The organism is Blautia hominis, from assembly GCA_002270465.1.
Taxonomy (GTDB): domain Bacteria; phylum Bacillota; class Clostridia; order Lachnospirales; family Lachnospiraceae; genus Blautia; species Blautia hominis.
In genome coordinates, this window is the sequence record NQOF01000001.1 from 463,401 (window position 1) to 521,071 (window position 57,671).

Sequence of the window (57,671 nt, forward strand, 5' to 3'; positions counted from 1 at the left end):
CAGTTTTTCCGCCAACGAGATCCGCCGTACCCCGCTCTCCACGTATGTGGCAAAATATGTGGCGTTATACTGAAACCAGGTAGCCAGCAGTATCAGAGCAACACAACACACGCACCCTGCAATATAAAAAGCTGTCCTGCTGCCGCTGATTGGGCCCTCCATCAAATCACCGACCAGGCGATAGAGAATTCCCACAGGAAACATAAAGGAAAGATTCTGCAGCACGCAGGCCGCACATCCTTTTACCAGGTCAACGGCTCCCTGCCTGGAAAGGGCAAATTTTTTCTGAAGCTTTTCTATCATAACTGTTATACCTCCTTTCCTACCTTCCACTGTACAGAAGTCCGATAATCCTTCCACATCTGGCTGAATATGCCATCTCTTCCCTCCAGTTCACCACAAGTCCCGCTCTCTGCAATTTTACCGCCTTTTATCACAAAAATCCTATCCGCATTTGCCACAGTGGAAAGTCTGTGTGCAATCATGATGACGGTTTTTCCCTTTGAAAGTGCAGAAAATGCTGCCTGCACCCGGATTTCATTGTCAGGGTCCGCAAATGCAGTGGCCTCATCCAGTATAATGATGGGTGAATTTTTCAACATCACTCTGGCTATGGCAATACGCTGCTGTTCACCGCCCGACAGATACACGCCTTTTGTCCCGACCACCGTATCCACACCATCCGGCAGCTTTTCCAAAATATCCATGCATTGCGCTGCTTTCAGTGCCTCCATGACTTCCTCCCTGGATGCTCCCGTTTTTCCCATCTTCACATTTTCCAGAATGGAGGCTTTGATAAGATGACTGTTCTGGAATACAAAGGATACTGTGTCCATCAATTCCTTTTTCTCTATTTTCCGCACATCCACACCGCCGATCAAAACCCTTCCGTTCTGTGGATCAAAGAATCGTGAAATAATATTTGCAAGTGTGGTCTTGCCGCCGCCCGATGGCCCCACAAAGGCAGCCGTCTGACCTGCTTCTATGCGGAGGGATACCCCGTCCAGGGCATTCTTTTCCCCATCATAGCTGTAACTTACATTCCGCAGCTCTATAGAACTGTCTGCAGGGTGCTCCGGCACAGATGTATCCTCAAGAGGTTTCATATCCAAAACACTGTCGATACGTCTTAATGCATCGTCCACTATCATGGCATTTTCACTCTGAAACATAATTTTTGTCAATGTTACAGAGATCACAGGCGTAATAATAATGTAAAAAATCAGATTCAGCAGGAACTCATCGGTCACACCGTTTTGGGTAAGGAGAATCCCTGCCGCTGTCAGAAACGCAAATACGCTGTTAATAGCTGCCGTATAGCACAGCATGGGCATACGGAGCTGTTTTGTATAGGCGATGACCCACCTGCCGTAACGGTCAATAGAATCCTTGAACTTTTTAAAAGAAAAAACTGTCTGCCCAAAGGTTTTTACAACCGGTATTCCCCGCACATACTCCACCGCTTCATTAGACATATCATCCAGTGCATTCTGATATTCCTGCATCTTCTGCTGCATTTTTGCCCCGGTCATGCTCATCATTATGATAAATCCCAAAAGCACGGGTACAAGGCTTAAAATCCCCAGTCTCCAGTCAAAAACTAGTAGCAGTACCAATAAACCGACTGGGGTGGCAATGGCCCCGGCCTTGTCAGGGAGCTGGTGGGCCAGATAATTTTCCGTAGCAGCGCTTGACTCATTTACAATCTTCCGCAGTTTCCCGCTGCCAAAGCTTTCCGCAAAGCCCAGCGGCAGCTTTACAATGTGATGCACGGCTTCACTGCGGATATTTGACGCGATCCTGAATGCCGCTATGTGAGAGCACATCAGCCCGCCAATATAGACAAGTACAGATAACACGGCGAACAGTACTGCCATCCAGCCATTATGCACCAGATTTTCTCCGGCGGTAAAATCCGGTGCCGTTTCCAGCACCTCTTTGATTATCTTCCAGATATACCAGAACGGGACCAGTGCAATAAACGCGCTCAGGGCTGACAATACCCAGGATGAATAGGTTAAATACCTGTGGCTGCCGGCATAACCCATAAGCCTTGACAGATTCGATTGTTTCTTCACATCTTTTCCTCCTCTACTGCTTTTTTGTTTTTATATAAGGCAGGTTTTATCAAGGAATAAAACCGCTTCCTTATCACACGCTTCGGTTAGTTTAAACTAACCTTAATCTAAAAATTATAAGGCACTAAAGCCCCATAATTTTCATCCATCCGGCATTATAAAATTCTCGCAGTTCATGGACATATATTTTTGCCTGCTTCTGCGGCATATCGTGAACTACCATCTCAAAAAATCCGGAAAGCATACTGCTGGCCAATATGTGTTCCATCTGGCTGTCTATTTTTCTCACCTGATATCCAACACTCTCCATGGAAGCCATAAAACGGTGTGTATTTTTCACTTCTATCTCTACCATTGTATGGATATAGTCCTCATACTCCGTGCCCTCTGAACAACACAGCACCAGCTTAAACGCGTCAAAGTTGCTGTATATATAATCCACCATCCAGTCCATACAGGCTTCTGTTATCTCATCCATGCGTCTTTGCTGTTCTTTAGGTGAAAGTCTTGCAAATGCCTCCTGCACTTCCCTGAATCTTTCAAGACAAGTCCTTGCGGGCTCCTCCGTTAAAGCTCGAAAAAGCTCTTCTTTGCTTTTAAAATAACCATAAAAAGCACCGGTAGTCACTCCCGCCTCCCTGACAATATTCCTGAGAGAAGCCGCCCGGAATCCCTTTTCCAGAAATTCTTTTTTCCCCGCATCCAAAATATTCTGCAGGGTGTTCAAATCTACACCGGGCAAGTGCCCACCTCCTTGTAACAGCGTTATATAACACTGTTATATTGTATCTGGTAAATTCTGGTTTGTCAAGAGAGTTTCCTATATTTTTTATGTTCTTCTTTTATCTGTGACATCAATTTAGGTTCCAGCGCCAGTTTATAACCCAGACCCGCAATGATTTCAGCTCCATCCCTGAGAACGATTCCGGCTGCCTCTGTATGCAGAAGCCGCTCAAATTCCCTGTCGTGGATCACAATCTCTTTCTTCTCCCCTGTGATGTCTATCATGGGATGAAACACCGGAATCTTAAGATTTACATTTCCCAGATCTGTGGAACCTCCCGGCCCCTTAGATCTAACCGTTTTTCTTCCTGTATCCGCAAACAGTTCCTGCATCATTGCATCCATAGTATCATTCCAGTAGATCTCCCCGTAATCCGGATACCGCTGGCTCCACTCCACAGTGGTTCCTGTGGCCATGGCCGCTCCTTTTGCGCAGGTCTCGGATATCTTATTGAGTTTCCACAGGTTCTCAATGGTGGCTGCCCTGTAATAATAATCCAGGCACACCTCATCCGGAACAACATTGGGCGCTGCTCCTCCTTTTGCCACAATGCCATGGAACTGGCAGTCTTTTGTCAAATGCTGGCGCCACATATCCATGGCATCCATAAAGAGCCTGGCAGCATTCAGTGCATTGAGCCCTTCCTCCGGGCACGCGGAGGCATGAGCCGCTTTTCCATGGAATGTAAAATATCTGTCATTGGATGCCAGCACCTGGAAATAGGTGACATCCTCATTGTTCAGATGCACCATAGCCGCATACTCATAGCCGTCAAAGCCTCCGTTTTCCGTCATATAACATTTTCCGCCCACGAACTCCTCACCGGGTGTACCGATCAGATCAATCCTCATGGGAAGGTCATGGTATGCCTCCCGCAGCGCAAGGGCCCCCAATATACTGATCGCACAGCTATAGGAATGCCCGCACGCGTGTCCCACCTCCGGAAGCGCGTCATATTCACATATGAAAGCTGCCTTTGGTCCCTTAAAATCTCTTTTCTCCCTATCCACAGCCAGGAAGGAATGAGGCATCCCTGCATAGGGGGCCGTAATTTCATACCCCAGTTCTTTAAGGAAATCTGTGATATATGCACATGATTCCTTTTCCTCCCCGCTGATTTCCGGATGTTCTGTCAGATGGTCTGCCAGTGTCCTGACCTTGTCAAAGTATTTTTCAACCTGATCTCTGATTGCTTCCTGCACCATATCCTTCTCCTTTACTCCGCCCTGGCCTGATGTACTGAAAATAGATACATAGGCCTGCCGGGATTTTGCTATTTTTCAAAATCCTGATACATTTTGCTTGCCTCTACCCCGGTATTATTCTGATACTTACCACTCTTGTACAAATCATATTCCCCGTCAATGTCATGATAATAGATTTGGCATACCTGCACATTTGGGTATATTCTCACCGGATGGATGCAGAATATCTCCAAAGTCCAGTGGCCTGCAAAGCCTATATCTCCAAAACCTGCACTCACGTGAATAAAAAGCCCCAGCCTGCCTGTGGAAGAACGCCCCTCCAGCATGGGCACATAATAATCCGTTTTGGTGTATTCCTGCGTTCTGCCCAGGTACAGTTTATTCGGCTCCAGAACCATTCCCTCCTCCGGGATCGTTATTTTTTTGACCGGATTTGGTTTCTTCATATCCAGGACCGGCGTATCGTAGACCAGAAGTTCATCTGCCAGGGAAAGGTTATAACTGTTGGGATTGACGCGCTTTTCATCAAACGGCTCAATTATGATCTCCCTGCCAATGTGCTTTAAAATTTCTTTACCTGATAGTATCATGGTATTTGTCCCCCAATGTAAGATTATTGGTAACTATTCAGTAGGTCTGCGCATTCACTGCGCTGACCGTAAGAAAGTGTACCACGGCCAAGCAAAAATCCCATCGCCAAAGGCGATTTTGCATGGATTTTTGCCTGTAACTGTGAGGGTACTGAACAGTTACGATTGTGTCTAAAAGTCTGCTTTGATTATATCATCTCAAAAGCAGTGCTGACAAGCAATTGTAATGTTTCAAAAATAATGCTGCCCGGTTCAGGAAACACACCGGACAGCATTTATCATATCAGGAGTAAAACAAGTTCGGCAGCCAGGTAGACAAAGCCGGACAGAAAATGATCAGAAGCAGGACAAGGAACATTGCCGGAAGATATTTGGCGCACTCTTTCGTCACTGTCGATACCGGCAGTCCTGACACATCCGACATGACAAACAGACATATTCCAAACGGAGGTGTGACAATTCCCGATATTAAGGCAACAGTCATCATCACGCCAAAGTGCACCGGGTCCAATCCCAGATTATTGATTATTGGCATGAAGATAGGCGTTATCAGCAAAATGGCTGCAGTGGTATCCATAAAACATCCAACAATAACCAGTATAACAGCCAGCACAAGTAAAACAAACACCGGCCCGGCAGAATACAGCGGGGACAGCATGTTCTGCAGCACGGTAGCCAGTCCTTCTTTTGTGATGATCCATGTGAAGAAGCCCGCAATGGCAATGATCAGCATAAAGGTCCCCGAAGTCTCCACTGCGTCCTTAAGTGCCTGCATGAAACTTTTGAATGTCAGCTCTTTATAAATGATCCCCAGGATAATGGAATAATCAATCGCAACGATCGCCGCCTCTGTGGGGGTGAAGATACCTGTCGTGATCCCACCGATAATAATAACCGGGGACATAAGCGCCGGAACTGCTTTCAGCAGTTTAACGGGAATCTCTTTTGCCGGAATTTTGGTGATTGGCCAGTTTTTCCCTTCTTTTGTTGTCTTTGACTGGACGAATATAGACACCATCAGCGCCAGCCCCATGATAATACCGGGTATCAGGCCTCCCAAAAATAATTTGCCGGTAGAGATTCCTGCCGAAGCCCCCAAAACCACCATGGCGACGGACGGAGGGATCAGCGGTCCTATCACACTGGAGGACGCTGTGATACCTGCGGAAAAAGATTTTTTGTACCCTGCCTTATCCATCATCTTCATTTCAATAGCCCCCAGGCCGCCGGTATCACCAACCGCAGTGCCTGACATGGAGGCAAACATCATACTTGCCACAACATTTGCGTAGGCCAGGCCGCCCTTAAAACGCCCAACAATGGCAAGTGCCGCATCAAACAGGCGCGTTGTCACCCCTGCAGAATTCATCATTCGACCGGAGAGAAGGAATGCCGGAAGTGCGATCAGCACATAGGAAAACAGCGGCGTTGTCATGGAATGGGGAAGGTTGACAATAGAGACTGAACCTCCCTGCATCAGAAGATATACCAGTCCCGGAAGCCCCAAGGCAAAAGCAATGGGCATTCCTATAAAAAGTAAAATTAAAAATGTAAGAAGCAATATGGTTATGTTTAGACCCATTTATACTCTCCTTTCTCATCCCGGCTCGGTTGTGTAGGTTCCCTTAACCATCTCGATCAGCTCCACTGTATAGACACATATCATGTAAAAAGAACTGAACAGTATGGGAATATAATAAAGATTTTTCGGCAGATCCAGATTGGTGCTGGAATGTCCCATCATTTTTGGCTGTAAGATAATGGCTCCGAAAAACATAACTGCCAGAAGCAGGATCATAAGAGCTCTCTGGCTCAACAGTAAAATCTTGTTAGCCTTGGGTGACAGTTTCGTTGTTAGAAAATCGGCACTCACATGCTTCTTATTCATAGCTGCCACGCTGGCTCCGCAAAATGCCAGCCAGATAAAAAGAAATGTACAGAGTTCCTCCACCCAGTTTAAGGGGCTGTTGAAGAACTTTCTGCAGATGACCCCGGCAGTCACAGAGATCATTATGGCCAGCATACAGGCTACTCCCAGATACCACTGGATCGTGCCGGCTATTTTGATAAACTTTTTCACATACTTCAAAATTTCCCACCTCCCAATTGATATACTGCCGCAGCCAGACAGGCCGCGGCAGCAAAATTACTGTATTTATCACTCTGCAAGCGCTTTTATATCTTCAAAAAGTCCCTTTTTCCAGGCACCGCTTTCCTCTAATTCAGCAGCTTTTTCAGCAATTACATCTGACATTTCCTGTATAGCTTCGTCTGACGGAACGTAGAAACTGGTCCCCTCATCTTCCATGGTTTTCTTGTAATCCTCTGAAACCTTTTTTACTTCCTCTGCATACCAGTCACCTGCATTTTGCGCGGCCTCTGTCAGTACCTTTCTCTGCGCCTCACTAAGCTCACCATACAGATCGTCATTCATATAGACCGCAGCATTGTCGCGGATGTGTTCTGTCAGTGTTACCTGCTTGGTAGGTTCATAAAATTTCATAGTATAGATAGAATCCAGAGGAGATTCGCAGGCATCCACAACTCCCTGCTGAAGGGCAAGATATGTCTCTCCCCATGCCACCTGCGCAGTTCCCAGACCCAGTGCTGTAGCGGATTCCATATAGGATTTAATGTCCGGAACACGCATCTTGAGGCCTTTTAAATCATCCAGCGACGTAATCTCTTTTGAACAGGATATAGACCTTGGGGACCTGAGCCAGTTGTTGGCTACCACGCGGATTCCCTGCTGATCAATGAGCTGCTGTTCCATATCACCATTGATATCACTCTCAAGAAATTTCCTGTAGTGGTCTTCATCCTTAAAGAGGAAGAACATGGAAGTCACCTGCGCATCGTCCACAAACGTGGAGAGCCAGGAACCGGCGTCCACGAACATCTCCTGTGTACCCAGAGACACTGCCTCCATCTGGCTTGTGGCATCACCAAGCTGGGCCGCCGGAGACACGGTGATGGTGATCGTTCCCCCAGATTTTTCTTTCACTTCATCTGCCATTTTCTGCATTGCCAGCGTAACGGTATCCTCTGCTGCCTGAATCCCACCTGCTGTAATATCAAAAGATTCATCTTGGCTGAAATCATAGGATTCCACGTCAACATCCGTCCCGCTATCCGCTGTATCCTTTTTATTTTTCTCTTCCCCGCACCCGGACAGCAATACACCAAACACAGCCATACTGAAACACATACAAATCAGTTTTCTTTTCATTTGCTTCCCTCCATTTTGAAATTCCTTCTTTTGTCAACAGCCTTATCCCTGTCTGATTATCTGTTTCTGCACCCCGCATAAAGCAGAAACCTTTAGTGATTTCACTCAGTTTACAGGTAATTCGCTTAAAGATATTGTACATTATTGCCAATTTCTTTACCATAACACCTCAGCATAAAAATAGATTTGATTTTTGTGTTATCAGCATAATTACTGCGCTGTACCGCACTTTTCATTCTTTTCCCGAGGCAGCCGGCTATCAAACTGCTGCCTTAGAGTGTATCTGAAAATTGCTTTCGGCAAGCTGTGCGTCACACTTTGTGGGAGATTTGGACCCGATGAGGGAGGCGTAGCGGGCTACGTTGACCGAATTGGGGCCAAATATACCGCGAAGTGGGGCGTGCAGCTTGTCGGAATGAAGTTTCAGACACACTCCAGCTCTTACGTTCTGTTATTTTTAATAAAGTAATGCAGATACTCCAGGAAATCCCGGTCAGCGACCTGCTGCATGGGATTTACCCCTAATAGTTCTCTTATCTTATTAAAGCGAAACACCAGCGTATTTTTATGTATATAGAGTTCTTTGCTGCTGGCGTTAAAGTTATAATTATTTTTTTGAAGGGAATCCACCACCTCCAATATATTCTCCTTTCCCTTTTCGTCTAAAAGCTGCCCGTAAACGCCGTATATATCCCGGTACTCCACCATGGCGATCAAAGACTTCATATACTCGTTCACATGTTCATAAAAAAAGCAGATCTGCTCCTTCACACGGTCTCTCATCCAGATACAGTGCTGATAACCAATCCTGTATTTTTCAAAACAGTCTTGAAAGGTCCCTGCAAGAAACTGGTATTTTGCTCCGGCCATATCCAGATAGTTCTTACAGGAGGCAATGGACTCTGTAATGATCTCTTTGTACCGGCTGAGACTGGAAGGGTCCGGCTTAAAACTTTTAAATATGATCACATTTTTGTCCTGGACAACGGATATAATATCCTGACGGCTGTACAACGCGCTTTCCTTCAATTTTCTCAGAACCGTGGGCATGTCTGCCATCTCATCCAAAAAAAGAAGGACCGGCAGCCGGACACAGGATTCATCCCATCCCAGTGTCTCTGCATCCTCCTTCAATTTCTCAATATCAGCCACCTCATTGGATAAAATACCATAAATAAATCTGTCCTTCATACTCTTACGCCTGGCACTCAGTTCATGCTGTGATTCAAATTCATACATGGTCTCAATGGCAAATTTCATTACCTTTGCAATATCACGCACCTCATCCGGTTCCCCGGTAACCCCTATAGCCCCTGTCCGTTTCCCTTTATGCTCAATGGGAAGCATGACTCCCGGCTTAACCCCCAGGTATTTTCCCCCGTCCGGAACATCAATGATCTCCTCATCCCCATGAATGATCCAATATGCCACCTCATGAAAATTGCCAATCCGTTCCGCGTCTTTACTGGCTATGATTACTCCTTTTTCGTCCATAATATTGATATTATACTCTGTGGACTCCCCCGCTTTTTTAATGAATTTTTCCGCCAAAAAATTATCCAGCAATCTGATTCCTCCTGTCTGCTTTTATTTGACTGTCTGCTTTTATTTGACTGTCTGCTTTTATTTGACTGTCTGCTTTTATTTGACTGTCTGCTTTTATGTGACTGTTTGATATCCTATCCGCAGTCACTTTTTCTTTAATCTGTCCGCTCCCTTTCGCTCCCAGCCTCTCTCCCTTTTCCCGGCAGAGTCTCCCAGATCACCCCCGGAATTTAACAGAATTTATTTATATTTCATGATAGCATTCGGAAAATATCTTGTCCAGGACTAAAAGTATACTGGAATATATTTACAACCCTTTGTGTTTTCACAACACAATTTCCTGCTTCTTTTTTGTTTTGCTGTCCCATGGGAAACCCGTTTTTTTTATGCTATACTCAACAAAAATGAAGCAGAACTATCCATCTACCCCGCAGTGGATAATCGTGAAGGAGGATTTTATGACACCAAAAGAACGAATACTGGCTACGCTGAGCGGACAGCCAACGGATACTCTGCCTTTCATTCCACGCCTGGATATCTGGTATAATGCAAACTCCCAAAACGGTACACTTCCTGCCCCTTATCAACATGCAACATTAAGGGAAATGGTGGATGACCTGGGACTTGGCTATCATGCGATCATTCCTGATTTCAAAGATTTTATTGACCCTGAACTGGGAGATCTGGATGTGGGACTTGGAATTTATCACTTAAAAAATCATCCATACCGGATAAAACTCCACAATGTAAGACGAACTTATGAGCGGACAGGGGACGGAATCCTGAAGGTAAAATATGAAACTCCCAAGGGAGATATCACCACCACGGTAATTCACAGCCAGGATATGAAAAAGAACGGCATAACCTTATATGTCATAAAGGAACATGCCATTAAATCCATGGATGATTATCCGGCTATGAAATATATTTTCGACAACATGGAAGTGATTCCGGATTATGAAAATTATACTCGTTTCCAGCAGGAATTCATTGGAGAGAGAGGTGTTGCCGTAACACTTTCTGCCATGTGGGCATCTCCCGGCCATTACCTGATCAAAGAACTAATGGCTTTTGACACGTATTATTATGAACAATACGATAATCCGGATGAAATGAACGAATTCATAGAACAGATCACGCCTTTCAGCAGCAAATTGTTTGAAGCCGCTCTGGACAGCCCTGCGGAAGTGATACTTTCCGGCGCCAATTATGACACTTCATTTACCGCCCCCTCCATGTTTGAAGAGTATATCATGCCTACATTGAAGGAACAGTCTGACAGGGCACACGCCCGAGGCAAATATCTGGCCACACACACAGACGGTGAAAATACCGGACTTATGGAACTCTACTTAAAATCCGGATTTGACATAGCGGATTCCATCTGTCCTGCCCCTATGACTAAAATTTCCCTTGAGGACACCCGGCGTATGTTCGGGGATACCTGTACGGTATGGGGCGGCATTCCTTCTATTTCCGTACTGGAAGATTCCATGAATGACCTGACTTTTAAACGGTTTGTGGAAGAAAAATTCGAGAACCTGGGAAGAGGGGACCATCTCATATTGTCAGTGGCGGATACGGTGCCTCCTGCTGCCAAGTTTGACAGGATTTTGTATCTTAAGAAAAAGGCAGAGGAATTCGGGCCGGTAACGCCATAGAAAGTATGCCCGGCAAACGCCCTATCATCAGAAATAAAAATATAGAAAACCGTGGGACATAATTTCTATATCCCACGGTTTTCTCCGTCATCTAATATTTTTAACTGTTCCGTTCTCTCACAGTCACAGGCAGAGATCCATGCAGGACCGCCTTTATTATTTAAAATATTCCACACCGGATTCAAAGATCCGGATATCCTGCTCGCCATAAATATTCATAGCTACGCCACAGTCACGGCGCTCGCTGTGGGCCATCTTGCCCAGGATACGTCCGTCCGGGCTGGTGATCCCCTCAATGGCAGCGTAAGAACCGTTCACATTCCACTCTTCATCCATAGTCACATTGCCGTCCAGGTCACAATACTGGGTAGCTACCTGGCCGTTTGCAAAGAGCTTCTGTATCCACGCATCATTTGCAACAAAACGTCCCTCACCGTGGGATGCCGGGTTCGCATAAACATTGCCCAGCACGGCTTTCTGCAGCCACGGGGATTTGTTGGAAACCACTCTTGTGTATACCATCTTGGAAATGTGGCGTCCCACCGTGTTGTATGTCAAGGTCGGTGAATCTGCAGTCTGTCCGGTGATCTCACCGTTTGGTACAAGCCCCAGCTTAACCAGCGCCTGGAATCCGTTGCAGATACCAAGTGCAAGTCCGTCTCTCTCGCTTACCAGTTTCATAACCGCATCTTTGATCTTTGCATTCTGGAATGCAGTTGCAAAGAATTTTGCGGAACCGTCCGGTTCATCACCTGCTGAAAATCCGCCCGGGAACATAATGATCTGTGCCTGGTCAATGGATCGTTCAAATGCATCAACAGAATCACGGATATCCGCTGCATCCAGGTTCTTGAATACTTTTGTGATCACCTTCGCACCGGCTCTCTCAAAGGCTTTTCTGCTGTCATACTCACAGTTGGTTCCCGGGAATACCGGAATAAACACTGTGGGCTGTGCAATCTTATGAGCGCAGATGTGAATGCTGTCTGCTTTGTACAGACCTCTGTCCTCATCCTTTGTAATGTCATCAGTCTCAGAACCGGAGCGTGTCTTGAACACTTTCTCAAGAGGTGCTTTCCAGGTTTCCAGAGCCTCTGCCATGGAGATGCTCATATCTTTATATTCGATAGCTGCCTTGTCAGTCACTTCACCGATCACCGTGTATGTGACAGCCAGCTCACCCACTTTATCTGCTTTCACTTCACAGATAATATCACCGAAGCCTGCGCTGAACAGGTCTCTTTCATCCACGTTATGCTCAATTTTAACACCCATCTGGTTTCCGAATGCCATTTTGCTCACTGCCGGAGCGATACCGCTGCGGTCAAGAGCATATGCAGCCACTACTCTGCCTGCCTGAATATCTTCATGCAGCTTGCTGTACTGGTCTTTCAGGGCCTGGAAATCCGGAAGGTCATAGTCTGCTTTTGGAGCACGCAGCCATACCAGCTTGTCCCCAGGTGTTTTCAATTCCGGTGTAATAATATCTTTTTGTTTCGCAATGTCCACAGCAAAGGATACCAGTGTAGGCGGTACATCAATTTCATTGAAAGTACCGGACATGGAGTCCTTGCCGCCGATGGACGGAAGACCAAATCCAAGCTGTGCCGCATAAGCACCTAAAAGAGCTGCAAAAGGCTGGCTCCAGCGATGGGGATCTTCTGTCATCCTGCGGAAATACTCCTGGAAGGTAAAGCGGATCTTGCTGTAGTCACCACCTGCCGCAACGATCCTTGCAACAGATTCCGTCACTGCATAGACAGCTCCGTGATATGGGCTCCAGCTTGACAGATACGGGTCAAAACCGTAGCTCATCATTGTAACTGTCTCTGTCTTACCGTTTAATACTGGAACCTTGGCAACCATGGCCTGTGTCTCGGTGAGCTGGTATTTTCCGCCGTAAGGCATAAATACACTGGCGGCTCCGATAGAGCTGTCAAACATTTCCACAAGTCCCTTCTGGGAACAGGTGTTTAAGTCAGCCAGTGTGTCCATCCAGCGTTTTCTCACGTCACCGGATTCCTCTGCGCGGTCCAGGACATTTCCTTCTCTGTTTGGAACATCCACAAACACATCTGTTTCCTGATGCGCACCGTTGGTATCCAGGAATGCTCTGGATAAGTCAACGATCGTATTTCCTCTCCAGCTCATGACCAGACGAGGGCTTTTAGTCACAACAGCTACCGGAATGGCTTCCAGGTTCTCCTCTTTCGCATAATCCAGGAACTGTTCCACATCTTTCGGGTCTACCACAACTGCCATACGCTCCTGGGATTCAGAAATCGCGATCTCTGTTCCATCCAGTCCGGCATATTTTTTCGGAACCTTATCCAAATCAATCTGCAGCCCCGCTGCCAGCTCTCCAATCGCAACGGAGACACCGCCTGCGCCGAAATCGTTACATTTTTTAATGATCCTGCTGACTTCCTCTCTTCTGAAAAGTCTCTGGATCTTTCTCTCCGTAGGTGCATTTCCCTTCTGTACCTCAGCGCCGCAGGTCTCGATAGACTCTTCTGTATGCACTTTTGAAGAACCTGTAGCACCGCCGCAGCCGTCACGTCCGGTACGTCCGCCCAGAAGGATGATGATATCATCAGGGTCAGAGTTCTCACGGATAACCGCCCGTCTCGGAGCCGCACCTAAAACGGCACCGATCTCCATACGTTTTGCCACATAATTGGGATGATACACTTCCTTCACATATCCTGTAGCCAGACCAATCTGGTTTCCATAGGAAGAGTAGCCATGGGCTGCACTTCTGACCAGTTTCTTCTGAGGCAGTTTTCCCTTCATGGTATCTTTTACAGACACGGTTGGGTCAGCCGCACCGGTCACACGCATAGCCTGATAAACATAGGTACGTCCTGACAGCGGGTCACGGATCGCGCCGCCCAGACAGGTAGCCGCACCACCGAAAGGCTCAATCTCTGTAGGATGGTTATGGGTCTCATTTTTAAAGTTGATCAGCCATTCCTCTTCCTTGCCGTCCACATCAACAGGGACAACAATACTGCAGGCATTGATCTCGTCAGACTCTTCCTGGTCCTGAAGCTTTCCTTCTGCTTTTAATTTTTTCATAGCCATCAAAGCCAGGTCCATAAGGCATACAAACTTGTCATCCCTGTCTTTGTATATCACCTGACGGTCAGCCAGATATTTTTCATAAGTTTTTACAAGAGGCTCTTTGTAATCGCCCTCGCCGAATTCCACGTTCTTCAGCTCAGTGGAGAAAGTAGTATGACGGCAGTGATCAGACCAGTAAGTATCCAGTACACGGATTTCAGTCATGGACGGATCACGTTTTTCTTCCTTTATAAAATAGTTCTGGATGTGCTGGAAATCCTTAAATGTCATAGCCAGATTCAGGGAAGAATACAGTTCTTTAAGTTCTGCTTCCGGCATTTCCCGGAACCCTTCAAAAATCTTTACATCTGCAGGATCTTCAAAATTTGTAACCAGTGTCTCCGGTTTTGCCGCATCTGCCTCTCTGGAATCCACCGGGTTAATACAATGCTCCTTAACAGCCTCAAACTCCTGGTCAGAAATACTTCCTTCTATTACATAAGTGGTTGCAGAGCGGATAATAGGCTCCTCGTCCGCCTTCAAGAACTGTATACACTGTACAGCGGAATCCGCTCTCTGATCAAACTGTCCCGGAAGGAACTCTACGGAAAATGCCCTGTCCCCCTCCTTCATCTCAAAAGCTTCCTGGTATAATACATCCACCGGAGGCTCAGAAAATACACAGTCACATGCTTTCTCAAATGCCTCATCAGAAATATTTTCTACATCATAGCGAATCAGAACGCGCACTCCCGCCACGTCCTTAATCCCCAGATAACTGCTGATCTCATGGGCAAGCTCCTTTGCCTGTACAGCAAAAGCCGGCTTCTTCTCTACATAAACACGTCTTACACTGCTCATGTTGGCTCCTTTCTGCCTCTTTCTTCGGCACACCAAAACCCGCATTGCGGTTTCTTTATGATTTGTGTTATTAGGCGGCCCTTGGAGTGATCTCCTTTTGCCGCTTTCGTACTTATCATAACATGGAATTCTTTATTAATAAAATTAATATATCTTATATTTTTTATAACTACAACTAATATATACACAAAGCTTTTTCCTAATCCGCGCCTTACTATTCTGCCGCATACAATTTAGATCATTACCTTCCAGCATCTTTCCGGCACTATCCGGCAAATCCGGCACCTTTCCGGCACTATCCGGTACAGTTACGGCACTCTCTGATATGTTACCGGCATTATCAAAGAGTTTTTCATCATTGGTTGACAAATCAAAGAGGCTACCATCCGCTGGTAAACCATATCCACGGTCATTTGATCAAAAAAAGAATCCCCGAAGAGTAGCCGCTCTCCAGGGATTCCTTTGTGCCATAATACACATAGTATCATTTCTGCTAACAACATCTTACAACAAGTCCCCCCAATGTCAAGATAACGAACTTTACCACCAAAATAACACTCTAAGCCGAAGTGTTTTATACACTTTTGGCTACTATCCCTGAAAGAATAACCATATCAACAGCCAAGAACAGGAAGTGTCTGGGGGAGGGTCTGGGGAGCCATATGCCTGTGAGCGATGTATAGTGGAGCGCCGCGGAGATCCACCTGCCCCAGTTACTTAATGAAGAGGCCACTGCCGATGAATTTAGCAAATGGGAGCAGGTTAGCTCCGTGGCAGCGGAACGCTTCGCTCACAGGCATATGGCTCCCCAGACCCTCCCCCAGACACTTCCGTCCGCTTCCACCCATCCGCACCACTTTGGTTTTTTCACAAAACCCATTGACTTGCCCCACCCCCTTTGCTAAACTCAAGTAAGCCATCAATTTCACTAAGGAGACTCACACATGAAACTAACCGCAAAACACACCATATACGGCTGCTACCTTGGCTACATCACCCAGGCCATCGTCAACAACCTTCCGCCCCTTTTATTCCTCACCTTCCACAACCAATTCGGCATCTCCCTTGAGAAGATCAGCCTGCTGATCACCGTAAATTTCTGCATCCAGATCCTCATAGATTTTCTGGCACCGGGAATCATAAAAAAGGTAGGCTACCGGGCAGTCGGCATCACTTCTTTTCTTGTAACAACCCTGGGACTCACAGGATTTTCCTGGCTTCCCTTTGTCCTTCCAAACGCCTACGCCGGCATCCTGGTCTGCATGACCTTCAACGCCATCGGCGGCGGTATTCTGGAAGTCATCGTAAGCCCTATCGTGGAAGCCTGTCCCAGTGAGAATAAAGAATCCGCCATGAGCCTTCTTCACTCCTTCTACTGCTGGGGACACATGGGTGTGGTGATCCTTTCCACCCTGTTCTTCGTGGCGATCGGCATTGATTCCTGGCGGTATCTCCCGTCTCTTTGGGCTTTGGTCCCGCTGTTCACCTGTATGATGTTTTTAAAGATCCCCATCTACAGCATTGAGGGCGATGACGAGGAGACAAAACGCCCCGGAGGAGTCTTCAAAAGCGGCATTTTCTGGGTTCTTTTTCTGCTGATGATATGTGCCGGCGCATCGGAACAGGCCGTAAGCCAATGGTCCTCTTTATTTGCTGAGGACGGACTCGGTGTCAGCAAAACCGTAGGCGACCTTCTGGGCCCCTGTGCCTTTGCTTTCTTCATGGGACTTTCAAGGCTTCTTTACGGGATCAAAGGTGACAAGCTGAATATCCGCCACGGTCTGCTTGGAACCAGCGCACTGTGTATCGTGGGATATCTCATCACCAGCCTGTCCCCAATCCCCCTTCTTTCCCTGGCAGGATGCGCGCTGTGCGGCTTTTCCGTTGGACTTATGTGGCCCGGATTATTCTCCCTGGGCGCTGTTCTCTGCCGTGGGGGAGGCACCATGATGTACGCCATGTTTGCCCTGGCCGGTGACGTGGGATGCTCCGCAGGCCCTTTTGTTGTGGGGTTTGTCACAGACGCCGTGGGTTCCATGAAGACAGGGATCCTGGCAGCCCTTGTGTTCCCGGCCCTTTTATTTATAGTCATGCTGGGTCTGCAGAAAAACTCTGCAAAAGAAAAGACAACAGATGCAGCTGCGGCCGGAGATTTGAGAAGTCAGGAATAAGCACAGAACCGGAGGTGTTTTATGGATATCAGTTTTGAACTATATAAAGTCTTTTACCACGTAGCCTCCACCCTGAGTTTTTCGGAGGCTTCAAGACAGCTTTTTATCTCACAGTCTGCTGTCAGCCAGTCTATAAAATCCCTGGAACAAAAACTCGGACACCCCCTCTTTGTGCGCAACACTAAAAAAGTGGAGCTGACACCGGAGGGGGAAACCCTTTTCCGTCATGTGCAGCCCGCTGTCTCCCTGCTCCTTCAAGGCGAAAACCAGCTTATGCACACCGCCTCCGCGGAGGCGCCTCTCAGGATCGGCGCCAGCGACACCATCTGCCGGTATTTTCTGGTGCCCTATCTGCGGCGTTTTCACCAGGAATTCCCGGATATCCACATCAAAGTCACCAATGCCACCTCCATCGGCTGCGTGGAGCTGCTGGAAAACAGACAGGTGGATTTTATTGTCTGCAATTACCCCAACTCCAGGTTAAAGATAAAGGAACACTACAAAACCATCCTGACCTTCCGGGACGTGTTTGCCGCCAACAGGCATTACTTTGATCTTGCGGACCAAAAACTGTCCCTGACAGATCTGCATCAGTACCCGCTTCTCATGCTCAGTAAAAAAAGCACTACCAGCGAATTTCTCCACAGTCTGTTTCTGCAAAAAGGCCTGAACCTGACCCCTGAAGTGGAATTATCCAGCAATGACCTTCTGCTGGATCTGGCATATATCGGCCTTGGAATTGCCTTTGTCCCTGATTTTGTCCTGGACCAGAGAAAAAAAGGCCTGTACCGGCTTCAGATAAAAGAAGAGCTGCCCAAAAGGCATCTGGTCCTGGCTTACACCGAACAGCAGAGCACTTCCGCGGCAGCTAATAAATTTCTGGCTTATTTCAACGATTAAAAGTACGCTTCGCTGAGTTTCTATTGTCATGGATCCGTGGGAAGCCCCGGCGATGAAAAACCGGGGCTTCCTACCTGTTCCCGTAGAATAACAACATACCGTGTAAAGAAACCGTCCCATTTTTACAAAACAGAGTCGATCAACAATTTGGTATATTCCTGTTTCGGGCGCATGATCACCTCATCCGGAGTCCCTTCCTCCACGATTTTCCCCTGATACATCACCAGCACATGATCACAAAAGTTCTGGACCAGCGCCAGATCATGACAGATCAGGAGTACGGAAAGTCCCATTTCTTTTCTCAGCTTTTGAAGCAGGGTGATGATCTGAGACTGCACCGTCACATCAAGGGCACTGGTTGCTTCATCACAGATGAGCAGCCGGGGATTGACAGCAAGAGCTCTCGCAATAGCCGCCCTCTGGCATTGCCCTCCGCTGACCTCATGGGGATAACGGGCCGCATATCTCTCCTCCAGCTCCACCATGGCAAGAAGCTCCTTCATTCTTCTCCCTGCTTCTTTTCTCTTCATTCCATAATTCCGCATCCCCTCCGTAATGCCGTCTCCCAGACTGCGTCTTGGATCAAAAGAATCCTGGGGTGTCTGAAATACCATCTGTACATTCCGGTACAAATCCCTCAGCTGCTTTCTCCCCGCGCCCACCATTTCCCGTCCGTCCAGAAGTACACTCCCGGCATCCGGTCTTGTAAGGCAGGTGATCATTCTGGCAATGGTACTTTTTCCGCATCCGCTCTCCCCCACAATACCCACGCAGGATCCTTCCTTCACGGAAAAACTCACATCATCCACAGCCGGGCAGACATGCTTTGCTTTATAAAACGTTTTTTTCAAGTTCTTAACTTCCAGTATCTTATCCATAACCTAACCTCTGTGGATCCGCAGCACGGCACTGACTAATCTTTTGGTATATTCTTCCTTGGGATGCTTTATCACTTCTTTTGTATCCCCATATTCCACCAGCCTGCCCCGGTGCATGACAGCAACTTTATCCGCCATGTACTCTACCACGCCGATATTGTGGGTGACAATGACAATGGTTGTGCCGAACAGTTCTCTCATCTTCATCATTTCCCGCACCACCTGTGCCTGTACCGTTACATCCAGTGCACTGGTAGGCTCATCGGCAAAGAGAAGAGCCGGCTTGAGGATCATAGCCATCATGATCCCCACTCTCTGGTTCATGCCCCCTGAAAGTTCAAAAGGGTAACTCTTTAATATCCTCTCTCCATCCAAAAGCTTCATCTTATCAAACAGGTCCATAGCCCGTTCTTTGATCTCCCTTCTGGATATTTTCTCATGCTGGAGAACAGACTCATAAAGCTGGTCTTCTATTGTGCGGATTGGACAAAGGGATGCCCCTGTATTCTGGAAGATCATCCCCATCTGGGGGCCCCGCAGCTTACGCAGTTCCTCCCCTTTCAGTTCTGTGACATTCTTATCCTTGTAAAGGATACGGCCGCCCGTCACTGCTCCGTCACTGCCCAACAGTCCCATGGCCGCTCTGATCAATGTACTTTTTCCGCTGCCGCTCTCCCCTACGATCCCAAGGATCCGGCCTGGTTCCAGAGTCATGTTTACATCTTCCAAAACAGGCTGTCCCGCATAACATATCTGCAGATGCTCCACCGCTAAAATAGGCTGTCCCACATTTCCCGTCCTTTCTGATCCTTTTGTTAATTTTTATCCAGATCTACTGTAATCTCATAGTAATCACAGGGATGCGCTTCCAGACCTGTCACACCTTTTCCTGAGACAATGGACATTCTCAGATGAGAGGCAAAAATAAATGCATTGTCATCCAGGATGGTCTGCGTCATCTCCGTAGCCAGTTTTGCTCTCTCATCCGTATCAAACGTTGCCTTCATTTGATTTTCCAGTTCCTGCAGTTTATCGCTGTGGTAACAGCCTCTGTTTTTGGAGGATTCGTCCAGGCAGTGTGTGGTGAAAAAGTATTCCGGGTCGCCGGTAGGTGCACAGACAAATGCCCCGGCATAGATATCCCAGTCTCCGCTGTCCAGAAAACTCTGGAAATCAGCAGAACAATTGACCTCCACTTTGATTCCAACCTCCTTGAGGGTAGCCTGCACCGTTTCTGCCAGCAGGGGAAGTTCCTGGCGGCTTGGATACGTCACCCAGCGTATGGTGAGATTTTCTCCGTCCTTATCCACATATCCATCTTTGTCGCTGTCCGCCCATCCTGCTTCAGCCAGTAATTTTTTTGCTTCCTCAGGCTGATACCCGGGAGCCGTCACCGTATCATCACCAAAGGCGAAATTGGCGGGAAAAGGCCCTGCGGCCGCTGTCCCGTTTCCGTCCAGAAGTGTTTCGGTAAAGCTTTCTTTATCAATCGACATAGCAATGGCTTTCCTTACTTTCTCATCCTGAAGGGCCGGCGTCTTATAATTTATCTGTCCAAAGAAAGAACGGGAAGTTTCCACCGATGATATGGTATAAGGCTCCTGGGCAAACAGCGGCAGGCTTGCATAGGGAAGACCATAAGCCGCATCAAGTTCACCGGACTGCATGGCCATGGTCATGGTATCGCCGTCTGAAATGGTCTTCACATAGATGGTATCCAGATTCGGCTCCCCATCCCAGTAATCTTCATTTTTTACCAAAGTAAGACCAACGTCTGTCTTCACTTCCGTGGCAATATAAGGACCCGTTCCTGCCACATTTCCATCCTCCGTAACACCGGCTTCCATATCAACGATACAGCCATAAGGGTCAGACAAATAGTTTATCAATGCCGGTACCGGTTCTTCCGTGACAATGGTCAGTGTCTGTCCGTCCGCGGAAATCTCTTTTATTTTTAAATCTCCCTTTGCTCTTTCATGGACGCTCACCAGATCATCCAGACATTCCTTTACCGCCTGCGCGTCCAGCCTGCGCCCGCTGGTAAAAGACACGTCATCTCTCAGCGTGATCTTCCAGGTATTCTCATCCACCGATTCATACTCTGTGGCAAGCCATGGCTCCAGTTCCATTTTATCGGAATATTTAAACAAAGTCTCCCCTATGCCGTAGCGGATACAGGCCCATCCGGAATACCCGTTGTGAGGATCCACATCCGATTCATCGTTCTCGGCATTGAATGTGGTGTCCCCATAAGTTAACACCTTCTCCCCGTCTTCTTTAGCCGGACTGCTCCCTTCCGCTTCTGCTTTTGCACCTGTGCAGCCGGATAAAAGTGCTGCGGTCACACAAAATGTCAAGACCGCGGCGCCTGCCTTTTTATGAAATATCCTATTTTTAAACATGTCTAATCTCCCTTTTTCTGATGTCTTTGATCTCTTCGGGGATCCATAACATCCCGCACTGTATCGCCTAATAAATTAAACAGCATGACCGTAAGAAATATGGCAAACCCCGGCGCAAGAATCACCCACGGGGATGTTTGAAGCATACTTCTGCCGTTACTCATCATAGAGCCCCACTCCGCAATGGGAGGGACTGCCCCCAGCCCCAGAAAGGATAAGCCCGCTATCTCCATCATCATGGTACCGATATCCAGGACACCGGTGATCAGAATAGGCCCTGCAATATTGGGGAGCATATGCTTAACCAAAATCTTCCCTGTACCGGACCCGGCAAGCCTGGCCGCTGCAATAAACGGTTCTTCTTTCATGGTCATGACCTGGCTCCTGGCAATCCTGGCGAATTTCGGCCAGGATATACATGCCAGAGCCACCACTGCATTCATGACTCCGCCCCCTGTGACCCCCGCAACCGCTATGGCAAAAACCATGCCCGGAAACGCCAGAAAAACATCGGATATCCTCATAAGCACCGTATCTGTCTTACCCCCGTGATAACCGCAAAATACTCCGATCACAGTGCCTGCAGTCATGGTGATCACCACCAGCAGCAGAGATGAGAATATGGTTGTCTGTCCCCCCATGATTACCCTGGACAGCATATCCCTTCCATAACGGTCTGTTCCCAGCAGATGTGCTCCTCCGGGCGGTTTCAGGGCATTTCCCAAATCCTGGGCATAGGGATCATAGGGAACAAGAGATTCGGCAAACACTGCAGCCAGGAGCACTGCCCCCACCAATACGGACAAAATAATGCATTTTAGTTTTGTATGGTCTCTCTTTATCATCCGCCGGCCTCCTGTCCTATGCGTATTCTCGGGTCCAGGAAGCAATAGATCAGATCCGTAACAAGATTCACCAGCACATAGATAACTGCCATCCAGATCACATATGCCTGGATCACAGGATAATCACGCATGGTAATTGCATCGACCGCCATTTTTCCCACGCCGTCCCACATAAATATAGATTCAACAATGGCAGTGCCGCCAAGTAGAGAACCGATAGATAATGCCAGCAGCGTTACAATGGTTAGCATAGATGCTTTCAACACACTGAAATAAAGGATCTTCTTCTCCCGTACCCCTCGCGCCCTTGCCCCCTGCACATACTCTTTATTCAGCTCCTCCAGCACTGTGGCCCGTACCTGTCTGGTATATTTGGCCGCCATTGCCAGAGCCAGGGTAAGCGTTGGCAGAATGATACTTTTCCACCCCTGGGCATTCCCCATCACAGGGAACCAGCCAAGCTTTAGGGAAAAGATATAGATCAGCAGCAGAGACACAAAAAAATTCGGGAGGGAGTTACCGATAAAACTGAGAAAACGTATCAGATGATCCCAAAAATGATTTTGTTTTACAGCCGATAAGGTTCCAAGGGGAATGGAAATCAATACGGTCATCAAAACTGAGGTGGCTGCCAATGCAATGGTAGCCGGAAGTTTTGACACAAATGTGGTAAATACCGGCTGTCCGGAAACAAAAGACTTTCCCATATCTCCCGTGAGTACACCCTTTAACCACACAACATACTGTTCCGGAAGAGACTTGTCCAGTCCAAGTTCTTCCCTTGCAGCTGCCTTCTCGGCATCAGACATGGAACCGCCTGTATTTTGTTCCATCACATCAACTGCGTCCATGGCAGATGCCTGCATCAGAACAAAGGACAAAAGCGTGATTCCGATCAAAATAGGTATCAGCTGCAGGAGCCTTTTTATTATGTACTTTTTCATCTCCTCATTCCTTTTTGTAACTCACACTTTTTTCCGCAGATCATGAAAATCGGTGTTGGATTATAGAACTCATCTTTTTCAATATAAATACGCCTGCTGATCCCCAAGTCTATGGAAATCTCTTCTATTTCCATCTGCCCCAGCGTCTCCACGTCCCAGGCCGGACGGACACGGGAACTGATGGGGAGCTGGCGCTTGATCTCCTCACACTCCTGCATCATGTCCTCCCCCAGCGTATGGTGGGCATGGCTGTCCGGCAGTTCCGAAGTGTCCGCAAAGTTACTGGCACCGTAATTGGCGTCAAAATTCAAAAGGATCCCCTCCGCTTTCAGCACTCTCATCCACTCCCCGTAAGCTTCCTTCACATGGGGCAGGGTCCAGGTCAGGTTCCTAGAGATGACAACGTCAAAACTGCCATCCTCAAATTCCAGTTTCTCTGCATCCATGACCAGAAAACGGCAAGATACATTTTCTTCCTTTGCAAGCTGTTTGGAATTGACGATCATCTCCGGGGTCAGATCTGTTCCCGTCACCTCGTGTCCCAGTTTAGCCAGGAGAATGGAAAAGAAGCCGGAACCGCATCCCACATCCAGAATTTTTAATTTCTTTCCTGCCGGAAGCTTGCGCCGGATTTCCCCAAGCCAGCGCTCTGCCAGAGGGCTTTTCAGTTCTCTTCTCCTCTGCTCCATAAAGCTCTCACTGCGCTTTGCCCAATATTCCGTGATTCGCTCTTTTCTGTCATCAAAATTTTTGACAATCCTTCCATAAGCGATCATTGGGCCGTTTTCCAGGACCTGGAGACTGCCTGTCTGATAGAGAATGACGCCGTCGCATTCCGCGCGGCAGACCTCCATCACATTCCCTTCATAGTCCTTTACCGTACCCAGAACCTCCCCACCCTGAATCATATCCCCCGGCATCTTATAGGGATACCAGCATCCGGCAGCAGAGGCGGCCTGATATCTGATATCCACCACATCAAGAGGATAATAGACCCGGTAATCCCTCTGCCCCTCATAAATGCCCAGTGAGCAGAGAATATTCCGCACATCTCTTCTGGTAGAACGGACTTCCTCCATGGTCCAGCCTCCCATACCGCCTCTCTCAATTAGAATACCCGGAATACCGGTATGCGCCGCATAATTATAGGCACCCCCTGTGGCAACCGTGGACCGCACCATATAGGGCACATCCACCTGCTCCGCCATTTTTCGCGACATAGCCACGATCCGTTCCTCCGCCTTTCCCGCATAATACACATAAGGGGTAAGCTGTTCGTAATCATCGCCGCTGTGCAGGTCAATGCAGAAATCAACCGCCGGAAATACCTCCTGTGTCATTGCCCAGGCAAGCTGCTGGGTTGGAGTTCCCTTGGGGTCTCCGGGAAATTCCCGGTTCAAATTCTTCCCGTCCTCCAACCCCAGGCTGCCGCCTCTGCACGCAAAGGCATCTCTGCATACTACTTTCATGATGACAACCGTTCCGTTGATTTTGTTGATCTTCAATTTTTCCGATAATTCAATGGCAGCCTGGATGCCCACATATTCCCCTGCGTGAACACCCGCCATGATAAGAACCGTTTTTCCCGGCTTCTCCCCGTTTAATATGGTTGTGGGAAGTTTAAATTTTCCTTCTGCCAGCTCCAGAAAACCGCTGCAGGTTTCCCCTGGTTCTGCTTTCATATTTCCAAGCGTAAATGTTTTCGTATTAAGCATAGACTTTGCTGTCCCCTTTCCGTCCGTTTATCATAAACATGGGTGTGGAACCATAGTTGAGTTTTTCCTCTTTGCTCCATACCCTCTCCCAGACTGAAATGTCTGTGTGTATCTCCGCAAATCCTGTCTTTTTCAGTATTTCCATATCCCAGCCCGGACGCGTTTGGGCGGAGAGGGGCATCTGAAGGGCAATCTGCTCCATGGCGTCAATATCTGTGCACAGGTAATGGTCATCCAGACTTAACTGCTCCACGTTTTTCCTATCCTGCTCATAAGCATCCCGCTTCTCCTCATCATAGAGATAACCATACCAGTTGGCATCAAAATTCAGAAGCTTTCCGCCCGGCTTCAGTACCCTGTGCCATTCCCGGTAAGCCTGCTCGGGTTTTTCCAGGTTCCAGGTCAGGTTTCTGGAGATCACCACATCAAAGGTGTTATCCTCAAATCCCAGATTCTGGGCATCCATCCGGTAAAAATCTATTTTTTCACACAGACTTCCCGCATTTTCCATTGCCTTCTCCAGCATCTCCCGGGTGTAGTCCACAGCGGTAACCGGGTATCCGGCTTCTGCCAGGATAATAGGGAAAAAGCCGGGGCCTGTGCCAATGTCCAGTATCTTAATCTCCTCCCTGGGCACTGCCGGAAATTCTGCCTCCAGCACTTCCAGCCAGGCCTCCTTCTGCATCCCTTCCAGTTCCTTATGGTTCACTTCCGAATACCCTTCTGTGCGGGTACTCCAGTATTTCTCTATTTTCTCCAGCAGTCTTTCCATAATTTCTTCCTTTTCGCTAAAATATCTTTTTTTCCTTGTTTTATTACTTTATCAGAACATAAAAAATGCCACAAGCCCCATGGGGGGATTATGGCATTCTCTCATGTTACGGTTTACTGTATGCTTCAATGCAGCTTCTTGTACAGCAACACGTTTAAATTTCAGCGATGGCTTCCACTTCACACAGCACGTTTTTAGGCAGTGTCTTTACTGCAACACAGGAACGTGCCGGTTTGCCTGTGAAGTATTTTCCGTATACTTCATTAAAAGCGGCGAAATCGCCCATATCTGACAGGAAACAGGTTGTCTTAACTGTTTTTTCATAGCTGCTTCCCGCCTCTTTTAACACTTCGCCCAGATTCTTCATTACCTGTTCTGCCTGCTCCTCAATGGTCTTTGCTGTAATTTCACCTGTAGCCGGGTCAATGGGAATCTGACCGGAAGTGAATACCACTCCGTTTACGATCATTGCCTGTGAGTATGGTCCGATTGCTGCCGGAGCCTTTTCAGTGCTTACTACCTTCATAAAAAAATCTCCCTTCTGAAATACAAATCCTTTCCCCTTTATCCTGACTGGAATATCCGGGGGAATGTATATATTATACGTTTCTAAAAGGGAACGGTCAAGTCAAAGCAGTGCAGTTTCCTCCGTATGTCCCCAAAATCCCTTTCCGATATATCCCTCAGGAAGGAGCTGCGGAATGGAAAATGCAGTTGTCATAGTATAAATACAGCTTGTTTCCAGGCTCTTTGTCATCCCCTGGGCTGCCTCCAGCACATGGAGCGCCATCTCTTTTCCGGCTCTGTGGGGCCTTTCTTTCCGGATGGCCCAGGCCATCTCCGCTGCCCCAAGTCCTCTTGACTGCTCCTGATACCCATGTGTGTAAGGGAGGGTGACAGGTGGACCGCCTGTTTTTTGCAGGACTGTTTTCCCGTCAAAGGTATTGGGATCTCCCAGCCGCAGGATCCCTTTGCTGCCGCAAAGCTCCAGATGAAATGTTTCATCCGCAGTACACGCCCCATTTAAATGGAAGGTGACCAGTGTCCCGCAGGCAAATTCCAGCAGAGCCGTGAGTACATTACAGTCCTCCACCACAATTTCCTTCTCAAACAGCGGACCTCCCACCCGGTTTCCCAATCGCACAGGATTTGTATTTCTTCCGAAAGCGCTGATCTTCCGGATCGGTCCCAGTATGCTGCACAAAGCCGTCAGGTAATAACAGCCCATATCATACAGAATGGAACCTCCCTTCCGGTTCAGATGGGGCAGGATTTCTCCCAGAACTCTGTAATCCCTTGTGAGGGAGACCACGCCGCTGAGGATCTCCCCTGCCATCCCACAGCGCACCGCGTTTGCAGCCGTCTGGATACCGCCGCCCAGAAACGTGTCAGGTGCTGCTCCCAGACGGACCTGATGTCTGTCCGCCTGGCAGCACAGTTCACGCCCTTCCTCAAAAGTGACTGCCAGCATTTTTTCGGAAAATACGTGTTTCCCCGCTTCTATAGCCTGAAGCGTAAGGGGATAGTGCACCGCCGGATTTGTCAGGTTCACCACCAGTTCCATGCTCCTGTCTTCCAGGATCTCCTGCCACTGCATGGGACGGATATTATAGGATTCGGCTGTGCGCTCCATCTTTTCCTTATCTATATCAGAGCAGGCGGCAAGCTCAATGATACGGAATCTTTCCTGAAATGCCTGAAGGTAAACCTGGCTGATCACACCACATCCCACCACCGCTGTTCTCACGCTTTGCATTCTGCCACCTTCTTTGCATAGGCAAACCCTGCCCCCGGCGCATCCTCCGGAAAATATTCCAGCCCTATGTATCCGTCATATGCCTCCCGGCCTACCATCTGAAAAACATACGGATAATTGATTTCCGACTGATATAGCTCATGCCGTCCCGGATTGCCCGCAGCATGGAAATGACCGATATAAGGAAGATATTCCCGGATCCTCCGGATCAAATCCCCTTCTGTGATCTGCTGGTGATAAATGTCAAACAGCATTTTTACATTTGGACTTCCCACTTCTTTTATGATCTCTGCCGCTTCCCCGGATCCGGAAAGGAAATAGCCGGGATGGTCCACCCTTATATTCAGAGGCTCCACCACCAATGTGACACCTTGCCTCTCCAGAAGCGGGGCACAGGCCTTCAGTCCTTGGATCAGGGACTCTCTCTGGAGCATTCGCTCCGCCCCTGTATCTGCTCCTGTCTGTGTTATCAGACATCTGCAGTTTAAACGCTCCGCTATTTTCAAAGTTTCCTCCAGGCCTTTCACATAATCATCCCGAAGACCCGGGTCTGTGAGACTGATAAATTTTGTGCAGAAAGCTGCCACACGGAATCCTTTTTCCTTTTGATATTCCTCCAGCGCCTGTATATCCTTATCCTCCCAGCCCCAAAATTCAATGGTATCAAGCCCATTTGCCAGCACGTCATCAATAGCAGCTTTGATGTCCTCCCCGGCATAGACTGCGTCCACACACACAGAAATTTTCAATTTTTTTCCTCCTTTTGTCAGTAAGTGAGCATAACCTGTATGACCTGTCCGGGCTCTTTGTCAATGATCCTGTACGCTTTGGCAATGTCTTCATATACAAACCGGTCCATGAGATTATCTGTTTTCAGATGTCTTAAGATCTCGATACAGGTCTCCACTCTCCGCCCGTAATTCCACAGATTGGAAAAGGACGGGTCCACAGCTCCTGTCTGGGACTGTTTTATGCCTATGCGGTTGTGGTGGAATTCCTCCGACAGGTTCACGTCAGCCAGCGCGCCCTGGTACCAGGCAAGTGCCGTCACTGTAGTCTCCGGCGCTGCAATGCGTATGGCCTCATTGAGGGCTTTTCCGTTTCCGGATGCTTCAATCACTTTGTCTGCCCCTCTGCAGCCAGTACGTCTGCGTATCTCCAGGGCCACATCGCTTGCGGATGGATCAAAGACTTCATCGCATCCGTTTTCCAGGGCGGCCGCCCTTCTCTTTTCTATCATATCAATTCCATACACCTTGTGCGCGCCGCTCATGCGCGCCATCTGTACCAGAAGCTGTCCCAGCACGCCCAGTCCGCTGATCACCACAACATCCCCCAGGTTGATATGCGTGTCCATGATCCCATTATACGCTGTGATCAGGTTGGTAAGCAAGATGCCTTTTTCCGGCGGAATATCTTTCGGAAGAACCACCGCATCCTCCTCATGGATCACATTTTCCTCCTGGTGAGGCGCGCTGCACGCCACAACATCCCCGATTTGAATGCCCTTTACCCGGTTCCCGATCTCCGTCACTTCCCCAACCGAAGCGTATCCCATATACCAAACGCCCGGGTCAAAGCTTCTGATCGGGTACTCCCATGTTTCGTCCCGTTCTGCCTCCAAAAACAGGCGCGTTGCCGGGTCCTGCTTCTTTCTGAAAAACGGGGCAAGGCCTCTGTACACATTCATCTCTGTTCCGTGGCTGACGCCGGAGCAGATCGTTTTTAATCTGATCTGGCTTTCTTTCAAAGGCAGCCGCGGCATTTCAATTACCTTTAACTGCCTCGGTCCCTCATACATGATCGCTTTCATAATTTCTTGTCCTCTCTTTTCTTTCTTCCGTATGGAATGGCCTTATTTCTCTGATGCGGTTAAAATCCGATTTCCTGCAGGCCTTTCATACATTTCTCAATCGCACTGTCTATATCCGTGCCGTTTACAACTTCTGAGCACATTTTCGGGATAGGTCCGTCGGGCCATGCATCCAGCTGGCTCCAGGTTGTGAGCGGCATATCGCCTGCCTGGGAGCGCTTTGACGTCTCCACATAGGCATTCAGCCATGCATCTTCTGTAAAATAAGAATCTTTCATAACATTTACATTAGAATTCAGAAGAGAAAGCTGTTTGCTTAAATAGAGCTGTACTTCCTCACTGCAGAAGTATTTCACCCATTCCTTGGCGGCTTCCGGATATTCTGTCGTCTTGAAAACTGCAATGGGAGCCGAAAACGCAATGGCATGGTTTTCATTTTCCGCCCCGGTTGCGGTTGGGAGGGGTGCTGCCGCAAATTTGCCCTCCATCTGCGGTGCGGAGCTGAGAATGGATGTTCTGTTGTCCGCCGCACCGCCGAACACCATGGAGACATTGCCGCCCATGAATTCAGTCAGAGCATCATAGGAAGCGTCCACGCTGCTGTTGCAGATATTGTATTTGTTAATACAGTCAGATAAAAACTGCAGCGATTTCTTACCCTCCTCACTGTCGAAGGTAAACTCCGAAAAATCCTCACTCATCATCTTCCCGCCGCACTGGGCCAGCATGGAAAACCAGGACTGGTCATACCGCCCCATATCCGAATACCAGGCAAGTCCCGCATGGGTGATATTTCCGCTCTCATCAGTCTTTGTCAGTTTCTCGGCAGTCTCGATCAATTCCTCCCATGTCTCCGGGGCTTTTGTGATTCCTGCTTCTTCAAAATCCTCCGTGTTATAGATCAGCGCCCGTGTATCAAATCTCCAGGGAACCCCATACCAGTCCCCATCCACACAGGCCTCATCCTTTCCTGCGGAATACCAGGTCTCCTCCCCGCCCAGTTCTTCGATCACGTCATTGATCTCCATAAGCCCGTATTCCTCAGAGCTCATCTCTACAAAAGAGTTGGTAAAGAACACATCCCCAACATCCGGCGCCTCCCCGCCGGTGCAGGCAAGGGTCAGTTTTTGATTGGCACTGCTCCAGTCATTGATCACATAATTCACTTGGATCCTTGTCTTCTCGAAAAAGTCTGCAGTCACCTTGTCCATGGCTTTTGTCTGATTGGACGGATCATTGCCGTAACTCTGCATCCAGAAAGTGAGTTCTGTTCCTTCGTACGGTTTTTCCCCTGCCGTACGGTCTTCTTCGCCCTGGTCCTGTCCCTCTGTCTCTGTTTTTTCTGTTTCCGGTTTCTCTGTTCCGGTTGTCCCGGGATTTGCCTCCTGCCCACATGCGGACAGCATCCCCGCTGTCACCGCTGCTGTCAGACCAAGTGCCAGCCATCTTTTTTCTCTCATTCTTTTTTCCTCCTGTTTGTTTGTTATATTGTAACTGTTTAGTACCCTCACCGTTACAGGCAAAAATCCATGCAGAATCGCCTTTGGCGATGGGATTTTTGCTTGGCTGCGGAATGCTTTCTTACGGTCAGCGCAGTGAATGCGCAGACCTACTGAATAGTTACGTTATATTAACCTTTGACCGCTCCCGCAGCGAGCCCGCTGATCAGATATTTCTGCAGAAACGCAAAGATTATTACCGCCGGTAGTGTGATGAAGATTCCCGCCGTCATGGTGAGTGCCAGTTTGGTATTGGCGCCGTACTGTCCAATGAAATCATAGACACCGACTGACACAGGTTTCAGCTTATTGCCTGATAAAAGGATACTTGCCCACATGTATTCATTCCAGGCCAGTATAAATGCAAATATAGCAGTGGAGATGATCCCCGGCACGGAAATCGGCAGACAGATCCTGAAAAATGTTCCGAACTGGCTGCAGCCGTCCACACGGGCGCTCTCCTCAATCTCCCTGGGAATGGCAGCGTCAAAGTATCCCTTGATCATCAAGGTACAAAAGGGAACCGCCCACACGGTATATGCGATGATAAGCCCTCTGTATGTATTTGTCATTCCCATATTGAACATAATGAAATAGAGGCTTATCATGGTTACGATCCCCGGTATCAACTGTGTACAGAGCATCAGCACAAGGGAGACTTTCTGCGCCCTCCTCCTGATATACCTGCTGATGCTGTATCCGCACAGGGTGGCAAAAACCACGCTCACCGCAGTGACTGCCACAGACACCACCAGGGAATTTTTCATATATGTTCCAAGGGGTATTGACTGCCAGACTCTGCTGAAATTATCCAGTGAGATCCTGGACGGCAAAAGCGTTGCCGGGGAAACCATAACTTCCTCTGTGGGCTTCACCGCTGTCACCACCATCCAATAATATGGAAGCAGTACAAACGCACTGATAATCATCAAGGACAGATAATGTCCCAAGATCTCCCCTGTTTTCTTAACTTTTTTCCTCATACTATTCCCCCTGCTGTCAGCTTATTTCTTTCAGAGATGAGCGGATATAAATAACTGCGGGCACCAGTGCAATGCACATCATGAGCACACTGACGGCTGATGCATATCCATACCTGAAGTTTGTAAATGCCTGCTGGTAAACCTCCACGGCAAGCAGTTTTGTAAGCCCCAGAGGCCCGCCCTGGGTTACCATATAGCTAATATTAAAATTATTGAACTGCCAGATAAGCTCCAAAAGCACGGATACAGATATGACTGGCCTGATACACGGTACCGTGATCTTCCAAAAACTCTTGATCTTCCCTGCTCCATCCATGGTGGCTGCCTCGTACAATTCCTTTGGCACAGTCTGCAGTCCGGCTATAAACATCACCATGAGAAAAGGAAAAATGGACCACACATTGATAAGCGTGATCATAATAAGAGGCACAGAAAGGAAACCGAAATACGTCTGTGTACTCTCCAAAAAACTGACCGGCACTTTAATGATCCCCAGCTTCAGCAGAATAGAATTCAGAGGGCTGAAGTTGGCGCTCAGTATGGTCCTCCACACAAAGGAGGCCACCAGAGGAGGCGTCACCCACGGGATCAGGAACATAGCTCTGAAAAACCCCCGCCCCGGATAGGGTTTGATCAGTTTCACCGCAATAAACATGGCCAGAGCCACACCTAAGATCAGGGACACCACCGAAAAAAACAGTGTATTAAGTATTACCTGCCAGGTATCCGGATTTTTAAGAGCCGCCGCATAATTGGACAGTCCTATGAAAGATACCGTTTTTTTCAAAAGCTGCTTATCGAAAAAAGACAGCCACATAGTCTTTAATGTGGGGTACACAGATACCAGCGTGACAGCCGCTGCTGCCGGAAGCAGCATGAGAAGCGGTGTATGTCTGTCCAAAATCTGCATCCCTATTTTCTTATTTTTCCTTCCTTTATCAGTCATCCTATCCTTCCTTCTCCAATCTTCGTCCTCATTTCCGGTTCAGGTCCCTGACGGAATTCCGTTCCACATACACCGGTCCGATCTTAACCGTTCTGTTCCCGCTGTTTCCCCCCGGCTTCTCCAATTTTGTGATCAGCGCATCCACAGCCGCCTCCGCGATCTCCCGGACCGGCAGCCGCATGGTGGAAAGGGGCGGGGAGAGAAACTTTGCAATGGTATCATCATATCCGATCACAGAGATATCTTCCGGAACCCTGATTTTCTTCTCATACAGTGCCCTGAGCACTCCTGCTGCCAAAATATCCGATGATGCAAAAATGGCAGTGGGCATATCCTCCCCCATCTTTTCCAGAATCTCCATACATTTCATAAATCCATGCTCAACCGTATACTCCTGTGTAAAATAAGAATGCCTCTGTACATAAGCATCATCCACCCCGCGCATTGCCTGCACATATCCGTGATAACGTTCCTGCTCCACAGGCTCCTCAGACTCCCTTCCCAGATACACTATTTTTCTGTGCCCTGCTGCCAGCAGTCTCTCCGTGGCAATATAACTTCCCTCCGTATTATCCACCAACACCTTTTCCACCTCATACACATCCGCAGGTCTCTCAATCATCACCGTGGGAATGGTCAGCCCCTTCACCTTCTCCCCCAGTTCCTGCACGATCTTCCCGTTGATACCCGGGTTGAGAATGATGCCATCCACCCGGTAAGCCAGCAGATCCCTAAGCTGGTTCTCCACCATCTCCATATTCCCCTCCTCAAAAGCAATAGAGATCGTTTTATATCCCCTGGTAAAACTCTCCTTCTCAATGGTAGCCGCTATCTTAGTAAAGAAAATATTCTCTTCCGAAGTCACATGGATATGCCCGATCAGTTTAGAGCACCCATCCCGCAGACACTTTGCCTGCTGATTCGGAATATAATGCAGCCTGTCCATCACCTCACAGATCCTCCGCCTCTTCTCCTCCGCCACATATCCGCTTTTGTTCACACATCTTGCCACACAGGAAACTGACACAGCGGCCTCCTCCGCTATCCTTTTCATTGTGATTTTTTTCACATTTTCATCTGTTTTATATGAAATTTTTTCACATTCCAGATTTTCAAGCATTTCTTCTAATTTCACCTCTTTTTTACAAATTTTGTATACTTTTTACACTTTTTTCTGTTTTCTCCCTTATATTTCGTATTATATAACCATACATTTACAGATTTCAACCCTCAAAAATATTTTCGTTAATAGTTACCAGATTTCAAAGATGTGGCAACCTTTCCACATTATGCATATTGTACACCCGCCCCTCCCTGTTATTATTTTCACATTTTCCCCACGATTTTTTGCTCCTCTTCCCACAAAAAACACCCCACAGACACAGACAGAAAATGGTCACGGGGTGAAATAATGTTATCTATTCTTTTGGAGAGATTGGGGGGACGGGGCGCATCTTCACAAGAGCTGACGATAAATCCCACACCGGCGAAACCGATTTTATCGTAAAAAAACAGGGAGCAGGATTTCTTATCCTGTTCCCTGTTTTCAACGGCGAAGCGACACAACTGATCCATCTGCCCCGGTTGATTCATGTGGCAACACAGCAGATCCACCTGCCCCGGTTGATTCATGTGGCAACACAGCAGATCCACCTGACCCGGTTGGTCCAGAGGAAGCCATTCCCGTCCGCCATCTCTTCCACATCACGCCCAAAACGCCTCAACTCTCCCCCTCTCATCCTCCAACGAACAAACCTCATACCCTCCCCATTCCTCCGGAAACAACTCCTTATAAGCCCTCTGCAAAAACCTCTCATCCAAAAGCAGCACCACCCCTCTGTCCTCCTTCGTCCGAATCACTCTTCCTGCAGACTGCAGCACCTTATTCATCCCCGGATACCGATACGCATACTCAAACCCGGCCCTGTTCTTCTCATCATAATAATTCTTCAATATCTCCCTCTCATATCCCACCTGCGGCAGTCCGGTTCCCACCAGGATTGCCCCGATCAACTTCTCCCCAGTCAGATCTATCCCTTCCGAAAAAATCCCGCCCATCACACAAAATCCCACCAGCGTCCCATCCGATTCCCCCTCAAACCGTTCCAGAAACTCTTCCTTCTCCCCCTCAGTCATATTCCCGGACTGCAGCACACACTGCAGCTCCATCCCCGAACTCTTCTCCTCAAAAATCTCATACACATCCTGCAGCATCCTGTAAGAAGGAAAAAACACCATATAATTCCCCTGCTTGACAGTCACCGTCTGCAGAATATACTGTGCCAGCTTCCCATACTCCTCCTCCCCGCGTCTGGTATATTTACTGCTCACATCCCTTGCGATCATAAGCTTCAGGTTCTTCCTGGGAAACGGGGATTTGGCACAGATGGCATAGTCATCCTCTCTTGTACTGAACAGCGACCTGTAATATCCCAAAGGCAGAAGCGTAGCCGAGAAAAATACGGTCCCCCTCCCCTTATTCAGGCATTCCTGAAGATTCACCCTTGGATTTACGCAAAACAGAGTCAGATAAAACCTACCCTCTGTCCCATGATGCGTATAGATCACATAATTCTCATCCAGCAGATCATACATATTCAAAAAATGCCGCACTGCAAAAGAAAACTCCAGCACCGTACGGCGCACCTTTTCCTCCTGCTCCCTCTCCAGGAAGTTTTCCATCTCCCCTAAAAGATTCATAAGCTGCAGTGCCAGTGCCCCTATATTCTCCATCACCCGGTACTCATCCTGACACTCCCTCTTATATTCCAGCAAAACCTTATTACACTTCTCCAGAATCTTTTCCAGCTTCCTGCTGTGCTCCTTCACCACCTTCTTAACTTCCAGAAAATCCTCTTTACACAGAACAGCACTGTACATATTCCGCCCTCTGTCCACCAGGTTATGGGCTTCATCGATCAAAAAAAGATAATCCCCCTTCACCCCGTCTCCAAAGAAACGCTTCAGATACACATTGGGATCAAACACATAATTATAATCACAGATCACCGCATCCACCCAGGTAGAGGTATCCAGACACATTTCAAAGGGACACACCTGCCACTTCCGGGCCTGCTCAAGCAGTTCCTCTCTCTGATAAGTATCCTGTTCTGTCAGCAATTCATACACAGCATCATTTACCCTGTCAAAATGCCCCTCCGCATAGGGACACTTTTCCGGATTGCACTCCACCTCATCCATGAGACACATCTTCTCCTTAGAAGTGACCGTAAGCGTTTTATAGGACAATCCCTTGCCCTTCAGAATAGAAAACGCCTCCTCGGCCACAGTCCTGGTGATCGTCTTAGCCGTCAGATAAAAGATCTTATCCCCATATCCTTCCCCCACAGCCCGCACTGCCGGAAAAAGGGCCGCCATAGTCTTTCCGATCCCGGTAGGCGCCTGAATAAACAACTGTTTCCCATTCCTGAGCGTATGATAAACCCCAGCCGTCAGTTCCTTCTGCCCCTCCCGATATTCATAAGGAAACTCCAATCCCTGCATAGATTCCCTGCGCTCAATCCTTCTTCTATACTGAAAATAAGCCCACTTATAATACTGCGCCATCAAATCCGAGAACCACTTTTTCAGCGCAGACATGGACAACTCTTCCCGAAACCGTTTCACCTGTTCTGACTCCAGCTGACAATACGTCATCTGCACCCCGATCCGTTCCAATTCCTTCTGCGTCCCATAAATATAAGCATAACACATAGCCTGTGCCCGATGAACCGGCACCGGCTCCTCCAAAAATTCAAGGTCCCGATAAACACCCTTAATCTCGTCAATCGTAACCCCATCCTTTTCCTCTATGATACCATCCGCCCTGCCTTCCAGCCGGACAACAAACTCCTCAAATTCTTCCTCCCACAAAAGCGGAACCTCCGCCCGATAAGACAACCCCATCTGCTTCTGGATCTTCCGGTGCACCTTACTTCCTTTCCTCATAGCCTCCCGATCCGCAGACACTGTCCTCCGGTTATCCAAATTCCCGCTGCGCAGTATAAACTCCACCAAATTCCTAACCGATATCCGAATAACTTCCTTCATCTCACTCATACCCACATTCTAACACAGAACCTATGTTCCTGTACATCCCCAACCCCATCCCACATCATTTTCCTTCCTCAGCCACTTGTCCTCCCATACCTCATCTTTTTTCTTCCTCAACCAATTTGTTTCCTCTCATACCTCATCTTTTTTTCTTCTGCAGCCATTTATCCTCCCGTACCACAACTCTTCACTTCCGCAGCCACTTTCCCCCCCATTCTACATCTTTTTTTGTTCCACAGCCACCCCCAGGGGAAGCATGGCGGATGCGGGAGGGGGACGGGATTGCCTGTGAGCGGTGTTTCACGGAGCGGCTGCCAGATCCACCTGCCCCAGACACTTAGTGAAGAGCGCTCTCGCGATGAACTTAGTGACTGGGAGCAGGTTAGCTGGCTGCCAGCGGAGTGCATCGCTCACAGGCAATCCCGTCCCCCTCCCGCATCCGCCATGCTTCCCCGTCCGCTCTCCCCATTCAACCCAAAAAAGCGGAAGCCCACAATTCGTGTCTTCCGCCCCAAAATAACATATAAAATTATCAGTTCCCGAGAAATCCCCCTCTAAGCAATCGCATATCTGTCCAGAAATCTATCGAATTTCTCATCATGCCCATTACATCTCACAGTGAGCACACGTGTCAAATCCATACTTAAAACTCCAAGGATTGACTTCGCATCAATGATGACTCTGTTGTAAAAAACATCGATATCAAATTCGCATTTACTGGCCTCAGTGACAAACTCCTTAACGTCGCCTGTCTCATTTAACCTAATCTGGCGTTGTACCATATTTACCATCCTTTCTTTAAGAAACAACACGCCAACTGATATTATAGTTATGTCTTGATTCTTTATTGTTAGGACGTATTATGACAGCTCTGCCTATATTTGTCAAGAATTTGACAAGATTTTTCCACATGTACCAAAAACCGCCATTTCAGCACGTTTTTTAGCAAAATAAACAGGAAATATTTTGTCGAAACTTGTCTGTTCTGTGCAGTTTGACGTCTCCATTTATCCATGATATACCAGTTATCATTTTACTCGGAGAAATATTCCCAAATCAGAGACTCAAATTTTGTCACTGTATCAGCCGTCCGCTCAGGCTTTCGGCAGATATTTTAAGGAATCCTTAAGATATTCGTTGATCACATCCGCATATCCGCCGGCGTCCACAGTTGCAGCCAGCTCCGGTTCCAAAGGCATCTTGGCAATTACCGGCACACCCAGCTCTGCACCGATGGCATCTACTTTGCTCTCACCAAACACATGGATCTCTTTTCCACAGTCAGGACATTTGACAAAGCTGTAGTTCTCCACCAGGCCGATCACCGGAACCTTCATCATCTTGGCCATGTTGTAAGCTTTTCTCACAATCATATGCACCAAATCCTGCGGAGATGACACAATGACAATTCCATCTACCGGAAGAGACTGGAATACAGTCAGCGGAACATCTCCGGTTCCCGGAGGCATATCCACGAACAGATAGTCCAGTTCGCCCCATATAACATCCGTCCAGAACTGCTTTACCATATTCGCAAGAATCGGGCCTCTCCAGATAACCGGAGCCTCCTCCTGGGGCAAGAGCAGATTGATGGACATGATCTTAATATCATTCTTTGTCAGAATCGGATATATACCATTGTCATCTGCGGTAGCGGAACCTTTGATCCCGTACATTCTCGGGATGGAAGGCCCTGTGATATCCGCATCGAGAATACCTACACGGTATCCCTTGGATGCCATCTCATTTGCCAGTGACGCGGTGACAAAAGATTTACCTACGCCGCCTTTTCCACTGACAACACCGATCACCTTCTTAATTTCGGAAAATGCATTCAACTCTTCTTTTGGGATTCCGCCGCCGTTTGCATGGCTGCATCCCTCACAACTTTTTTTATCACAGCTCTTGCTGTCGCATTGTTTCTTTTCTTCACTCATGATTCTTTCCTTTCCCACTGGGGTTTATACCTTATTTCATAAACCTGTCAATGGCTTTATTTAATTCTTCCAGGGCTTCTTTATCCCCGCTCTCCACCGCGTCCACGATACAGTGCTCAATGTGATCCTGCAGGATCACCTTTCCGGTATTGTTGATCGCCGCCTTCACTGCCGAGAGCTGTATGAGCACTTCGCTGCAGTCCCTGCCATCCTCCACCATACGGCGGATAGATTCCAGATGACCGATCGCTCTTGACAAACGGTTCAGCACTGCCTTCGTATGGGTGTGGGTATGCGTATGGGAATGGGGGTGTCCGTGTCCCTGTGCGCCGGCATCTTCATGCACATGCTCAATCACCGTTCCGTCAGGAAGACTGTGTGTATGGACATGTTTCGTCTCTTCCATTGTGGTTTCCTCCTCGCGCTTTCTCTATTATATCAAACCCAGAAAAAAAAGCAATGGTTTCCCTGCCCTTCAGTCTCCGTGGGGATAATGGCTGTGTAAACAGCAAGATCTAAATCTCAGAAAATGTAAATCTCTGATGTACATCCGCTGTCATCACATCATATACCACACTTCCGTCTTCCTTCTCTGTCTTCTCCATACGAAGCTCCTTCTCGGACTTAAATTTCGCATGCAGCCAAACCTCCGGGTTCTCCATTTCCACTTCCTGAATAAAATTATCCCTGGAGTGGTTTCCCGGACACTGGTTAAATATTTCGTGTATCACTTCATACGTTTTCATATCTCTGCTTCCTTTCAAATCCTGCTGCTTCAGGCTACCGGCAAAATCTATACAGAACAACCTTCGGCGGTTTCCCTTAATTCTCTGGCACATGCAATATAATAATGACGCCCATTGGCACTGGTCTCATATTCTGCTATCCCTTCCAATGCAGCGGCTTTCAGACGAAGCACTTCTTTACCGGCTGACGCATGGTCTTCCAAAAGGAGATCGCATAATTCCAGACACCACTGATAATCCTTTTCCCTGACAGCGCTTTCAGCCGCATCCAAAACAGCCGGCGCACCGCCCATCAAACCGATCATCTTATTGGAATGTACCGCTGGCGGCAATGGGTGCAGGTTAGTCGGATTCCCGTCAAACCATCCCAGATATGCCCCATAAATGGCCCGCACGGTCCATTCCACACAGCCATAATGTTCCGCCAAATATGGCAGGTCCGCATATGCCGACGGCAATTGTATTTCTGATGCCAGCTGGTCTGCGCTCCTGCCTGCATTCATCCCCTCCAAAGTATATGTCAAAATATGATCAAAAGCTCCCCGGAAATGCTCCAATGTCCTTTTGATCTCTTCCCTGCCAAAAACTGCCGCTGTATGCCCAGGCAGAAGGAATCTGGCCGGATAAGACATTAGTACATCTAAACTGTTTATCCATGCCGCCAGATCTCGGTACTGTCCGCCCCGTATGGCATAGAGGTTCGGGAAACAGCCATAGTAATTATCCCCGCAGCATAACACTTCCTTCTGCGGAAACCAGATCATGATCTGATCTTCCGCCTCACCGGGAAGCCGGACCATTTCCATCTGCACACCATCTATTTTGCAGAGCACCTTTTCCTGATCATAAACCGTATCAGGCGGGACGAATGCCCGGTGTTCCCCATGCGTTATCCCCTCTCTCGGTCCGATGCCCTGTGAAATGGCCTCCTCATCAGTTAAAGCATAACCAAACTGCCGTGCACCGCGCAGATCCTGGATATCCTTTAAAAGCTCCGTTCTCTCTAAAACGGGGTTTTTAGGCTTAAAGGCAATTATCTTTGGACTGCCTGCCGCAAAGGCCCCTGCACCGCCCCGGTGGTCGGGATGGCTGTGTGTATATATAATGTTCCCCACTTCTTTCCTTGTATTCTCCCGGATGATCTTAAGCAGCTTTTCACCGCGTTCCCGCGTGTCCAGTGTATCGATCAGGATCACACTGGTCTCAGCCTCCACAAAAACTGCATTGCTGTGGCCCAGTCCTGATACAAACCACACCCCTTTTGTCACTTCCGTTATGGTTTCCTTGTAGTTCTTTTCCGTAAAATCCAACAACTGCTGCTTTCCATTTTCTATCAGCATGGTTCCGCTTCCTTTCCTGCGTGTACCGCAAACTCATTCCGATACACACTCATTCCGATACACACCCATCTATTTGTTCAAGCATCCCTGCAACAATTTCTGCGGATATCTCAGATGCCGCTTCACAGTTCTTATCAAAATTTTCGATCCCTTTATGCGTAACAGTATCCGTAATGGTCCTGACTGCCAAAAACGGGATTTTGTTTACATAGCAGACATGGGCAACACTGGCTGTTTCCATGTCAACACAGAGAGGAGCAAATTTTTCATTGATCTCCTCCCTTTTATCATCTTCGATGAATTGCTCTCCTGTCACCATGGTTCCAAACCGGATCGGATGTGCAGATGTCAGGCTGTACCTTTTAGCTATGGCCGACAATTTGTCATCTGCCGGAAAATAATTGGATTTTAACCATGGGTGAAACTCCGTCAGAATATCATCTGCCACATCATGGTAAATGACACGCTCCGATATGACCGTATCGAAAAGCTGAACACTTTCCTCCATTCCCCCTGCTGTTCCCCCATTGATGATGCAGTCAACGTGAAATACATCGATCAATAGCTGGGCTGCAATGGCGGCATTCACTTTGCAGACTCCACTGTACACGGCAGTCACTTCTGTCTGATGAATGGTTCCTTCATAAAATGTAAGCATGGCCTTTTCTGTCGTTTCACAACTCCGGATATACTTTAAAAAGGGGGCCAGTTCTGTATCGCTGGCACATAAGATTCCTATTTTTTTCATCACTTATTTACCTCGTTTTCTATTTTATCACAATCGTGCAGATTTTGTGTCATTTTCTCCCCTGTTTTTACAAAAAAACCAAAAATAAATTGCAAAGCCCGTACAAATATCGTATTATGGTAGTTACCAGAAAAACCGGGGGTATCTGATCCCCCCGGACACGTAAAAACCAGGGAGGAATTCAAATGCAGCTTTTAAAAGAGCGTATTCTAAAAGACGGCACGGTAAAGCCGGGTAATATACTGAAGGTGGACAGTTTCCTGAATCACCAGATGGACATACCATTCATCAACGAGATCGGCAAAGAGTTCAAACGCAGATTTGCCGGCTCCCCTATCACAAAAATTCTGACGATCGAAGCCTCCGGCATTGGCATTGCCTGTATTGTGGCACAGTATTTCGGTGTTCCGGTGGTCTTTGCTAAAAAAGCCCAGAGCCTGAACCTGGACGGCGAAATGTATACGACCAAAGTCCAGTCCTTTACCCATAAAAAAGTTTATGATGTGATACTATCAAAAAAATTCCTGCAGCCGGAAGACCATGTACTGATCATTGACGATTTCCTGGCTAACGGATGCGCACTCCAGGGTCTGATCGAAATAGTGGATACAGCCGGCGCAACTCTGGAAGGAGCCGGTATTGTCATCGAAAAGGGCTTTCAGCACGGCGGCGACGCGCTGAGAGAAAAAGGCATCCGTGTGGAGTCCCTGGCAATTGTGGATTCCATGAGCGATGATTCCCTCACCTTCCGCGCTTAGTACATAGCAATTTATAGGGCAGTCCAAAACTGGACTGCTCTTTTTTTAGGAAACTGGCTCTTTATAGAATGCCAATTTTCGGCTATATTGTGTAGAAAGAAAGCGTTCAGCAGCCAAGTCCCCCATACCGAAAGCGGTTCTGCAGGGATTTTACATGTAATGTAAGAAGGTGCTGGACAGTTATGTCTGTTAAAAGGAGTTATTATTATGGAAAACAAAACGAAAAAGATTGTCATGACCGCACTTTTTGCGGCTCTGGCCTGTGTTGCCACCATGTCCATCCGCATTCCCACACCCGGGACCAGCGGTTACATTCATCCGGGGGATGCCATTGTGATCCTTTCCGGGATCATCCTGGGTCCTGCCTACGGATTCCTGGCCGCCGGTATCGGTTCCTGCATGGCCGACCTTTTGGGGGGATATTTTATCTACGTCCCCATCACCTTTGCCATAAAAGGCCTGGTGGCACTGTTTGCTGCCCTTGCCTACAAAAAGATAGCAAAAGACAGCAAAACAGCCTGGGCAGGCGTCCTTACAGGAGGCATCATCGACATGGTGCTGGTTGCAGGGGGCTACTGCCTGTGTGAATTCTTCCTGTACGGCACAGCCGCATTTTTAAGCGTGCCGTCCAATCTGATCCAGGGTGCCAGCGGTCTGATCCTCTCACTGGTCCTCTATCCGCTTCTCACTGCAGTACCGGATATCAAACGGATGATCGCCTCCGCGTAAGTATGGGACCTGGTCATTGACAGCAGCACGGCGTTATAGTATCAAGGATGCGTTTTAGATCTTACAGCTCCCGGCAGGCCGGCGCGGTATCATCAAAACGCATCCTTTTTCTTTTCTACAAGTCTTTTATCATCTGGAAATAATGCAGCTCCTCATATCCAAGCCTCTCATACAGCGCGATTGCTCTCTCGTTGCTGTATGTGGCTTCCAGACGGAATCTCTTGGCATGGGAATACTCCTGTTCGATCCAGGCAAAGACTTCACTTCCGTATCCCTTTCCTCTGGCGTTTTCCATAAAATACAGTTCCTCCAGCCACACCGTCAGACCGCCTGCCTCATTGCTGAACGTAAAGGCAAGAAGCAGGTATCCAACCACGCCGCTTTCATCCTCCAGCATCAATACCCTGGCATATTCCCTGCTTCTTAAACACTCCTTCAAAGTTGCTTCAAAATGCTCCTGAGGCACTGTATGCATACAGGCTTCACCGCCGTAAAACTCCTTCTCCATCTTAAAGAATATGTCTCTGTCTTCCTCTCTGATATCTCTGATCGTCAGCATAAATATTGTTATCCTGTAACTGTTCAGGCCTTCACAGTTACGTTTTCCTTTCTGTTATTTTTCTGCTTCCATTGCAAAAACCTGTTTCATCATCTCACAGTTCTTACTGTGGGGACATGCACCGTAATCACAGTCAATCCTGTCAAAATGCAGGCCGTCTTCATCCTGTACGAATTCGCATATGGCGCTTCTTGCCATATCATAATTCTTACAGTATCCGTTAACAAATTCTTCCACTATCTCACTCATCCTACTTGTCCTTCTCCTCATTCTCATTCTGCTTCCAGTTTTGGGAAAGCCCCTCCGCAGCGCTCACCTCAGGAGCCGGAAGTCTGCCTTCCGGATGACCTCCCGCCATATTTTCAATGGGCTGCTTCAGGAAAGATGCCCGCATGATAGCCCCTGTTCCGAATTTTTTGCGGATCTCATCTACAGCCTGGTCCATTTTTTCCAGTTTATCATAATCCGTGTGATCAAACAAGGACAACTGTCTGCCGCTCTCCTCCCTGGAAACACGGCTGGTCCGCACCCCCAGAAGACGGATGGGCGCTCCATCCCACAGTTCATCAAACAGCCTGCAGGCCTGATGATAAAGCTCTGAGGTGATATTGGTGGGAGCCTTCAGCACCATCTGGTGGGAAACCGACTGCAGTTCATGATCCTTAATGGTGACGGACACCACCTCGGCCTTCATACCGTCACTGCGCAGCCTGGAGGCCACCGTTTCACAAAGGGAAAGCAGCACCTGCTTTGCGGTATCCTCATCCACCACATTAAAAGCGATGGTTGTGCTGTTGCCGTACCCCTTATTATCCTCCTGCACGGATTCCACCACAGCACTGTCCCTGCCGTTGGCAGAATTCCAGATAGCCTCCCCGTGCTTTTTCAGATGATGCCGCAGAATCTCCACATCCGCCGCAGCCAGATCTCCGATGGTATAGATTCCCAGTTTCTTCAGCGTGTTCTCCGTGGATTTCCCCACAAACAGCAGTTCCGATACGGGAAGAGGCCACATCTTCTCGGGAACCTCCTCCGGAAACAACGTGTGGACCCTGTCGGGCTTCTGAAAATCAGAGGCCATTTTTGCCAGCAGCTTATTGCTGGAGATTCCGATATTCACCGTGAACCCCAGTTCTTTTTTGATGCGGTCTTTGAGCCGGTGCGCAAATGTCACCGGTTCTCCCAGCAGCCGCTCCATGCCTGTCATATTCATAAATGCCTCGTCAATGCTATATTTTTCCACATCCGGTGTGTATTCTCTCAGGATATCCATAAACTTTTTTGAATACTCCCTGTACATTCCGTGATGGGAAGGGATAATCGTCAGGGATGGGCATTTCCGCATGGCGTCCACAATAGGCTCCCCTGTCCTGACACCAAACGCTTTGGCAGGAATGGATTTTGCCAGGATGATCCCCCGTCTTTTTGACCTGTCCCCGCCCACTGCACTGGGAATGCTGCGAAGATCCACAGTCCCCCCGTTTTCAAGCCTGTAAACAGCTTCCCAGGAAAGAAATGCACTGTTTACATCAATATGAAATATGACGTTCTCCAATTTGATCCCACTTCCTTATTTTATAACGTTTTGATCTCTGCAAGGTCTTTGACCTCTTTAGCACCATTATACCAGAACATATGTTCCATGTAAATACTTGACAAAACTTCCAACCTATTCTATTCTTGAAGTAATAAATTTAACTCACAAAAGGAGTCTGTTATGCTGGCTATCATACTTGCCCCATTTTATCTTTTGATCAATCTCTATGTTGTCCGCTGGATCATCCGCTGGACAGGCGCCTGCCACAGGCATCTAAGATCCAGGCCGTTTCGTGTGGTTTTCCTTTCCATTTATATTTTCATGTGCCTGACGCCCCTGACCTCCTATCTGGTCTCCGCCAATCCCTGGCACAGTTATCTGAAGCGGCTTTTCAATTACTGGCTGGGCACATTTTTATATATTGTACTTATCATCCTTATCTTCGACCTGGGAAGATTCCTTTTAAAACATACAAACCGGATAAAAAATGAAACCCTTGCCCTGCGCCGCACATTTGTCTTAAGCGGCGGCGCCGCGGCCTGCCTGATCATCGGCCTGAGTGCCTATGGGATCATCCATGAACACCGGGTCTATGTAAACCACTATGAAGCCAAAATCGAAAAATCCGGCGGCAGGCTGGACCATCTGCGGATTGCCCTGACTGCAGACCTGCATCTGGGCTACAGCATCGGCACTTACCATGTGGAATCCATGGTGGACAAAATAAATGCGGAAAACGTGGATCTGGTCTGCATTGCCGGAGACTTCTTCGACAACGAATACGATGCTGTACAGTACCCGGAAAAAACCATTTCCATCTTAAAGGAAATAAAAAGCACCTACGGCGTATATGCATGCTGGGGCAACCATGACTTTAAAGAAAAGCTCCTTGCCGGCTTTACCGTACCCGTCAAAAATGGGCAGCACACAGATACCCGGATGGATAACTTTCTGAAACGATCCGGCATCCAGCTCCTGGATGACAAGTCTGTCCTCATCGACGACTCCTTCTATCTGGCCGGCCGCAAAGACCCGCAGCGTTCTAAGAAGATGAAGGAAAACCGACTCTCACCGGAGGACCTTTTAAAAGACCTGGACCATAATAAGCCCATACTGGTCATTGACCACCAGCCCAAACAGCTCCAGGAACTGGCCGACGCCGGCTGCGACATAGACCTCTCCGGCCACACCCACGACGGGCAGATGTTCCCGGGCAATCTGACCACAAAACTCATGTGGGAAAACTCCTGCGGAGAGCTGAAAAAGGATGATATGTACTCCTATGTCACCTCCGGCGTGGGAATCTGGGGGCCTGCCATGCGTGTGGGAACAGACGCTGAGGTCATGATCATTGACGTATACTTCTCAGAATAAAATCTCTGCATGTTTTAAAGGGAACCGGCGGCTCATTCTGCTGCCAGTTCCCTCAATGCTCTTACAGTCTGCTCCACTTCCTCCATAGTATTAAACCAGGAAAAAGAAAATCGGACGGCCCCCTGCTCCTGCGTTCCCATTGCCTGATGCATCAGCGGCGCGCAGTGTACCCCGGACCGGGCATAGATCTCATAGGTACAGGATAACTCATCGCTCACCTGTGCCGAATCATATTCTCCCATATTGAGAGCCACAATGGCTGCTCTCTCCCTTTTCTCAAAATCCCCGTACACCTTGACCCCCGGTATTTCCCGCACACCTTCATAGAACGCACGGGCAAGCTTTCGTTCATAGGCCCCGATATTTTCCACGCCTGCTTGTTTCACATACTCCACAGCGCTTAACAGGCCCACGATCCCGTGCCCATTCAGCGTTCCGGCTTCCAGTCTGCCCGGCATGATCCCCGGGTGCTCCCGTTCAAAAGAATGGATTCCGCTGCCTCCTGCTTTTAATGGGCGAATCTCCACCCCTTCCCGCACGCAGATCCCGCCTGTTCCCTGAGGCCCCATAAGCCCCTTATGCCCGGTAAAACAAAGTACATCTATTCCACATTTTTCCATCTGAATAGGCACCGATCCCGCAGTCTGGGACGCATCCAGGACAAATAAAACCCCTTTTCTGCGGCAAAGCTTTCCAATCCTTTCTATATCCAGCATATTTCCCGTAACATTAGAAGCATGGGTACACACCACGGCCCTGGTCTTATCCCCAATGGCCTGTTCCATCTCCTCATAAGAAATATTTCCTTTTTCATCTGCCGGAAGGACCGTCACCAAAACCCCTGTTTTTTCCATTTCATACAAAGGTCTGAGAACTGAATTATGTTCCAGTGCGGTAGTCACCACATGCTCTCCGGGATCAAAGATCCCCCGGATCACTGTATTCAATGCCTCCGTAGCATTACAGGTAAACGCCACACCGGAAGGATTTCCAAACCCAAAGAATCCCGCAATAGCCTCCCTGGCCTCATAAATCTTCCTGGACGTCTCAAGGGTGATCCCATGGCCACCCCTCCCATAATTTCCAAGGGTGCCCATAGCTTCATAGACAGCCTTTCTCACACATTCCGGCTTCTTCAGCGTAGTTGCCGCATTATCCAGATAAATCATCTCTTTCACCGTCTTTCCGTCCTATCGGATCATCAGAAACTTCTCCTGCCGATCCGTTACAAATCCCACGATCCCAGCCTTCAAAGGGTACCCGGCTTTCTCAAGCTTCACAAGCACAGCCTCAACGTCCTCCCTTCTCAGGCTCACCAAAAGCCCTCCGGAAGTCTGCGGGTCAAAGACCAGATCCTCCAAAGCTTCCTCAACCTTGTCCTCCAGCCGTACATCCTTCTTATTATACGCCTTATTCCTATAAGTACCCTCAGGGACCAATCCCATAGACGCATAAAAAAGAGCATCCGGCAGCACTTCTAATCTGCCGGTCTCAATCACAAGCGAGACACCGCTTGCCCTGGCAGTTTCCAGTGCATGTCCCGCAAGCCCAAATCCCGTCACATCCGTACAGCTATGCACCTCAACCTCTCTGAGCACCTCCATAGCCAATTTATTCAGGCAGCTCATACTCTCCACCGCACATCTTTTCGCCTCCTCAGAAGCCATACCGGCCTTCACAGCCGTATTGACCAGCCCCACTCCCAGGGGTTTCGTCAACAGAAGCACATCACCGGCCTGCGCCCCGCCATTCTTCCAAATCCTATCCGGATGCACAAAACCCGTCACACAAAGCCCATACTTAGGCTCCTCATCATTGATAGAATGTCCGCCTGCCAGCACAGCCCCGGCCTCCTTCACCTTAGAAGCCCCGCCCGCCAGCATCTCTCCCAGCACCTCAGCTCCCAGGCAATTAGGAAACGCCACCACATTCAAAGCAAGCCTCGGCTCCCCGCCCATAGCATACACATCACTGAGCGCATTAGCCGCCGCGATCTGTCCGAAGGTAAACGGATCATCCACCATAGGCGGAAAAAAATCCACCGTCTGGATCAAAGCCACCTCATCCGAAACCCGATACACCGCCGCATCATCCGCCGTCTCAACCCCCACCAACAAATTTTCATCCATCACCGCAGGCAGTCTCCCCACCACCTCCGCCAAAATCCCCGGCCCAATCTTAGCCGCACACCCCGCACTCTTAGAAAACTCCGTCAACTTCACCCCAGCACTCATAACAATCTCCTATCCATTCCCATCTCTCTCAATCCCACAACCTCCCTACCCCACTCCCAATTTCCCTATATACTTCCCTCAACCCACAACATCTCTTTATATTTATCTCTCTAAATTATCACTCTAAATTTATCACTCTAAATTTATCTCTCTCTATGTTTATCTCTCTCTAAATTTGTACCTCTAAAATTATCTCTCTATATTTATATCTCTTTATATTTATATCTTCCTATTTCAACTCTTCCCCCCCTACCGCCATCCCCCCCTCACTCCAACCAATATCCAGTGGTCAGCCAACCAACAGGGAAAGGAGCGGTGAGCGGAGGGCAGCCGGGGCAGAGGGTATCAGGCAGACGGTGTTCGAGGAGCGGGCAGAAGATCCACCTGCCCCAGACACTTAATGAGGAGGCCTCTGCCGACGAATTTAGTGACTGGGAGCAGGTTAGCTTCTGCCCAGCGGAGCGCTCCGTCTGCCTGATACCCTCTGCCCCGGCTGCCCTCCGCTCACCGCTCCTTTCCCGTCCGCCCTCACCTTCCCGTCCGCCCTCACTTTCTCTCACATCCCTTCTATCACCACCTCCACCGGACAATGATCCGACCCAAACACCTCCGTATGGATCCCCGCCGAAACCATTTTCTCCCTCAACCGGTCCGACACACAAAAATAATCAATCCTCCACCCCGCATTCTTCTCCCTTGCCTTAAACCGGTAAGACCACCAGGAATAAACCCCGGTCTCCTCCGGATAAAAATACCGGAAACTATCCGTAAACCCAGCCTCCAAAAGCTCTGTAAACTTCCCTCTCTCCTCGTCCGTAAATCCCGCATTATGCCTGTTGGTCTTAGGATTCTTCAAATCAATTTCCCGGTGTGCCACATTCAAATCCCCGCACATAACAACCGGCTTTTTCTCATCCAGTTTCAAAAGATACTCTCTGAACGCATCCTCCCATTCCATCCTGTAAGGAAGCCTTGCCAGCTCATTCTTTGAATTGGGCGTATAACAAGTCACAAGATAAAACTCATCGTATTCCAGAGTGATCACCCTGCCCTCCTGGTCATGCTCCTCCATACCGATACCATATGCCACAGAAACCGGCTCCTTCTTGGCAAATACAGCCGTCCCCGAATACCCTTTCTTCACAGCATAATTCCAGTATGCATAATACCCTTCCGGCGCAAAATCAATCTGTCCTTCCTGAAGCTTTGTCTCCTGCAGACAGAAAAAATCCGCGTCCGCAGCCTCAAAAAATTCTGTAAAACCCTTCTGCACACAAGCCCGCAGGCCATTCACATTCCATGATATAAATTTCATACGATTCTCCTCTCTGTTCTCTACAAATACGTTAAGATCTCCCGGTAAAACTCCAGGATCGTTTCATATTTCATGCCGCAGTTTGCCGGACTGGTGGACGGCAGCTGTCTGATCGGCACACCCGTATGGGGCTCACAATATTTCCGGTAAAGCGCCGCTGCCTTTTGGCCGGTGGCAAAAACAGCCTGTATGGGTGCAGCATCCAGCACGATGGACATATCATTGGCCGCCGGGTTTTTAATGCTTCCGTCATCCGCCCCACGTATCTCGCAGCTTTTCAGCACATCCCACACAGCCACCTTATGGGCCAGCAGCATTTTCTTCTTTTCTTCTATGGTCAAAGGCATATCTTCGCCCAGAACTTCCCCCATCACTTTCCAGAATCTGTTTCTGGGATGCCCGTAATAAAATCCTTCCTCTCTGGATTTCGGAGAAGGCATTGTCCCCAAAAGCAGCACTCTGGAACTGCTGTCAAAAACCGGTGCAAACGTATGCGTCACATATTCTGTCTGATTTTTCATCGGCTCCTCCCCCAAATAGACGAAATATTTAAGTCTTCTTTTCTTTTATCATTGTAGAATTTTACTTCTTTCGTCCTCATTATACACTATTTTTTCTCTCCTGCGAAGTAAAAAAAGTTGGCAAAACGACTTTACGAACGCCGTCTTATGAGTATATAATAAAGACTGCATCGGAAAAACTGCAGAAAGTACACACAGCACACTATCTGTGGTGAAAACAACAGAATTCTTAAGTAAAAAGGAGAAAAATCAATGGGTGGAATATTTGGAGTAGCTTCTAAATCCAGCTGCACTTTGGATTTGTTTTTCGGAACAGACTATCATTCTCATCTAGGAACAAGAAGAGGCGGTTTGGCAGTCTATGGACCAAATGGATTCAACCGTTCGATTCACAATATCGAAAATACCCCTTTCCGTACCAAATTCGACGGAGATTTAAACGAACTGGAAGGAAATCTGGGTATTGGCTGTATCTCTGACAACGAGCCGCAGCCGCTTTTAGTACAGTCACATCTGGGCAGCTTCGCTATCACAACTGTAGGAAAAATCAACAACATGGATGAGCTTGTAGATATCTCCTATAAAAACGGATGTACCCATTTCCTGGAAATGAGCGGCGGAAGCATCAATCCAACCGAGATGGTGGCGTCCCTGATCAACCAGAAATCCACCATTGTGGAAGGGATACAGTATGTACAGGAGCTTGTTGAGGGTTCCATGACCCTGTTCCTGCTCACCCCTAAAGGAATCTATGCAGCCCGTGACCGGGTAGGCCGTACCCCTGTCATCCTTGGCAAAAAAGAGGATGCCTTCTGTGCCGCCTTTGAAAGCTTTGCCTTCTTCAATCTGGGCTATGAACCCTACCGCGAACTTGGTCCCGGAGAAGTTGTATTCCTTACACCGGAGAGCGCTGAAACTTTAGTCAAACCACGTGAGGAAATGAAGATCTGTTCCTTCCTGTGGGTATACTATGGATATCCCACCTCTACCTATGAAGGCATAAATGTAGAGGAAATGCGCTACGAATGCGGCAAAAAGCTGGCACAGCGCGATGCCCAGAGGGAAAATGTGAAACCCGACCTGGTCGCAGGTGTTCCCGATTCCGGTATCGCACACGCGATCGGCTACGCCAATGCATCCGGTATTCCCTTCTCCCGCCCGTTCATTAAATATACACCGACCTGGCCTCGCTCTTTCATGCCGACACAGCAGAGCCAGAGAAACCTCATCGCCCGCATGAAACTGATTCCTGTGGAAGCGCTGATCAAAAACAAGAGTCTGCTGCTCATTGATGATTCCATTGTCCGCGGCACACAGCTTCGCGAGACAACAGAATTTTTATACAGCAGCGGAGCCAAAGAAGTTCACATCCGTCCGGCCTGCCCGCCGCTTCTGTTCGGCTGCCCGTACCTGAACTTCTCCCGTTCCAAATCCGAAATGGATCTAATCACCCGCCGTATCATTGCAGACCGTGAGGGGGACAATGTTCCTGCGGAAGTCCTTGCCGACTACGCGAACCCGGATTCCGCCAACTACAAAGAAATGCTGGAGGAGATCGGAAGACAGCTTAATTTCACCACCCTTCACTATCATCGTCTGGATGATCTGACCGCTTCCATCGGCCTCAGTCCGTGTAAAATGTGTACACACTGTTTTGACGGAAAATAATAGATGAATCTTCAGACAAGCTATAGGCCGAACCGCTTCCGGCCGCGGAAAAATTAAGATAAGCTATCATAACAGTCCCGGATATCGTTAAGGTATCTGGGACATTCTTATACCATACAAATCTCATTTATGGAATACAGCACATCCTCTTTTTGACTGCACTCTATTGTAAAAGTCACATCCGGGCTATTTCTTTTTACAGTCTCAATTATCTCTTTATAATCCAGGTTTCCCCTTCCCAGTCCCCAGTGGGCATCCCTGTCCCCCCAATTGTCATGGACATGCAGATGTTTGATATAACTGCCAAACAGCTCCGCCCATGCACCGGCCGGCATATCTGAATAGCAATGGGCATGTCCCATATCCAGGCAAAGTCCAAAATCAGGATGCTCCACCTTCCTTGCCACTTCAAGAATAGGCTCTGCCTGTCTGTCAAACACATTTTCCATCACGATCTGGATCCCTTCCCTGCCTTCCAGAAACCGTTTATAAAAATCAGCCACCCTGTCGGCCCAGCCGATCAGCAGATATACATCCGGTACATAACAGGTGTGGAACACCAGTTTTTTAGCCCCCAGTCTTTTCGCCGCCCAGTAAGCCTGCTCATATCTTTTCCTGGTAGTCTCCAGGATCAGGGAATCAAACGTCATAGGATTCAAATCCAAAAAAGGCCCATGAAGGATCAGGTCCTCACACTCCATCTCCTCCAGCCTCTTTTCATACCGATCCGCTTTCTCTTCCAGACAGTCCAAATTTTCCGAAATAGAAAACTCAATACTTTCAACCCCTGCCCCTGTCTTTTCTATCACATCTCTCATATCCCAGTCTTCCAGTAAATGACTCACATAAATCATACTTCACCCGTCCACTCTCTTAAACTATTACTATGATCTCTACATCCGAACTCTTTTAATCTATTACCATGATCTCTACATCCGAACGCTCTTAAACTATTACTATAATCTCTACATCCGAACTCTTTTAATCTATTACCATGATCTCTACATCCGAACGCTCTTAATCTATTACTATGATCTCTACATCCGAACTCTCTTGATCTATTACCTGATCTCTACATCCGAACTCTCTTAATCTATTACTATGATCTCTACATCCGAACTCTCTTAATCATTTCATAATACCACAAATCCCCATACAATTCTTCCTTTTTTCAACAGCAAAGCCCCTCCTCCCGCCAGTGCAAGGAAAAACAGCAGCCGGACCCAACCGCCGACCTGCCTGTCCCGTGTCCGGCAGAACCTTGCAGAAAAAAGGACCGCCACGTTCCCGCAGCAGTCCTCTTCCACCTAATAATCTGTCTTCTGATAAAAATGCCCTTCCAAAAAATCCGTCTTGATCACATTGATAAATGCCTTCGGATCCGCTTTCCGAACTCGTGAGACCAACACTTTTGCCTCTGCACTGGAAACAACAGAATACAGCATTTTCCGCCCTTCATTAGAATAACAGCCGGTAGCCGCAAACTCCGTTGCACTGTGATTCGTCACCTCATAGATCTCCTGGTACACGGCATCCGGACAATCCGTAACAATAAACAGTGTCTCCTTCTTATACGCCGTATGCAGCATATGGATGATCTGTGTGGACGTAAACTGGAAAATAATAGAATAAAGTGCTTTATCCCATCCGAACAGAATACCCGCGATCACCAGCACACATCCGTTGCCAAGCAGAATAAAATTCCAGACATCCTTATTCTTTTTCTCAGCAAAATAAATAGCGATAAAATCCGTACCTCCGCCGCTTGTCCCACCCATGAGGCAAAGACTCACAGCAAAACCGTTCAACAGTCCGCCGAACACGGAGATCAGCAGAATATCCTGGGTGATCGGCTGATACGGAATAATATCGGTAAGAACACTGGTCAGCACAATGATCATGGCGGAGCTGACTGTGAACTTCTTGCCTATGGCTTTAAAACAAACGATCGTAGGGATTGCATTCAACAGCAGGTTGATTACCGTAAACGGCAGCGCAATGCCCAAAAACCGTTCAAAGATAGTCTGGATCAGCAGCGTCACTCCATTAAACCCGCCGGGATACAATCCACCGGCTCTTACAAAGGTCTTAATATTAACTGCCATGATAATGGCACCTGCAAGCCCAAAGACAACTCGTTTTGCCTCTGTCCTATAATCAATATTCGCTTTCATTTTTCCTCATCTGCTGACCTTACAGCATGTGTTTCCGAAGTTCCTCCGGAGATTTTACAGTTAAATAAGCCGGTGCAATATCAAAGACGGTTCTGCAGCCGCTCTGTCCCTCCCGGTTCAGACGGTATGCTGCCCTTGCGTAAGCTACAATGACAGAGGAAGTGAATTCCGGGTTTGAATCCAGTTTCAGACTGTACTCGATCACGTGACTGTGCTCTTGCTCCCATCCCGTCTTTCCTGTACGGATAACAAATCCTCCGTGAGGAAGTCCCGCGTGCTCAGCCTTCATCTGCTCCTCACTGATGAAATGCACAGTTGTCTCATACTCATCAAAATAATTTGGCATTGTCTTGATCTCTTTTTCAATCTTCTCTTTATCCGCGCCATCTTCTGCCACTACAAACACTTCACGTGTATGCTTTTCTCCGGTTGTCAGTTCCGGATTCTCGCCGTTTCTGACTGCTGAAAGCGCTTTTTCCACAGGAATGGTATACTGTCTTGCATCCACAACTCCGTCAATCCTTCTGACTGCATCTGAATGTCCCTGGCTTACGCCTTTTCCCCAGAACGTGTAGTCTGTTCCTTCCGGCAGAATGGCATTGGCATACAGGCGGTTCAAAGAAAACATTCCCGGATCCCAGCCCACTGAGATCAGACCGATCTTCCCGCTTTTCTTTGCCGCTGCATCTACATCTGCAAAATGCTCAGGAATTTTTGCATGAGTATCAAAGCTGTCCACCACGTTGAAATACTGTGCAAACTCAGGTGTCTGCTTCGGTAAGTCTGTTGCGCTTCCACCGCACAGGATCAGAACGTCAATTTCGTCCTTCATCTTCACAGCTTCATCCACATGATATACTTTTGCAGTCTCTGTCATGATATGGACATCTGCAGGATCACGGCGTGTAAAAACAGCAGCAAGCTCCATATCCGGGTTCTGTTTCACAGCACATTCCACTCCGCGTCCCAGATTACCATAGCCTAAAATTCCGATTCTTATACTCATCCTTTACCTCTCCTGTTAATTTTTTCTATAGTGTTTCCCTTTTCATCCCACTAAGTATAACAAATTCCCTTTTTCACTTCAACCTGCAAAATTCATAAATCAGCCGATGCCGCCGTAAAAAATCCCTAAAATATATACAACAAAAGTCATTCCCACAAAGAGATATTTTGTCGCAGGCTCGAACCATTTTCCAAGGGCTTTTGTCCGTCCCATCTGTACCTGTTCTCTGGCAAACCCTTTTGGCGCTGCCCAGAAAAACATCACTGCGGCCAGGAGCGCGCCGAGAGGGATAATATAAATGGAAACCACATCCATCCACATGCTGACCATATCAGCACTCTCGATAAAGATCCCCACTGCTGCCGCCGCAAAGGCCACCAAAATGACCGCCATCTTCCTGGACAATCCAAACTGTTCCTGAAGCGCCTCAATGGGTGTCTCAAACAAGTTCATCAGGGAAGTCACCGCAGCAAACAGTACAGCCACAAAAAATACCACTGCGAACAACTGTCCAAATGGCATCTGCCGGAACACCTCAGGAAGTGTAATGAACATCAGCGGAGGTCCCGCGGTCACATCCAGCCCAAAGGCAAAGACAGCCGGAATTACAACCAGACCTGCAAGGATAGCGGCGCAGGTATCAAAAAACGCCACATTTCTGGCACTCTCCACCACATCCACATCCTTTGACAGGTAACTGCCGTACACCAACGTGCCCGACCCTGCCAGAGACAGGGAAAAGAATGCCTGCCCAAGGGCAAACACCCAGGTTTTGGGCTGCGCGAGATATTCCCATTTTGGCACAAAGAGATATTTATAGCCCTCTCCCACATTTCCCAGCGTCAGCACACGCACCATGAGAAACAAAAAGAAAACAAAAAACAGGGGCATCATAACCTTATTCATCTTCTCGATCCCTTTGGAAACCCCAAACGCCATAATAAGAAAGGTCACAGCCAGACCTGCCATATGCCATCCCACGCTCCCAAATCCACCTGCTATCTCTCCAAAATAAGCGGAGACATCCGGGGCGCGGAACATCGTTCCCGACAGGGACCCCCACAAGAACCGCAGAAACCAGCCCACTACAACAGAGTAGCCTATGCCAATAGCCAGGGAGCCAAGAACCGGTATCATGCCGATCAGTCTGCCGCCCTTCAGCCCCCGCATCTCCATCACACTGCCGAACGCTCCCGAAGGTCCGGTCTTCATGGCACGCCCAAAGGCCATTTCCCCCACCACCCCGGAGAATCCCAGGATCGCCACAAAGATAAAATAGGGGATCAGAAAAGCAGCACCGCCGTACTGCCCGGTCCGGTAAGGAAACATCCAGATATTTCCCATCCCCACAGCCGATCCTACGCACGCCACAATAAAACCAAATTTTGAGCGGAAAGCATCCCTGGTTTGGGATGCTCCCGCCGGATTCTTTTTCATATTTTGTCCCATCCTTTTATGTAATATAGTCCTTTCAAAGGATAACACACAACCATGGGACTGTCCATAGATTCCCGGAGCGTGTCACAAAAAGCCGCTGCACTTAAGTTTCCCAAGTGCAGCGGCCCGAAACAGCCACTCGCCGTTTAACCTTTCACGCCCCCCACAACAATCCCTTTCACAAAGTATTTCTGGAAGAACGGATAAATACATAACACCGGAAGGATTCCACTCACCGCGATTGCCATCCGGCTCCATACCATAAACGGTACCGAACCGGCGGCATACCTATGCACAGTCAGATATTCCCTGAACACCTATTGGATTTGGCTGGCGAACTGCAGCAACTGATCTTCATATACATATTTTGTCAGGCATCCCACTCCCTGTACACATGTACCTCCTGTCACATTTCCAAAACGGATACACTGCTCCACGGGATAATCATGAAATAATCCATAAATAAAACCACTTAAAAATGCATCCCCGGCCCCAGTGGCGTCTACAGCCTCCACATTTTTCATAGAAGGAATGACAGAAATGCCGTCTTTATTTTTCAGAAGACATCCATCCCGGTCCAGTTTAATGATCACATCCTTGAAAAATTCCGACAGCCTTTCTGCTGCTCCTTCTATTGTGTTCTCACCTGTGATCTTCAATGCTTCTTTCTGATTAGGAACATAGTAATCGGCAATCTGCAAATATTCTCTGTATTTATCAATGGACAGGTCATCGCTCCACCCTGTATCAAACACCTGCAAAGTCCCTTCCTGATGTAGTTTCTGATAAACCTCTAAAAAACCTTCATGCATATCCACCACTTTTGCCCCACTTAAACTTTCATATACCTGTTCAAGAACTCCGGCAGTGATCTCTACCTCGTCCCTGTATGAAA

54 protein-coding genes and 2 pseudogenes (2 of these 56 cut by a window edge) are annotated in these 57,671 nt (G+C 48.1%); 8 read left to right on the forward strand and 48 right to left on the reverse strand.

Features of this window, described 5'->3' with window-relative positions:
* From CI595_RS02180 to CI595_RS27015, 9 genes are all read right to left on the reverse strand, one after another.
* On the reverse strand, positions 1 to 303 hold the start of the coding sequence (locus CI595_RS02180) for an ABC transporter ATP-binding protein (protein WP_095171245.1). It extends 1,437 nt beyond the left edge of the window; the window shows 303 of its 1,740 coding nt (coding positions 1-303); its start codon is at positions 301 to 303; its stop codon lies off the left edge, out of view.
* 5 nt (positions 304 to 308) lie between these two features.
* Entirely contained in the window at positions 309 to 2,078 is a 1,770-nt protein-coding gene (locus CI595_RS02185; RefSeq protein ID WP_095171247.1) for an ABC transporter ATP-binding protein, read from the reverse strand.
* 124 nt (positions 2,079 to 2,202) lie between these two features.
* Positions 2,203 to 2,820 carry a TetR/AcrR family transcriptional regulator gene (locus tag CI595_RS02190; protein WP_095171249.1) on the reverse strand — a complete coding sequence of 206 codons (618 nt, stop codon included), beginning with the start codon at positions 2,818 to 2,820 and terminating at the stop codon, positions 2,203 to 2,205.
* A 65-nt stretch (positions 2,821 to 2,885) separates the two neighbouring features.
* Positions 2,886 to 4,067, reverse strand: a complete 1,182-nt coding sequence (locus CI595_RS02195) for an amidohydrolase (protein WP_095171251.1) — start codon at positions 4,065 to 4,067, stop codon at positions 2,886 to 2,888.
* 68 nt (positions 4,068 to 4,135) lie between these two features.
* Positions 4,136 to 4,657, reverse strand: coding sequence for a dCTP deaminase (gene dcd, locus CI595_RS02200; protein ID WP_095171253.1), 522 nt, complete (start codon positions 4,655 to 4,657; stop codon positions 4,136 to 4,138).
* Between the two features lie 283 nt (positions 4,658 to 4,940).
* Positions 4,941 to 6,239: a TRAP transporter large permease gene (locus CI595_RS02205; RefSeq protein ID WP_095171255.1), complete on the reverse strand. Its 1,299-nt coding sequence runs from the start codon at positions 6,237 to 6,239 to the stop codon at positions 4,941 to 4,943.
* A 15-nt stretch (positions 6,240 to 6,254) separates the two neighbouring features.
* Positions 6,255 to 6,737, reverse strand: a complete 483-nt coding sequence (locus tag CI595_RS02210) for a TRAP transporter small permease (protein WP_242987196.1) — start codon at positions 6,735 to 6,737, stop codon at positions 6,255 to 6,257.
* 78 nt (positions 6,738 to 6,815) lie between these two features.
* On the reverse strand, positions 6,816 to 7,886 hold the full coding sequence (locus CI595_RS02215) for a TRAP transporter substrate-binding protein (RefSeq protein WP_095171259.1): 1,071 nt from the start codon (positions 7,884 to 7,886) through the stop codon (positions 6,816 to 6,818).
* 259 nt (positions 7,887 to 8,145) lie between these two features.
* Positions 8,146 to 8,271 carry a DUF6783 domain-containing protein gene (locus CI595_RS27015; protein WP_334293483.1) on the reverse strand — a complete coding sequence of 42 codons (126 nt, stop codon included), beginning with the start codon at positions 8,269 to 8,271 and terminating at the stop codon, positions 8,146 to 8,148.
* Here CI595_RS27015 and CI595_RS27020 point away from each other — a divergent pair.
* Positions 8,230 to 8,355: pseudogene (locus CI595_RS27020) on the forward strand (DUF6783 domain-containing protein); the annotation flags it as partial. The gene CI595_RS27015 and the pseudogene CI595_RS27020 sit on opposite strands and share 42 nt — an antisense overlap.
* On the opposite strand, the gene CI595_RS02220 reads toward CI595_RS27020, so the two are convergent.
* A complete protein-coding gene (locus CI595_RS02220) occupies positions 8,328 to 9,452 on the reverse strand; it encodes a CdaR family transcriptional regulator (protein WP_095171261.1) in 1,125 nt (374 codons plus the stop codon). The pseudogene CI595_RS27020 and the gene CI595_RS02220 overlap by 28 nt on opposite strands.
* Before the next feature lie 437 nt (positions 9,453 to 9,889).
* Between CI595_RS02220 and CI595_RS02225 the strand changes: the two genes are divergently transcribed.
* Positions 9,890 to 11,092, forward strand: coding sequence for a uroporphyrinogen decarboxylase family protein (locus CI595_RS02225; protein WP_095171263.1), 1,203 nt, complete (start codon positions 9,890 to 9,892; stop codon positions 11,090 to 11,092).
* Between the two features lie 156 nt (positions 11,093 to 11,248).
* On the opposite strand, the gene CI595_RS02230 is transcribed toward CI595_RS02225, so the two are convergent.
* Positions 11,249 to 15,016, reverse strand: coding sequence for a phosphoribosylformylglycinamidine synthase (locus CI595_RS02230; RefSeq protein WP_095171265.1), 3,768 nt, complete (start codon positions 15,014 to 15,016; stop codon positions 11,249 to 11,251).
* Between the two features lie 944 nt (positions 15,017 to 15,960).
* On the opposite strand from CI595_RS02230, the gene CI595_RS02240 reads away from it, so the two are divergent.
* Both CI595_RS02240 and CI595_RS02245 read left to right on the forward strand, forming a co-directional pair.
* Positions 15,961 to 17,187 (forward strand): MFS transporter, encoded by a 1,227-nt coding sequence (locus tag CI595_RS02240; RefSeq protein ID WP_095171270.1) that lies wholly within the window; start codon positions 15,961 to 15,963, stop codon positions 17,185 to 17,187.
* Positions 17,188 to 17,208: 21 nt separating this feature from the next.
* A complete protein-coding gene (locus tag CI595_RS02245; protein WP_095171272.1) occupies positions 17,209 to 18,087 on the forward strand; it encodes a LysR family transcriptional regulator in 879 nt (292 codons plus the stop codon).
* Positions 18,088 to 18,209: 122 nt separating this feature from the next.
* Here CI595_RS02245 and CI595_RS02250 read toward each other — a convergent pair whose 3' ends face one another.
* From CI595_RS02250 to CI595_RS02365, 23 genes are all read right to left on the reverse strand, one after another.
* Positions 18,210 to 18,965: an ABC transporter ATP-binding protein gene (locus CI595_RS02250; protein WP_095171275.1), complete on the reverse strand. Its 756-nt coding sequence runs from the start codon at positions 18,963 to 18,965 to the stop codon at positions 18,210 to 18,212.
* A 3-nt stretch (positions 18,966 to 18,968) separates the two neighbouring features.
* Positions 18,969 to 19,754, reverse strand: coding sequence for an ABC transporter ATP-binding protein (locus CI595_RS02255; protein ID WP_095171277.1), 786 nt, complete (start codon positions 19,752 to 19,754; stop codon positions 18,969 to 18,971).
* 26 nt (positions 19,755 to 19,780) lie between these two features.
* On the reverse strand, positions 19,781 to 21,367 hold the full coding sequence (locus CI595_RS02260) for an ABC transporter substrate-binding protein (RefSeq protein ID WP_095171279.1): 1,587 nt from the start codon (positions 21,365 to 21,367) through the stop codon (positions 19,781 to 19,783).
* Between the two features lie 2 nt (positions 21,368 to 21,369).
* Positions 21,370 to 22,212 carry a nickel transporter permease gene (nikC, locus tag CI595_RS02265; protein ID WP_095171282.1) on the reverse strand — a complete coding sequence of 281 codons (843 nt, stop codon included), beginning with the start codon at positions 22,210 to 22,212 and terminating at the stop codon, positions 21,370 to 21,372.
* On the reverse strand, positions 22,209 to 23,156 hold the full coding sequence (gene nikB, locus CI595_RS02270; RefSeq protein WP_095171284.1) for a nickel ABC transporter permease: 948 nt from the start codon (positions 23,154 to 23,156) through the stop codon (positions 22,209 to 22,211). The genes nikC and nikB overlap by 4 nt, the downstream gene beginning before the upstream one ends.
* Positions 23,153 to 24,871, reverse strand: a complete 1,719-nt coding sequence (locus CI595_RS02275) for a methyltransferase domain-containing protein (protein WP_095171287.1) — start codon at positions 24,869 to 24,871, stop codon at positions 23,153 to 23,155. Before CI595_RS02275 ends, nikB begins: the two co-directional genes overlap by 4 nt.
* Positions 24,864 to 25,643, reverse strand: coding sequence for a class I SAM-dependent methyltransferase (locus CI595_RS02280; RefSeq protein WP_095171289.1), 780 nt, complete (start codon positions 25,641 to 25,643; stop codon positions 24,864 to 24,866). The genes CI595_RS02275 and CI595_RS02280 overlap by 8 nt, the downstream gene beginning before the upstream one ends.
* Positions 25,644 to 25,797: 154 nt before the next feature.
* Entirely contained in the window at positions 25,798 to 26,169 is a 372-nt protein-coding gene (locus CI595_RS02285) for a RidA family protein (RefSeq protein WP_095171291.1), read from the reverse strand.
* 102 nt (positions 26,170 to 26,271) lie between these two features.
* Positions 26,272 to 27,399: a Gfo/Idh/MocA family protein gene (locus CI595_RS02290; protein ID WP_095171293.1), complete on the reverse strand. Its 1,128-nt coding sequence runs from the start codon at positions 27,397 to 27,399 to the stop codon at positions 26,272 to 26,274.
* Complete coding sequence (locus tag CI595_RS02295) at positions 27,387 to 28,148, reverse strand: hydroxypyruvate isomerase family protein (RefSeq protein WP_095171295.1); 762 nt, start codon at positions 28,146 to 28,148, stop codon at positions 27,387 to 27,389. Before CI595_RS02295 ends, CI595_RS02290 begins: the two co-directional genes overlap by 13 nt.
* Positions 28,149 to 28,165: 17 nt before the next feature.
* Entirely contained in the window at positions 28,166 to 29,212 is a 1,047-nt protein-coding gene (locus CI595_RS02300; RefSeq protein WP_243135079.1) for a zinc-dependent alcohol dehydrogenase, read from the reverse strand.
* Between the two features lie 59 nt (positions 29,213 to 29,271).
* On the reverse strand, positions 29,272 to 30,672 hold the full coding sequence (locus CI595_RS02305; protein ID WP_095171297.1) for an ABC transporter substrate-binding protein: 1,401 nt from the start codon (positions 30,670 to 30,672) through the stop codon (positions 29,272 to 29,274).
* Positions 30,673 to 30,842: 170 nt separating this feature from the next.
* Positions 30,843 to 31,694: a carbohydrate ABC transporter permease gene (locus CI595_RS02310; RefSeq protein ID WP_095171299.1), complete on the reverse strand. Its 852-nt coding sequence runs from the start codon at positions 31,692 to 31,694 to the stop codon at positions 30,843 to 30,845.
* A gap of 16 nt (positions 31,695 to 31,710) precedes the next feature.
* Positions 31,711 to 32,640: a carbohydrate ABC transporter permease gene (locus CI595_RS02315; protein ID WP_095171301.1), complete on the reverse strand. Its 930-nt coding sequence runs from the start codon at positions 32,638 to 32,640 to the stop codon at positions 31,711 to 31,713.
* Positions 32,641 to 32,668: 28 nt separating this feature from the next.
* A complete protein-coding gene (locus tag CI595_RS02320) occupies positions 32,669 to 33,709 on the reverse strand; it encodes a LacI family DNA-binding transcriptional regulator (RefSeq protein ID WP_158661604.1) in 1,041 nt (346 codons plus the stop codon).
* 257 nt (positions 33,710 to 33,966) lie between these two features.
* Positions 33,967 to 34,215 (reverse strand): hypothetical protein, encoded by a 249-nt coding sequence (locus tag CI595_RS02325; protein WP_147737686.1) that lies wholly within the window; start codon positions 34,213 to 34,215, stop codon positions 33,967 to 33,969.
* Between the two features lie 129 nt (positions 34,216 to 34,344).
* Positions 34,345 to 36,699: an ATP-dependent DNA helicase gene (locus CI595_RS02330; protein ID WP_095171308.1), complete on the reverse strand. Its 2,355-nt coding sequence runs from the start codon at positions 36,697 to 36,699 to the stop codon at positions 34,345 to 34,347.
* Between the two features lie 548 nt (positions 36,700 to 37,247).
* Positions 37,248 to 37,475, reverse strand: coding sequence for an HPr family phosphocarrier protein (locus tag CI595_RS02340; RefSeq protein ID WP_095171309.1), 228 nt, complete (start codon positions 37,473 to 37,475; stop codon positions 37,248 to 37,250).
* A 312-nt stretch (positions 37,476 to 37,787) separates the two neighbouring features.
* The gene (locus CI595_RS02345; RefSeq protein ID WP_095171310.1) at positions 37,788 to 38,630 is read right to left on the reverse strand and encodes an Mrp/NBP35 family ATP-binding protein; all 843 of its coding nucleotides are present in this window, start codon (positions 38,628 to 38,630) and stop codon (positions 37,788 to 37,790) included.
* A gap of 31 nt (positions 38,631 to 38,661) precedes the next feature.
* Positions 38,662 to 39,036, reverse strand: coding sequence for a metal-sensing transcriptional repressor (locus CI595_RS02350; RefSeq protein ID WP_095171311.1), 375 nt, complete (start codon positions 39,034 to 39,036; stop codon positions 38,662 to 38,664).
* A 109-nt stretch (positions 39,037 to 39,145) separates the two neighbouring features.
* Positions 39,146 to 39,376 carry a hypothetical protein gene (locus CI595_RS02355; RefSeq protein WP_095172345.1) on the reverse strand — a complete coding sequence of 77 codons (231 nt, stop codon included), beginning with the start codon at positions 39,374 to 39,376 and terminating at the stop codon, positions 39,146 to 39,148.
* Between the two features lie 47 nt (positions 39,377 to 39,423).
* Positions 39,424 to 40,716, reverse strand: a complete 1,293-nt coding sequence (locus tag CI595_RS02360; protein WP_095171312.1) for an alkyl/aryl-sulfatase — start codon at positions 40,714 to 40,716, stop codon at positions 39,424 to 39,426.
* Positions 40,717 to 40,765: 49 nt separating this feature from the next.
* On the reverse strand, positions 40,766 to 41,464 hold the full coding sequence (locus CI595_RS02365; RefSeq protein ID WP_095171313.1) for a 5'-methylthioadenosine/adenosylhomocysteine nucleosidase: 699 nt from the start codon (positions 41,462 to 41,464) through the stop codon (positions 40,766 to 40,768).
* Positions 41,465 to 41,649: 185 nt separating this feature from the next.
* Here CI595_RS02365 and CI595_RS02370 point away from each other — a divergent pair, with 185 nt between their 5' ends.
* Positions 41,650 to 42,222, forward strand: a complete 573-nt coding sequence (locus CI595_RS02370) for a xanthine phosphoribosyltransferase (protein ID WP_095171314.1) — start codon at positions 41,650 to 41,652, stop codon at positions 42,220 to 42,222.
* A 207-nt stretch (positions 42,223 to 42,429) separates the two neighbouring features.
* Positions 42,430 to 42,951 (forward strand): ECF transporter S component, encoded by a 522-nt coding sequence (locus CI595_RS02375; protein WP_065542770.1) that lies wholly within the window; start codon positions 42,430 to 42,432, stop codon positions 42,949 to 42,951.
* Between the two features lie 115 nt (positions 42,952 to 43,066).
* Here CI595_RS02375 and CI595_RS02380 read toward each other — a convergent pair whose 3' ends face one another.
* From CI595_RS02380 to CI595_RS02390, 3 genes are read right to left on the reverse strand one after another with little or no spacing between them, the layout of a single operon-like run.
* A complete protein-coding gene (locus CI595_RS02380; RefSeq protein WP_065542771.1) occupies positions 43,067 to 43,510 on the reverse strand; it encodes a GNAT family N-acetyltransferase in 444 nt (147 codons plus the stop codon).
* Positions 43,511 to 43,564: 54 nt separating this feature from the next.
* Positions 43,565 to 43,759, reverse strand: coding sequence for a ubiquinone biosynthesis protein UbiE (locus CI595_RS02385; protein ID WP_095171315.1), 195 nt, complete (start codon positions 43,757 to 43,759; stop codon positions 43,565 to 43,567).
* Position 43,760: 1 nt separating this feature from the next.
* A complete protein-coding gene (locus CI595_RS02390; protein ID WP_095171316.1) occupies positions 43,761 to 45,065 on the reverse strand; it encodes a DNA polymerase Y family protein in 1,305 nt (434 codons plus the stop codon).
* Positions 45,066 to 45,227: 162 nt separating this feature from the next.
* Between CI595_RS02390 and CI595_RS02395 the strand changes: the two genes are divergently transcribed.
* Positions 45,228 to 46,421: a metallophosphoesterase gene (locus CI595_RS02395; RefSeq protein ID WP_095171318.1), complete on the forward strand. Its 1,194-nt coding sequence runs from the start codon at positions 45,228 to 45,230 to the stop codon at positions 46,419 to 46,421.
* 32 nt (positions 46,422 to 46,453) lie between these two features.
* Here the strand turns inward: CI595_RS02395 and CI595_RS02400 are convergent, their stop codons facing one another.
* The 5 genes from CI595_RS02400 to CI595_RS02415 all read right to left on the reverse strand — a co-directional run bounded on the left by CI595_RS02400 (position 46,454) and on the right by CI595_RS02415 (position 50,491).
* Positions 46,454 to 47,590, reverse strand: a complete 1,137-nt coding sequence (locus CI595_RS02400; RefSeq protein WP_095172346.1) for an aminotransferase class V-fold PLP-dependent enzyme — start codon at positions 47,588 to 47,590, stop codon at positions 46,454 to 46,456.
* Positions 47,591 to 47,611: 21 nt separating this feature from the next.
* Complete coding sequence (selD, locus tag CI595_RS02405) at positions 47,612 to 48,655, reverse strand: selenide, water dikinase SelD (RefSeq protein ID WP_095171320.1); 1,044 nt, start codon at positions 48,653 to 48,655, stop codon at positions 47,612 to 47,614.
* Positions 48,656 to 48,921: 266 nt separating this feature from the next.
* On the reverse strand, positions 48,922 to 49,215 hold the full coding sequence (locus CI595_RS25965) for a hypothetical protein (protein WP_156087453.1): 294 nt from the start codon (positions 49,213 to 49,215) through the stop codon (positions 48,922 to 48,924).
* Positions 49,212 to 49,970, reverse strand: coding sequence for an exodeoxyribonuclease III (locus CI595_RS02410; protein ID WP_095171323.1), 759 nt, complete (start codon positions 49,968 to 49,970; stop codon positions 49,212 to 49,214). Before CI595_RS02410 ends, CI595_RS25965 begins: the two co-directional genes overlap by 4 nt.
* Positions 49,971 to 49,990: 20 nt before the next feature.
* On the reverse strand, positions 49,991 to 50,491 hold the full coding sequence (locus CI595_RS02415) for a DNA-deoxyinosine glycosylase (RefSeq protein WP_095171325.1): 501 nt from the start codon (positions 50,489 to 50,491) through the stop codon (positions 49,991 to 49,993).
* Positions 50,492 to 50,743: 252 nt separating this feature from the next.
* Between CI595_RS02415 and CI595_RS02420 the strand changes: the two genes are divergently transcribed.
* Positions 50,744 to 52,159 carry an amidophosphoribosyltransferase gene (locus tag CI595_RS02420; RefSeq protein ID WP_095171327.1) on the forward strand — a complete coding sequence of 472 codons (1,416 nt, stop codon included), beginning with the start codon at positions 50,744 to 50,746 and terminating at the stop codon, positions 52,157 to 52,159.
* 107 nt (positions 52,160 to 52,266) lie between these two features.
* On the opposite strand, the gene CI595_RS02425 is transcribed toward CI595_RS02420, so the two are convergent.
* From CI595_RS02425 to CI595_RS02450, 6 genes and pseudogenes are all read right to left on the reverse strand, one after another.
* Positions 52,267 to 53,013: a sugar phosphate isomerase/epimerase family protein gene (locus tag CI595_RS02425; protein WP_095171329.1), complete on the reverse strand. Its 747-nt coding sequence runs from the start codon at positions 53,011 to 53,013 to the stop codon at positions 52,267 to 52,269.
* A 453-nt stretch (positions 53,014 to 53,466) separates the two neighbouring features.
* A complete protein-coding gene (locus CI595_RS02430; RefSeq protein ID WP_095171331.1) occupies positions 53,467 to 54,333 on the reverse strand; it encodes a YitT family protein in 867 nt (288 codons plus the stop codon).
* Between the two features lie 19 nt (positions 54,334 to 54,352).
* Entirely contained in the window at positions 54,353 to 55,339 is a 987-nt protein-coding gene (locus tag CI595_RS02435; RefSeq protein WP_095171333.1) for a diaminopimelate dehydrogenase, read from the reverse strand.
* Positions 55,340 to 55,438: 99 nt separating this feature from the next.
* Positions 55,439 to 56,776 carry a sodium-dependent transporter gene (locus CI595_RS02440; RefSeq protein ID WP_095171335.1) on the reverse strand — a complete coding sequence of 446 codons (1,338 nt, stop codon included), beginning with the start codon at positions 56,774 to 56,776 and terminating at the stop codon, positions 55,439 to 55,441.
* Between the two features lie 146 nt (positions 56,777 to 56,922).
* Positions 56,923 to 57,027 (reverse strand): annotated as a pseudogene (locus tag CI595_RS27025) (carbohydrate ABC transporter permease); the annotation flags it as partial.
* Between the two features lie 66 nt (positions 57,028 to 57,093).
* On the reverse strand, positions 57,094 to 57,671 hold the 3' portion of the coding sequence (locus CI595_RS02450; protein WP_095171337.1) for a carbohydrate kinase family protein. 322 nt of this gene lie beyond the right edge of the window; the window shows 578 of its 900 coding nt (coding positions 323-900); the start codon falls outside the window, past its right edge — the gene reads right to left on this strand; its stop codon occupies positions 57,094 to 57,096.

Coding starts and splice junctions, on each gene's coding strand:
- CI595_RS02195 (WP_095171251.1), bottom strand. CDS start 4,067: ATGGTGCAGGAAGCAATCAGAGATCAGGTTGAAAAATACTTTGACAAG.
- dcd (WP_095171253.1), bottom strand. CDS start 4,657: ATGATACTATCAGGTAAAGAAATTTTAAAGCACATTGGCAGGGAGATC.
- CI595_RS02205 (WP_095171255.1), bottom strand. CDS start 6,239: ATGGGTCTAAACATAACCATATTGCTTCTTACATTTTTAATTTTACTT.
- CI595_RS02215 (WP_095171259.1), bottom strand. CDS start 7,886: ATGAAAAGAAAACTGATTTGTATGTGTTTCAGTATGGCTGTGTTTGGT.
- CI595_RS02225 (WP_095171263.1), top strand. CDS start 9,890: ATGACACCAAAAGAACGAATACTGGCTACGCTGAGCGGACAGCCAACG.
- CI595_RS02230 (WP_095171265.1), bottom strand. CDS start 15,016: ATGAGCAGTGTAAGACGTGTTTATGTAGAGAAGAAGCCGGCTTTTGCT.
- CI595_RS02240 (WP_095171270.1), top strand. CDS start 15,961: ATGAAACTAACCGCAAAACACACCATATACGGCTGCTACCTTGGCTAC.
- CI595_RS02245 (WP_095171272.1), top strand. CDS start 17,209: ATGGATATCAGTTTTGAACTATATAAAGTCTTTTACCACGTAGCCTCC.
- CI595_RS02250 (WP_095171275.1), bottom strand. CDS start 18,965: ATGGATAAGATACTGGAAGTTAAGAACTTGAAAAAAACGTTTTATAAA.
- CI595_RS02260 (WP_095171279.1), bottom strand. CDS start 21,367: ATGTTTAAAAATAGGATATTTCATAAAAAGGCAGGCGCCGCGGTCTTG.
- nikC (WP_095171282.1), bottom strand. CDS start 22,212: ATGATAAAGAGAGACCATACAAAACTAAAATGCATTATTTTGTCCGTA.
- nikB (WP_095171284.1), bottom strand. CDS start 23,156: ATGAAAAAGTACATAATAAAAAGGCTCCTGCAGCTGATACCTATTTTG.
- CI595_RS02275 (WP_095171287.1), bottom strand. CDS start 24,871: ATGCTTAATACGAAAACATTTACGCTTGGAAATATGAAAGCAGAACCA.
- CI595_RS02280 (WP_095171289.1), bottom strand. CDS start 25,643: ATGGAAAGACTGCTGGAGAAAATAGAGAAATACTGGAGTACCCGCACA.
- CI595_RS02285 (WP_095171291.1), bottom strand. CDS start 26,169: ATGAAGGTAGTAAGCACTGAAAAGGCTCCGGCAGCAATCGGACCATAC.
- CI595_RS02290 (WP_095171293.1), bottom strand. CDS start 27,399: ATGCAAAGCGTGAGAACAGCGGTGGTGGGATGTGGTGTGATCAGCCAG.
- CI595_RS02300 (WP_243135079.1), bottom strand. CDS start 29,212: ATGAAAGCGATCATGTATGAGGGACCGAGGCAGTTAAAGGTAATTGAA.
- CI595_RS02305 (WP_095171297.1), bottom strand. CDS start 30,672: ATGAGAGAAAAAAGATGGCTGGCACTTGGTCTGACAGCAGCGGTGACA.
- CI595_RS02310 (WP_095171299.1), bottom strand. CDS start 31,694: ATGAGGAAAAAAGTTAAGAAAACAGGGGAGATCTTGGGACATTATCTG.
- CI595_RS02315 (WP_095171301.1), bottom strand. CDS start 32,640: ATGACTGATAAAGGAAGGAAAAATAAGAAAATAGGGATGCAGATTTTG.
- CI595_RS02325 (WP_147737686.1), bottom strand. CDS start 34,215: ATGGATCAGTTGTGTCGCTTCGCCGTTGAAAACAGGGAACAGGATAAG.
- CI595_RS02330 (WP_095171308.1), bottom strand. CDS start 36,699: ATGAGTGAGATGAAGGAAGTTATTCGGATATCGGTTAGGAATTTGGTG.
- CI595_RS02340 (WP_095171309.1), bottom strand. CDS start 37,475: ATGGTACAACGCCAGATTAGGTTAAATGAGACAGGCGACGTTAAGGAG.
- CI595_RS02345 (WP_095171310.1), bottom strand. CDS start 38,630: ATGAGTGAAGAAAAGAAACAATGCGACAGCAAGAGCTGTGATAAAAAA.
- CI595_RS02350 (WP_095171311.1), bottom strand. CDS start 39,036: ATGGAAGAGACGAAACATGTCCATACACACAGTCTTCCTGACGGAACG.
- CI595_RS02355 (WP_095172345.1), bottom strand. CDS start 39,376: ATGAAAACGTATGAAGTGATACACGAAATATTTAACCAGTGTCCGGGA.
- CI595_RS02360 (WP_095171312.1), bottom strand. CDS start 40,716: ATGCTGATAGAAAATGGAAAGCAGCAGTTGTTGGATTTTACGGAAAAG.
- CI595_RS02365 (WP_095171313.1), bottom strand. CDS start 41,464: ATGAAAAAAATAGGAATCTTATGTGCCAGCGATACAGAACTGGCCCCC.
- CI595_RS02370 (WP_095171314.1), top strand. CDS start 41,650: ATGCAGCTTTTAAAAGAGCGTATTCTAAAAGACGGCACGGTAAAGCCG.
- CI595_RS02375 (WP_065542770.1), top strand. CDS start 42,430: ATGGAAAACAAAACGAAAAAGATTGTCATGACCGCACTTTTTGCGGCT.
- CI595_RS02380 (WP_065542771.1), bottom strand. CDS start 43,510: ATGCTGACGATCAGAGATATCAGAGAGGAAGACAGAGACATATTCTTT.
- CI595_RS02385 (WP_095171315.1), bottom strand. CDS start 43,759: ATGAGTGAGATAGTGGAAGAATTTGTTAACGGATACTGTAAGAATTAT.
- CI595_RS02395 (WP_095171318.1), top strand. CDS start 45,228: ATGCTGGCTATCATACTTGCCCCATTTTATCTTTTGATCAATCTCTAT.
- CI595_RS02400 (WP_095172346.1), bottom strand. CDS start 47,590: ATGATTTATCTGGATAATGCGGCAACTACGCTGAAGAAGCCGGAATGT.
- selD (WP_095171320.1), bottom strand. CDS start 48,655: ATGAGTGCTGGGGTGAAGTTGACGGAGTTTTCTAAGAGTGCGGGGTGT.
- CI595_RS02410 (WP_095171323.1), bottom strand. CDS start 49,970: ATGAAATTTATATCATGGAATGTGAATGGCCTGCGGGCTTGTGTGCAG.
- CI595_RS02415 (WP_095171325.1), bottom strand. CDS start 50,491: ATGAAAAATCAGACAGAATATGTGACGCATACGTTTGCACCGGTTTTT.
- CI595_RS02420 (WP_095171327.1), top strand. CDS start 50,744: ATGGGTGGAATATTTGGAGTAGCTTCTAAATCCAGCTGCACTTTGGAT.
- CI595_RS02425 (WP_095171329.1), bottom strand. CDS start 53,013: ATGATTTATGTGAGTCATTTACTGGAAGACTGGGATATGAGAGATGTG.
- CI595_RS02430 (WP_095171331.1), bottom strand. CDS start 54,333: ATGAAAGCGAATATTGATTATAGGACAGAGGCAAAACGAGTTGTCTTT.
- CI595_RS02435 (WP_095171333.1), bottom strand. CDS start 55,339: ATGAGTATAAGAATCGGAATTTTAGGCTATGGTAATCTGGGACGCGGA.
- CI595_RS02440 (WP_095171335.1), bottom strand. CDS start 56,776: ATGAAAAAGAATCCGGCGGGAGCATCCCAAACCAGGGATGCTTTCCGC.